Here is a 57,671-nt window from a genome sequence, read left to right on the forward strand (position 1 = left end):
TCCTGCGTCGTGCCTTGCCATGACGAGGCCGCCAACCTGCGCGAGCTGCTGCCGCGCCTGTGCGCCGAGCTCGAGCGCGGCGGCACGCCGTGGGAGATCGTGCTGGTGGACGACGGCAGCACCGACGACACGCCCGCGCTGCTGCGCCAGTGGGCGTGCCGGCCGGAGGTGGTGGCGCTGCGGTTCTCGCGCAACTTCGGCAAGGAGGCGGCGCTGACCGCCGGCATCGCCCGCGCGCGCGGCGATGTCGTGGTGATGCTGGACGCCGACCTGCAGCACGATCCGGCCCTGATCCCGCTGTTCCTCGCGCACTGGCGCCAGGGCGCGGACATGGTCTACGCGGTGCGCGAGACGCGCGCCGACGAGCCGCTGCACAAGCGCCTGGGCAGCGGGCTGTTCTATGGGCTGCTCAACCGCGCGGGGCGCTTCGAGGTGCCGGCCGGCGCGGGCGACTTCCGGCTGATGGACCGCGCGGTGGTGGACGCGCTGATGGCGCTGCCCGAGCGCAACCGCTTCATGAAGGGGCTGTATGCCTGGGTCGGCTACCGGACCGTGGCCGTGCCGTACCAGCCCGCGCCGCGCGCGCATGGCCGCACGCGCTTCCGGCCGCTGCGGCTGGCGGCGCTGGCGCTGGACGGGCTGACCGCGTTCACCACCTGGCCGCTGCGCGCGGCCAGCACCGTGGGCGTGCTGCTGGCGCTGGCGGCCTTCCTCTACGGCAGCTACCTGACGCTGGTCTACCTGCTCTACGGCCACGTCGTCAGCGGCTGGACCACGATCGTGGTGAGCCTGATGTTTTTCTCCGGGCTGCAGCTGCTGTCGCTGGGCATCGTCGGCGAGTACGTCGGCCGGATCTTCGAGGAGGTCAAGGGGCGGCCGCTGTACGTGATCCAGGATGAATGGGGTGCCGGCCTGCCGCGTCAGGACGAATGGAGCACCGGGCTGCCGTGCCAGGACGAATGGGGCGCCGAGCTGCCGCGCCAGGACGAACGGGGCGCCGGGTTGCCGCGCGAGCCGCGATGAGCGCGCCCGCGCCGATCCCGCGCCGCGAGGGCCTGCTCGTGGCGGTGCTGACGCTGTGCTGGCTGGCCTTCACCGGCTGGGTGAGGCCGCTGGCGCTGCCCGACGAGGGCCGCTATGTCGGCGTCGCCTGGGAAGGGCTGCGCCAGGGCGACGGCTGGGTGCCGACGCTCAACGGCCTGCCGTTCTTCCACAAGCCGCCGCTGTTCTACTGGATCACCGAGGCGTCGATGGCGCTGTTCGGCGCGAACGCGTGGGCCGCCCGGGCGGCGCCGCTGGTGGGCGCGATGCTCGCCGCGCTGGGCCTGTTCGCGCTGCTGCGGCGCTGGGCTTCGCCGTCGCTGGCGCGCGCGGCGCTGCTGACGCTGCTGGCGATGCCGCTGTTCTTCACCGGCGCGCAGTTCGCCAACCTGGACATGCTGGTCGCCGGGTTGATCACCGCGACGATCGCGGCCGCGGCCGACGCGGCGCTGCGCGTCGAGCACGGGTTGCCGCATCGCGCCACGCTGGCTGGCGCCTTCGCGCTGGCGGGGCTGGGCGTGCTGGCCAAGGGGCTGATCGGGATCGTGCTGCCGGGCGCCGTGCTGGTGCTCTGGCTCGCGTCACGCGGGCGGTGGCGCACGCTGCGGGCGCTGCTGTGGCTGCCGGGGATCGTGCTGATGCTGGCGGTCGCGGCGCCCTGGTTCATCGCGATGCAGCTGCGGTATCCCGGGTTCCTCCACTACTTCTTCGTCGTGCAGCACCTGCAGCGCTTCGCCGGCGGCGGCTTCAACAACGTGCAGCCGATCTGGTTCTTCCCGGCGGTGCTGGCGGTGGCGACGCTGCCGGCCGCGCCCTGGCTGGCCAAGGGGTGGCGCGCCGTGACCTGGCGGCCCGCGCCGGGCCTGGACGGCCGGAACGAGCAGAACCAGCAGAACCAGCAGAACCAGCAGAACGAGCAGGACCAGCAGAACGAGCAGGACCAGCAGAACGAGTTGCACAGGCTCAACGGGCCGAACGGGCTGAACGAGCAGAACGAGCTGCACAGGCAGAACGGGCAGAACGAGCTGAACGAGCTGAACGGGCTGAACGGGCTGATGCTGTGCTGGTTCGTGGTGATCCTGGTGTTCTTCTCGATCCCGGCATCCAAGCTGGTCGGCTACATCCTGCCGGCGTTGCCGCCGCTGGCCGGCTTGATCGCGCTGGCCTGGGAACGGGTGGTCGACGTCGCGCCGCGCTGGCGGCGATGGGGCGCGGTGTCGCTGGGGACCGGCGCGGCCGTGGGGCTGGGCGCGGTCGTCGCGGTCGGCGCCGGCGTCGGCGGGGACAAGTCCAATCGCGAGTTGGCGCGGGACCTCGCCGCGCGCCGCCAGCCCGGCGAGCCCGTCGTGATGCTGGAAAGCTACCTCTACGACCTGCCGTTCCACGCGCGGCTCGAAGCGCCGGTGCTGGTCGTCGAGGACTGGGACGACCCGACGCTGATGGGGCGCGACAGCTGGCGCAAGGAACTCGGCGACGCGAGGTTGTTCGTCGGCGACGAGGCCGCCCTGCGGCGCTTCCAGCGCTGGTCGACGATCGAGCCAGCCTTGTGCGCCCAGCCGGTGAGCTGGGTGGTCGGCGACGCGGACCTGGCGAAGGCGCATCCGTGGCTCGCGCGCGCGGAACGCATCGCGGCTCGGCGACACCTGGCGCTGTGGCGGGTGCGCGCCGCCGACCTCGCGTGTGGCGGGCCGCGATGACCGCGCCGCGCGCCCTGTGCCTGTGCATCGACGACGTCGGCCTGCACGAGGGCGTCAACGAGGCGGCGCAAGTCCTGCGCCGCGCGGGCCGCGTCCACGCGTTGTCCTGCATGGTCGGCGGACCGGCCTGGCCGTCGGGCGCGGCCGGATTGCGGCGCGACACCGTCGGTCCGGTCGACATCGGGCTGCACCTGGACTTGACCGCCTGGCCGCTGACGCTGGCGCCGGCGAGCTGGTCGGCGGTGTGGTGGCGCGGGACGCTGGACCGGCTGCCGGCCGCCGGGCTGCGGGACGAGGTCGTCGCGCAGCTCGACCGCTTCGAGGATCACCTGGGCCGCGCGCCCGACTTCGTCGACGGCCACCAGCACGTGCACCAGTTCCCGCAGGTGCGCGACGCGCTGGTCGACGTGTTGGTCAAGCGCTATCCGTACCGGCGGCCCTGGCTGCGTTCGACGCGCGCGGCGGGTTGGGGATTCAAGCCGCGGCTGCTGGAGCGGCTCGGCGCCCGCGCGTTGATGGCCGACGCCGAGCTGTTGGCGTTCCCGGGCAACCGGCGGCTGCTGGGCGTCTACGACTTCCTCGGCGGGCCGTCGCGCTACGCGACGCTGATGGCGGACTGGCTGCGCCAGGCGCGGCACGGCGACCTGCTGATGTGCCATCCGAGCGTCCAGGCGGTGCCCGGCGATCCGATCCGGCAGGCGCGGCTGGACGAATACGCGGTGCTCGCGTCGCCCGCCTTTGGGGAACTGATCGCGGCCGAGGGGATCCGGCTCGACGCGATGTCGCGGCTGCTGCAGGACGAGCGATTCGCCGCGGCCGGCGCGGGGTGGTGAAGGCGCCTCAGGCGCCGGGCATCGCCGGCAGCGCCTCGGGCGGCAGGCCGGCGACGGCGCGGGCCCACATGCGCTCGTACAGCGCCTCGAGGTCGCGCGCGAAGGCGCGTGAATCGATCCACGGCTGGATCGCCGGCTTCGGACCGGCGGCCAGCGCGCACGCCGTCTCGACGTAGTCGTCGAGCGTGTCGCGCACGAGCTCCGGCAGCCCCGCCGCGGTGAGCAGGCTTTCCGCCACGCGCGACGCGAAGCCGTCGCCGCGCAGCGTCACCACCGGCACGCCGGCGGCCAACGCGTCGCTGGTCGTCGTGTGACCGTTGCAGGGCCAGGTGTCGAGCGCCAGGTCCGCCGCGGCGAGGCGGTTCCAGTGGCTGGCCATGTCGGTGGGCGGCATGAACACGAGGCGCTCCGGCGCGATGCCCCGCGCCTGCGCCTCCAGCAACAGCTGGGCGTCGGCCTGCTCGCCGCCGCTGAGCTGCCACAGCAGCGCGCGCGGCAGCCGGTGCAGGATCGCCATCCAGGCGTCGAACAGCGGCGGCGTGATCTTGTAGACGGCGTTGGCAGACAGCAGCACCAGCGCGTCCTCGGGCAGGCCGAGCGTGGCGCGCGGCGTCGGCACGATGCGCCGCTGGGCGTCGCCGGGCTGGTAGCAGCGCGGCAGCTGCGCGATCCGCTCCGAGTAGACCGGTGCGTCGGCCAGCGGCGTGACGACGGGGTCGCCGATGACGTAGTCGATGAAGTCCGCGCCGCAGGTGCCGGGGAAGCCGAGCCAGGCCACCTGCACCGGCGCCGGCCGCGCGGCCAGCGCGGCGAAGCGGCTGCCCGCGGTGTGGCCCTTCAGGTCGACCGCGATGTCCACGCCTTCGGCCCGCATCCGCGCGGCCAGGGCCGCAGGGTCGAGGTCGCCCACGTCGATCACGCGCTCGCAGGCGGCGCGCACCCGCCGCTGCAGCGCCGAGCCGTCGTCGGGACCGTGCGAGAACAGCAGCACCTCGAAGCGCGCGCGGTCGTGCGCTTCCAGCACCTCGACCATCAGCGCGGCGGTCGCATGGGCGTGGAAGTCGGAGGACAGGTAACCGACGCGCAACCGCGGCTTGGCCACCGCGCGGACCGCTGGCAGCGGGCGCAGGCCGCGGCTGAGGAAACGCGCGCTCAGGCGGCCGATCTTGAGCAGGTCGGCGCCCGCGTGGGGCAGCGCGGCGAGCGCGAAGGGGACGCCGAACTCGTCGGCGGCGTCGTCGGGCTTGGCCCGCAGCGCGGCGTGCAGCGCCTGGAGGTTGGGCTCGAAGTCGGACCAGCGCGCGCATTGCTGGTCGCCATGGGCCTGGTAGGCCTGCGCCATCACGCTGTCGGGCTGCAGCGCGGCCACGGTGCGGAAGCACTCGGCGGCCTCGGCCTTCAGTTGCAGCGACTGCAGCGCGAAGGCGAGCTGCAGGTAGGCGTCGACGTCGTCGAACTTCAGCGCCAGCGCCTGCATCAGCGGCGCGATCGCGTCCTGCGCGCGGCCGACGCGCCGCAGCGATTCGCCGAGGTAGCGCTGCAGTTCGTTGGAGGGCTGGTGGGCGTGCGGCTCGAGCAGCGCGACGGCCTCGGCGTAGCGGCCTCGGGTCATCTCGGCGAGCGCGGCGCGCAGCAGGTCTGGCAGGGCATCCATCGTCGGCGGGTCCAAGGCAGGGGGAGGACGCATTGTCGGGGAAGGGCCGCGCGACCCCGCCGGCGCCGTCCGCCCATCGATTTGGTCAATCCGGGCAAGACCATGACACATCGAGGCTGGTCGCACCGTTGACGTGCCGCGTCAACGGGATCGAGGGGATTCCAGAGACTCGTTGTTTCGCTCAACTGGAGGCACACGATGTCCATGAATCGCTCCGACGCCGCCGCCGTGGCGGCCGTCCTGCTCGTCGCCGGTCACGCCGTCGCGGCGCCCACCCATGTCGCGGACACCGGCGCCGCCGCGGCGCTCGAGAAGGTCCATGTCACCGGCAGCCGCCTGCAGCTGAAGCAGGCGCAGATCTCGGGCGTCGGGCCGGTGACCGTGATCGACGCGGAAGCGATCCGCCGCAGCGGGGCGACCTCGCTGGAAACGCTGCTGCAGCGGCTGCCGGCCTCCGCCGGCGGCGCCGGCAACCAGACCAACGCCTACTGGACCAGCAACGGCTACGGCACCGCGCAGGTCAACCTCCGCGGCTTGGGCATCCACCGCACGCTGGTGCTGCTCAACGGCCGCCGCGTCGTCAACGGCGGCACCGGCGCCAACAGCGCGGTCGACCTGAACATGATGCCGATCGCGATGATCGATCGCGTCGAGGTGCTGAAGGACGGCGCCTCGGCCGTGTACGGCGCCGACGCGGTGGCCGGCGTGGTCAACGTGATCACCCGTCATGCCACCGACGGCGGCGAGCTGGCGATCCGCACCGGCGGGACCACCCGAGGCGACGGCCGCGAGCATGCCGTCGACCTCAGCTGGGGCCAACGGTCGGATCGGGGATCGATCCTCGCCGGCCTGCACGTCGCGCGTAGCGGCGATGTCCCGATGGCCAGCCGCGCGCCCTGCGGCCTGGGCGACGTCGGCGGCCGGCTGGACTGCGTCGGCAGCTCGGCCACGATCGGCGGCCGCGCGCTGCTGGCCGACGGCACGCGGGTGAATTTCAACCAGCTCACCGGCGGGGATCCCGCCGGCTTCGAGGTCTATTCGCCGTCCCGCCACAACTACAACAGCCATGCGTCGCTGAACGCGGTCAATCCGATCCAGCGCCTGGGGCTGAGCGCCTTCGGCACCTTCGCGCTGAGCGAGGACACCGAGCTGTTCGCCGAGACGCTGTTCTCGCGGCGCGACTCGCGCCAGGTCGCGACGCCGGGCGTGCTCGGCGTCTACCGTCCGATCAAGATCGCCGCCGACCACCCGACCAATCCGACCGGCCAGGACCTCGTGCTGGAGCGCCGCCGGCTCGCCGAGGCGGGACCGCGGATGTTCTCGCAGCAGTCGGACATCGCGCGCGTCGTCGCCGGCGTCCAGGGCAGCCTGGGCGCGCGCTGGGACTGGTCGGCGGCGCTGAACTGGGGCCGCAACACCGGCTCGGACGGCACCAGCAACGTGGCGCACCTCGACCGCGTCGACCAGACGCTGGACCGCGAGGTCTGCGGCACCGCGCCGGGCGCGGCCATCCCGTGCGGCAACTACCTCGGCCAGGGCAACCTGACGCCGGAGGTGCTGCGCTACATCCTCGGCGACACGCGCGATACCGGCGGCAACGCGCAGCAGGGCGCCAGCGTGAACCTCAGCGGCGAGCTGCTGGACCTCCCTGCGGGCCCGGTCGGCGTGGCCGCCGGGGCCGAATGGCGTCGCGAGCGCGGCTGGCGCAACCCCGACGCGCTGACGCTGCAGGGCTTGGCCAACACGAACCGCCAGGACCCGATCGCCGGCGCCTACACCGCGCGCGAGCTGCATGCCGAGCTGTCGCTGCCGCTGCTCAAGGACCGGCCGCTGGTGAAGGCGCTGCGGCTCAACACGGCGGCGCGTTACTCGGACTACAGCCTGTTCGGCGGCAAGTCGACCTACAAGGCGGGCCTGGACTGGCAGGTCGTGCCGACGCTGAAGCTGCGCGCCAACGCGTCGACCGCGTTCCGCGTGCCCAACGTCCCCGAGCTCTACGGCGGCGTGTCCGAGGGCAACCTGACCACCACCGATCCCTGCAGCAACTGGAGCGCCTTGCCGGCGTCCTCGGTCGTGCACCAGAACTGCCGCGACGCCGGCGTCCCGGAGGGCTTCAAGCAGCTGGGCAACACCATCCTGACGACCGTCGGCGGCAATCCCGCGCTCAAGCCCGAGGACGCGCGCACGACCACCGCGGGCCTGGTGTGGTCGCCGTCGAAGGCGTTGACGCTGACGCTCGACCGCTACGACATCCGCATCCGCAACGCGATCCAGAGCGTGTCGGGTTCGACCAAGCTGGCGGTCTGCCACGACACGCCGGGCCTGGCGCACCAGTTCTGCGACGCGTCGAGCTTCACCCGCGATCCGGTCACCGGCGAAATCGACTTCCTGTCGTCGCAGCCGGTCAACGCGGCCGAGGAGCGGATGTCGGGCCTGGACGCCGGCGCGCTGGTCGAGTTCCGCGTCCGCGGCTTCATGACCACGCTCAACGGCGAGCTGTCGCACCTGCGGCACTACCGCGTGCGGCCGTTCCCCGGCGCCGAGGTCATCGACCAGACCGGCAAGATCACCGGCGGCAGCGGCAGCTACACGCAATGGCGCTCGCTGGTCTCGGCGACGCTGGCGCGGGGACCGTGGTCCGGCATCTACGCGATCCGGACGATCGGCGCGGCAGACGACATCAACGCCAAGCCCGACGAGCTCGGCGCCCGGGCGCCGTCGGTGAGCTACCACTCGGCGCAGCTGCGCTACGCGCCGGGCGCGCGGTGGGACGTGGCGGTCGGCGTCGACAACCTGTTCGACCGCGGCGCCCCGTTCGTCAAGTCGTACACCGATGCCAACACCGACACGATGACCTACGACCTGCTCGGCCGCCGCTGGCACGTGCGGGCCGGCTACCGCTGGTGAGGGCGCGCCGATGAACCTCGCCTTCAAGCTGCGCTGGATGCACCTGTGGCTCGGCCTGTTCATCGGCGTGCAGGCGCTGCTGTGGATGGCCAGCGGCGTCTACATGACGCTGCTGCCGATCGAGCGCGTCCGCGGCCAGCACCTGGTGCGGATCGACGACGCGCCGCTGGTCGTCGACGCGGCGCGCCTCGAGGCCGCGGAGCTCGTCGCGCGGCATCCCGGGCTGGAGGGATTCCGGCTCAAGCAGTGGCTCGGACGGGAGGTCTATGAACTGCGCGCCGGCGGCCGGACCTGGCTGGTCGATGCCCGCGATGGCGAGGCGCTCGGCCCGCTGCCGCGCGAGCAGATCGCCGAGCGGGCCCGGGCGATCTATCAAGGGGAGGGCGCGCTCGTCGAGGTGAGCTGGTTGACCCGCGCGCCCCGCGAGGTCGCCCATCGGCCGGTGCCGATGTGGGCGGCGCGTTTCGACGATCGCGGCGCGACCACGCTGTACTTCTCGCCCGAGACCGGCGAGTTGCTCGCGCGGCGCCATGCCGCCTGGCGCTGGTTCGATGTGCTGTGGATGCTCCACATCATGGATTACGACCAACGCAGCGATGCCAACAACACGCTGCTCCGCGTGGCCGCCGCGCTGGGCGTGGTCTTCGCCGTCGGCTCGGCCTGGCTGACGCTGCGGGCGTGGCGCCGGAAGGCCCGGCGATGACGCGCGCGATGCGGCGCCTGCACAAGTGGCTCGGCCTGGCGATCGGGCTGCAGTGGCTGCTGTGGGCCGTCAGCGGGCTGGCGATGAGCCTGCTCGACGCCGACAAGGTCCGCGGGCGCGCGTCGCGGGCGGCCGCCTCGGCGCCGAAGGCGTGGCCGGCGGACACGACGCCGGTGGCGCGGCTGTCGGCGTCGTCGGAGCCGGTCCTGACGGTCACGACGGGCTGGCTGCTCGAGCGCCCGGTCTACCGCCTGGCCTCTGCCTCCGGCACGCGCCTGCTCGATGCGCGGACCGGTGAGCCGGTGACGGTCGACGCCCCGCTGGCGAGGCGCCTGGCCCAGGCCTCGTATGCCGGTGCCGGCCAGGCCGGCCCGGCCGAGCAGGTGCCGCGCTCGCTGGAGACCCGGGCGCACGCCGGGAAGGTCTGGCGGGTCGCCTTCTCCGACGAGGCGGCCACGACGGTCTACCTCTCGCTGCAGGGCGAGGTGCTCGAACACCGCAACCGGACCTGGCGCGTGTTCGACGTGTTCTGGATGCTGCACATCATGGATTACCGCGAGCGCCAGGACTTCAACCACCCGCTGCTCGCCGGGATGGCGATCGGCGCGCTTGGGCTGTCCCTGAGCGGGCTGTGGCTGCTGTGCACGCGCTCCGGCCGTGCCGGGATGGTGCCCGGTCGACGGCGCCCGAAGCGGTCCCGCCGCTGACCCTTGCCGGAGGCCGCAGGGGCGGCGAGTGATCCACCGGTTCTGCATGCGCTCCGGCACTGGCAAATCGCGGCGATACTGTATAAATTGACAGTATGCCGTCCGACCCCAAGCGCGATACCCACATCGCCGCGCCTCCGCTGTACATCCAGGCCGACGCCCTGAAGGGCCGGGGCAGCGCGTGGGCGATGCCTCACCGGTTCGAATCGCGCGGGCGCGAGCAGTACGACGACGGCTGGGGCACGCTGGACCAGGAGGCGGTGGAGGAACACGTCGCGCCCCGCACCGAGGTCATCGAGGAGCATGCGAAGAAGATCGTCAGCGGCAACCAGTCGCCCGACATCGGCTTCGACCTGTCGATCAATCCCTACCGGGGCTGCGAGCACGGCTGCATCTACTGCTTCGCGCGTCCGACGCACAGCTACCTGAACCTGTCGCCGGGCCTGGACTTCGAGACCAAGATCATCGCCAAGGTCAACGCCGCCGAGCGCCTGCGCGAGACGCTGGCCTCGCCGGCCTACCGGCCCGCGCCGCTGGTGCTGGGCACGGCGACGGACGCCTACCAGCCGATCGAGCGCAAGCTCGGCATCACGCGCGCGGTGGTGGAGGTGCTGACCGAGGCGCGCCATCCGTTCTCGGTCGTGACCAAGTCCAGCGGCATCGAGCGCGACCTCGACCTGATCGCGCCGATGGCGCAGCGGCGGCAGGTGTCGGTCTACCTGTCGGTGACCTCGCTGGATCCGGAGCTCTCGCGCATCCTGGAGCCGCGCGCGGCATCGCCGCAGCGGCGGCTGCGCACGATCAAGGCGTTGGCGGAGGCGGGCGTGCCGGTGGGGGTGAGCGTCTCGCCGGTGATCCCGTTCCTGAACGAGCCGGAGCTCGAACGCATCCTCGAAGCCGCGGCCGAGGCCGGCGCGACCAAGGCGTTCAGCATTCCGCTGCGGCTGCCGTGGGAGGTGGCCCCGCTGTTCCACGACTGGCTGCGGCTGCATCAGCCGGACAAGGCGGCGCGCATCATGGCGCGGCTGCGCGACATGCGCGGCGGCAAGGACAACGATCCGCGCTTCGGCACGCGCTTCACCGGGGAGGGGATCTGGGCCGAGTTGCTGCAGCAGCGCCTGCGCAAGGCGGCGCAGCGGCTGGGCCTGGGCCGCGAGCGGCACCGGTTCGACTTCAGCGAGTTCCGCCCGCCGTCGAAGGCGGTGGGACAGCAGTCGTTGTTCTGAGGAGCGCGCGCGCGAGGGGCGTCGTGCTCAGCCCTTGCGGCACGCCGCCACCCAATCCCAGTCCTGCCGGTAGACCGACGTCTTCACCCCGCTCAGGCTCAGCACCGTGTGGTACAGCCCGTCGTGCGACATCGGCGTGTCGCGGCGCTGTTGCAGGCAGGCGTTGTCCAGCTTCTGCGCGGTCCGCGTCTGTTCCGGCAGCCACAGGACCAGCGGCACATGCTTCTGCTGCTTCGGCGCCAGCGCGTAGGGCATGCCGTGCAGGAACAGGTTGTTCTCGCCCAGCGATTCGCCGTGGTCCGACACGTACAGCAGGCTCGGGTCGAAACGCTGCTCCTGCGTGCCCAGCCAGTCGATCGCCCGGGCCAGCACATGGTCCGTGTACGCGATGGTGTTGTCGTAGGCATTGCGCACCTGGTCCAGCGCGCACTGCTGCAGCGCGTTGCTGCGGCATTCCGGCTGGAACGGCTTGCGTTCCTCCGGCGTGCGCAGGTAGTAGGCCGGGCCGTGGCTGCCCATCTGGTGCAGCACCAGCACCACCCCGCGCGCCACCCGCTGCGGATCCAGCGCCGCGATGCGCGCGTCCAGGTCGTGCAGCATCACCTCGTCGAAGCACTCGCCGTCGCCGCGGCACAGGCCCGCGGGGATCGGATGGTCGGGACGCGCCGGGTTGATCGCCTGCGCGTTGGGCACGCGGTCGCAGATGCCCTTGCAGCCCGACTGGTTGTCCAGCCACAGCACCGCCAGCCCCGCGCGCTGCAGCACGTCCAGCAGCGTCTCCTGGTTGCCCGGGTGATCGACGAAGGCCTCGCGGCCGAGCTGCGAGAACATGCACGGCAGCGACGCGGCCGTCGAGGTGCCGCAGGAGGCGACTTCCCGGTAGCTCAGCACCGGCCTGGCCGACAGCTCGGGATTGGTCGGCCGCTCATAGCCGTTGAGCTGGAAGTTGACCGAGCGCGCCGTCTCGCCCACCACCAGCAGCACCAGCGGCGGCCGCGCGCCCGCGGGACGCGGCGTCAGCGTGGCGTCGGCCGCGACGACTTCGGGCGGGCCCTTGGGTTTCTTCTGCTTCTGCGCGACCAGCGCGGCGCTCGCCCAGATCGCGTTGATCGGGCTGACCATCTTGGTCAGCGCCTTGTTGTTGCGCAGCGTCGAGGCCAGGTCCGCCGTGCGCGTCGCCGCCAGCCCGACGCCCAGCGCCAGCGCCAGCGCCAGGCTCGCCAGGTTCCAGCCCAGGCGCTTGAACCAGCGCAGGTCGGTCAGCCGCTGCCGCCAGATCCAGGCCAGCGGCAGCAACGCGATCACCGCCACGTGCGCCGCCAGGCTCCAGCCGAGCAGGTCGCGCGTCTCGCGCAGGTCGGTCTGCAGCGCGTTGGTGACCATCGTGCTGTCGATGATCACGCCGTAGCTGCCGATGAAGTAGGCCAGCGGCGCCGTCAGCAGCAGCATCAGCGTCAGCAGCGGCTTGACCGCGACGCGCCAGGCCAGCAGGCTGAAGCAGGCCGCCAGCACCAGGATCACGATGCCCGCGAAGACGACGACGAACAGCTTGCCCGACGCGCCGGCGTAGTCCGGCATGCCCCACATGCGCTGCCACAGCGGCCAGTTGCCGAGCACGCCCACCCACAGCGCGGCGAGCCAGGTCAGGGTCAGCGGGGAACGCGCGCGGGCGGCGTCGGCCCCGCGTGCGGACAAGGTCGAGGAATCGGAAGACGGCATCGTGCGGGTGTCGGGCGTGTGGCGCAAAACCGGCCCTTGTAGTTGTCGTAGCTGAAGCTTCCCTGAAGCTCTCCTGAAGTGCCCCTGAGCAACCGCCCAGCTTAGCCGAGGACCGCGCTCATCCCCGCAAGGCCATGCCGCCGGAGCGGGCCGCCTTCAGGCCCTGGCCGCTGGCCTGCACGTAGCGGCGCTGCAGCGCCTCGATGCGCGGCGCCAGCGCCTCCGGATCGGTCATCCGGTCGCGGTAGCGCTGCAGCACCAGCGCCGCCATGTCGATCAGCTTGGCATTGAGCGTCTGCGTGCCCTGCTCGAGCAGCAGCTGCACGCCGGTCTGCGCGTCGCCGCGCATCGCATGGCGCATCGCCGTCTCCGAGATCGCGAAGACCCGCCCGTTGGCGTCGCGCAGCAGCTGGGTGCTGGGCTCATGGGCCTCGGCCATGCTGATCAGCACCTCCGTGGCCGACTTCGAGCTGCAGAAGCGCAGTCCGAGCTGGTTCATCAGCGTCTCCATCTCGCCGAGCTCGATGTCCTGCCGCGCCATCCGCACCCACAGCGCGATCAGCAGGCTGGCGGCCTCGAGGTCGAAGTCCTCGTCCGCGGCGCGGCGCGCGAACTGGCGCGCGAGCTGCAGCGCATCGGCCAGACGGCGCTCCAGCAGCAGCCGCAGCCCCTGCAGCACGACGTCGAAGCGCTGCAGCCGCGCGTCGCGCGGCGCGCGCTCGATGCCCTGCGCCAGCGCGTCGGTCGCGTACTTCAGGCCCTTGCCGTCCTTGGCGTCGAAGCGCATCAGCGCGATCAGCGCCAGGCTGTGCCAGTCGAAGAGCTTGGAGCGCAGGCCCTGCGCCAGGCTGCGCTCGAGCATCTTGAGCGCCTCGTCGCGCTGCCCCGCGTAGAAGGCCAGCGTGCCGCAATGTTGCTGGCGCAGCAGGCAGCCGGGCGTCAGCGTCGCGGCGGTGCGGTAGGTCGCCAGCGCCGCGTCGATCTCGCCTTGCTCCATCTGCACGCGGCCCATCAGGTCGTAGCTGTCGGCCTGGTCGGGCATGTCGCCGATCAGCGTCTCCAGCGTGCGGCGCGCGGCGCTGAGGTTGCCGCTGGCGACCTCGGTCCGCGCCACGCCCAGCCGCGCCCAGGGCACGGTACGCGCCGCGATGATGGCTTCATAGAGCTCGCGCGCCTCGGTGTGGCGCTCCAGGCGCAACAGCAGCTCGGCGCCGATGCGCGCGGCATACAGCCAGTAGGTCGCGCGGCGCTGGAAACGGTCCAGGCAGAGGTCGGCCGCGCGGTCGAATTCCTTGGCGTCGATCGCGTCGAAGATCGCCTTGAGCTCCAGCTTGCGATGCCGCGCGTTGGCCAGCCGGTCGGCCAGCGCGGCGCTCGTGTAGGGCTTGACCAGGTAGGCATCGAGCGCCGCCTCGGCCGCCTCGGCGACCTTCGCGTACGAGGCCTCGCCGGTGACCATCACGAACACGGTGGAGTAGGGCAGCAGCTGCTCGCGCCGCAGCTCGTCCAGCAGGTCCTGGCCCGACAGCTCGGAGCCGTCGAAGTAGTAGTCGCACAGGACGATGTCGTAGGGCTGCGTCTCCAGGATCACGCGCGCGTCCCGCACCCGCGTGGCCTGGCGCACATGGCCGACGCCGAGCTCCCGCAGCTGCGCCGTCATCAGGCTGCGCGAGGTCGCGTTGCCGTCGATGACCAGCGCCTGCGTCTTGGCCAGCGGGCTGGACAGGCTCATGGCCGCCGCTCCCCGGCGAGCGCGCATGTGAAAAAGCCCGCCTCCGGAGAGAGCGGGCTGGCAGCACCCCAACGATTTGTGCGAATGTCGTCAACCACACGGCGGATTGTCCGCCCGGCGACTCTTTCGGGTCCCCCGGGTTTGCGTGGGGGACGCGGTCCGATTCCTCAATCGTGGCTTGCGTTTGCGTGACGCTGTTGGCGACTTACTTGAACAGGTCCTTGACCCGGTCGGTCCAGCTCTTGGCGTTGGGCGAGTGGCGCTCGCCGCCGTCGCGCAGGCTCTTGTCGAGCTCCTTGAGCAGCTTGCGCTGGTGCTCGGTCAGCTTGACCGGCGTCTCGATGCTGATGTGGCAGTACAGGTCGCCGGGATAGCTCGAGCGCACGCCCTTGATGCCCTTGCCGCGCAGGCGGAAGGTCTTGCCGTGCTGCGTGCCCTCGGGCAGCTCGATCTCGGCCTTGCCGCCCAGCGTCGGCACCTCGATCGTGCCGCCCAGCGCCGCGGTGGTCATCGACACCGGCATCGTGCAGTGCAGGTCGTCGCCATCGCGCTCGAAGATGTCGTGCTGCTTGATGCGGATCTCGATGTAGAGATCGCCCGACGGCCCGCCGTTGACGCCCGGCTCGCCGTTGCCGGCGGAGCGGATGCGCATGCCCTCGTTGATGCCGGCCGGGATCTTGACTTCCAGCGTCTTGGTCTTCTTGATCTTGCCGGCGCCGTTGCAGGTGGTGCAGGGCTCCGGAATGATCTTGCCGGTGCCGTGGCAGTGCGGGCAGGTCTGCTGGATGCTGAAGAAGCCCTGGCGCATGTGCACCGTGCCGCTGCCGCCGCACGAGCCGCAGGTCTTGGCGCTGGTGCCGGGCTTGGCGCCGCTGCCGTGGCAGGTCTCGCAGCCTTCCCAGGACGGGATGCGGATCTGCGTCTCCTTGCCGCGCGCGGCTTCCTCCAGCGTGATCTCCATCGCGTAGCTCAGGTCGCTGCCGCGATAGACCTGCTGGCCGCCGCCGGGGCGGCGTCCACCGCCGGCGCCGCCACCGAACAGGTCGCCGAAGATGTCGCCGAAGGCCTCGGCGAAGCCGCCGAAGCCCTCCTGGCCCGCGCCGCCGCGGAAGCCCTGGTTCGGGTCCACGCCCGCGTGGCCGTACTGGTCGTAGGCCGCGCGCTTCTGGCCGTCGGACAGCATCTCGTAGGCCTCCTTGACCTCCTTGAACTTGTCCTCGGCGTCCTTGGCGCCCTCGCCCTGATTGCGGTCAGGGTGGTACTTCATCGCCAGCTTGCGATACGCCTTCTTGATGTCCTCTTCGCTGGCGTTCTTCGCGACGCCCAGGACTTCGTAATAGTCACGCTTTGCCATGGATCTTCCTGCGGTCCTCAAACCAAAACGCCGCGCGGGCCGGGAGGCTCCGCGCGGCGGCTGTCATCGACAGCTGTGCCGGTCGCGATGCCGACGTCGTCGGTCGGCAGGCATGGCTTACTTCGAGTCCTTGACTTCCTTGAACTCGGCGTCGACGACGTTGTCGTCGGCCGGCTTGGCCGAGGCCTGCGCACCCGCCGCCTCGGCGTGGTCCGCACCGCCGGCGGCACCGGCACCGGCGGCGGCACCCGCCGCGGCCTGCGCCGCCTGCGCGTCGGCGTACATCTTCTCGCCCAGCTTCTGGCTGGCGGTCATCAGCGCTTCGGTCTTGGCGTCGATGTCGGCCTTGTCCTCGCCCTTGATGGCCTCTTCCAGGTCCTTGATCGCGGCCTCGATCTTTTCCTTCTCGCCGGCCTCGAGCTTGTCGCCATGCTCGCCCAGCGACTTCTGCACCGAATGCACCAGGCCGTCGGCCTGGTTCTTGGCCTGCACCAGGTCGACCTTCTTCTTGTCCTCGGCCGCGTTGGCCTCGGCGTCCTTCACCATCTTCTCGATCTCGGCCTCGGACAGGCCGGAGTTCGCCTTGATGGTGATCTTGTTTTCCTTGCCGGTGCCCTTGTCCTTGGCGCCGACGTGCAGGATGCCGTTGGCGTCGATGTCGAAGCTCACCTCGATCTGCGGCGTGCCGCGCATCGCCGGCGGGATGCCTTCCAGGTTGAACTCGCCCAGGCTCTTGTTGGCCTGCGCCAGCTCGCGCTCGCCCTGGTAGACCTTGATCGTCACCGCGGGCTGGTTGTCCTCGGCGGTCGAGAAGGTCTGGCTGAACTTGGTCGGGATGGTCGTGTTCTTCTTGATCATCTTCGTCATCACGCCGCCCAGGGTCTCGATGCCCAGGCTCAGCGGGGTGACGTCCAGCAGCAGCACGTCGGTGCGCTCGCCGCCGAGGACCTGGCCCTGGATCGCGGCGCCGACGGCCACGGCCTCATCGGGGTTCACGTCCTTGCGCGGGTCCTTGCCGAAGAACTCCTTGACCTTCTCCTGCACCTTGGGCATGCGCGACATGCCGCCCACCAGGATCACGTCGTCGATCTCGCCCACCGACACGCCGGCGTCCTTGATCGCGGTGCGGCAAGGGGCGATCGTGCGCTCGATCAGCTCCTCCACCAGCGACTCCAGCTTGGCGCGGGTCAGCTTGATGTTCAGGTGCTTCGGGCCGGTCGCGTCGGCGGTGATGTAGGGCAGGTTGACGTCGGTCTGCGACGAGTTGGACAGCTCGATCTTGGCCTTCTCGGCGGCTTCCTTCAGGCGCTGCAGGGCCAGCACGTCCTTGGTCAGGTCGACGCCCTGTTCCTTTTTGAACTCGCCGATGATGTAGTCGATGATGCGCTGGTCGAAGTCCTCGCCGCCCAGGAAGGTGTCGCCGTTGGTGGACAGAACCTCGAACTGCTTCTCGCCGTCGACGTCGGCGATCTCGATGATCGAGATGTCGAAGGTGCCGCCGCCCAGGTCGAACACGGCGATCTTGCGGTCGCCCGCGCCGTGCTTGTCCAGGCCGAAGGCCAGGGCCGCGGCGGTGGGCTCGTTGATGATTCGCTTGACGTCCAGGCCGGCGATGCGGCCGGCGTCCTTGGTCGCCTGGCGCTGCGCGTCGTTGAAGTAGGCCGGGACCGTGATGACGGCTTCCGTGACCTCTTCGCCGAGGTAGTCCTCGGCGGTCTTCTTCATCTTGCGCAGGACCTCGGCCGAGACCTGCGGCGGCGCCAGCTTCTTGCCGCGCACTTCCACCCACGCGTCGCCGTTGTCGGCCGCGGCGATGGTGTAGGGCATCAGGTCGATGTCCTTCTGGACTTCCTTTTCCTGGAACTTGCGGCCGATCAGGCGCTTGACCGCGTACAGGGTGTTCTTCGGGTTGGTCACGGCCTGGCGCTTGGCCGAGGCGCCGACCAGCACTTCGCCGTCTTCCTGGTACGCAATGATCGACGGGGTGGTGCGGGCGCCTTCCGCGTTCTCGATGACGCGGGTGGTGTTGCCTTCCATGACCGCGACGCACGAGTTGGTCGTGCCCAGGTCGATGCCGATGATCTTCTTCTTAGCCATGTGGTGCTCCTGAATTTGAAAAGTCTGTCGGAACGATCGTCGCGGGGGGCGCGGGCGGCTCGGTGTCGAGCGTCGGGATCGTCGTTCCGGGATGGTTCTGATCTGTGGATAACTTGCCCGGATTCAAGACCGGGCCGGACGCTGGTCGGGTTACTTCGGCGCCGCCACGGTGACCAGCGCGGGGCGCAGGACACGGTCGGCGATCAGGAAGCCCTTCTGCAGGACGGTCACGACGGTGTTGGCGTCCTGGTCGGCCGGGACCATCGAGATCGCCTGGTGCTGGTGCGGATCGAACTTCGTGCCGGCGGCCGGGTTGATCTCCAGCACCTTGTTGCGCTCCAGCGCCGCCTGCAGCTGGCGCAGCGTGGCGTGCACGCCTTCCAGCACCTGCTCGACGCTGGCGTCGGGGCGGGCGATCGCGGCGGACAGGCTGTCCATCACCGGCAGCATCGCGTCGGCGAAGCCTTCCACGGCGAACTTGCGGGCCTTGGTGGTGTCTTCCTCGCCGCGGCGGCGGGTGTTCTCCACCTCGGCCTTGGCGCGCAGGTAGGCGTCGGACATCTCGGCCAGGCGGCGCTCGGTCTCGGCGAGCTTGGCCTCGAGCGTCTCGGGCACCGAGGCGGCCGCGGCGGCGGCGGCTTGCTGGGTCAGGTCGTCGAGGGTCGGGTCGGGGTGTTGGTTGTCGGTCGTCATGGTTGCTGTGCCAGGGCAAAAGCCCGTTCTGCGTCGGGCGATCCGCCGCAACTGGGGCTCATGGCCGGAGATTCAAGAGGGGGATTTTCGCATTCCTGCGCGGGCAAACCCGGGGCCTGCTAGCGACGGGTCACTCGTCGATGCTGGCGCTCCAGCGGTCCCACTCGGCCAGCTTGCGCCGGTCCTGCTTGGTCGGACGGCCCTGGACGATGGTGTCCGCCGGCTCGGGGGCGAGGCGGCGCGCCTCGGCCGCGCGCTCGCGGGCGGCGATGCTGTCGGGCGTCTCGGCGTACAGCGTCTGCGCCACCGGCGCCGGGCCCCGGATGCTGCTCAGGCCCAGCACCTTCACCTCGCGGTCGACCTGGCCCTGGCGCAGCTGGATGACATCGCCGACCCGCACGTCGCGCGAGGCCTTGGCCGCCTGGCCGTTGATCGTCACGCGGCCCCTGCCGATCTCGTCGACCGCGATCGAGCGGGTCTTGTAGAAACGCGCGGCCCAGAGCCACTTGTCCAGGCGCAGGCTGTCCAGGTCGGAGGAGGAGCGGGGAGAGGCAGACATCGGGGGCGGATTGTCCTATGCGGCAGGGGGCTCGGTCGATGCTGCCGCCGGCAGCCGGACCACGGCGTCCAGGCCGGCGATGACCCCGTCGCGCTCGCGGTTGTCCAGCGCCAGCGTGCCGCCCAGCGAGGCGACGATCTCCCGGCAGATCGCCAGGCCCAGTCCCGAACCGCCGTTCGGCCCGGCCGCGAACGGCTCGCCCAGCTTCGGGCGCAGCGACGCCGGAATGCCGGGCCCGCTGTCCGCGATGCGCAGCTCGATGGCGCCGCCCGCGCCGAGGCCGCCAGGGCCGCCGTCGTCGCCCTCGACCTCGGCGCGCAGCGTGACCGCCAGCCGCCCGCCGCGCGGCGAATGCCGCAGCGCGTTGTGCAGCAGGTTGCGCACCAGCTCGCGCAGCGCCCAGGCATGGCCGCGCACCGGCGCGGGCCCGGTGCTGAGCTCGAAGTCGAGTTCCGCGTCCGCGATCAGCGGCGCCAGGTCCAGCGCCACCTCCCGCACCGTGTCCGCCAGGTCCAGCCGCGGCGGATCGCCCTGCTGGCGCAGCTGCTCGACCTTGGCCAGCGCCAGCATCTGGTTGGCCAGCGCGGTCGCGCCGTCGACGGTGACGCCGATCTCGTCGATCGCCTGCGCCAGCGGCAGGTCGCCGCGCCGCGCCGACTGCACCTGCGCCTTGAGCACCGCCAGCGGCGTGCGCAGCTGGTGCGAGGTGTCGCGCACGAAACGCTTCTGGTGCGCCAGCAGTCCGGCCTGGCGCTGCCAGGCCTCGTTGATCGCGGTGACCAGCGGCGCGAGCTCGGCCGGCGCGCTCACCAGCGGGATGGGGCTGACGTCGTCGTCCTGGCGCGCCGCGATCGTGCGGCTGAGCGCGCGCACCGGCCGCGTCGCGAAGAGCACCACGCCCCAGACCACGATCGCGATCACCGCCAGCAGCGCCGCCTGGCGCCACAGCGTCGAGACCAGCACCTGCCGCGCCAGCGTGCGCCGGATCTCCAGCGTCTCGGCGACCTGGATCGTCGCCACGCCCAGGCCCGCCTCGCCCGCCACCGGCTGCTTGAGCACCGCGACGCGGATCGGCTCGCCCTGGTAGACGTCGTCGTAGAAGTCGACCAGCGCCGCGTAGGCGCCGCGGTCGGGCAGCTTGCCGCGCCACGGCGGCAGGTCGTCGAAACCCGAGACCCACTCGCCCTGGAAGCCGGTGACCCGGTAGAACATGCGGCTGCGGTTGTCGGCCTCGAAGGCCTCGAGCGCCGCGTAGGGCACCTCGGAGACGAGCTGCGGCGCGTCGCGCGTGCCGTGCACGTCGAGCTGCTCGCCGATCGTCTTGGCGGACGCCAGCAGCGTGCGGTCGTAGGCGGTGTCGATCGCCTTGAGCGCGTCCTGGTAGAGCCGGTGCGCGTTGGCCGCGATCAGCAGTCCCACCGGCACCAGGATGCCCAGCAGCAGCCGGCTGCGCATCGACGCCAGGCGGCGCCGGCGCGGACGGATCTCGGGTGTCGCGTCAGGCATGGGCGGGCTTCAATGCGGTGCCGTCAGGGCGAGGGCATCGCCGCGGGGCCCGCGCGGCGGCGCCTGCGGTCCGGCGCTTCAATCCGGCGCCTTGAGCAGGTAGCCCAGGCCCCGCAGCGTGACCAGGCGCGCGCCGTCGGCCGGCAGCCGCTTGCGCAGCCGGTAGGCGACGACCTCGACCGCGTCGGGCTGCACGTCGAGGTCGTCGGCGAAGACGATCTCGGTCAGGCGCTCCTTGGCCACCGCCTGGCCGGGCCGCGCCAGCAGCGCGCGCAGCAGCGCGGCCTCGCGCGGCGGCAGGTCCAGCGGCAGCCCGAGGTGATAGATCGCGCCGCTGTCGGCGTCCACGCGCAGGCCGCAGAAGGCCTCGTCGTCCGGCACCGCCGCGCCGCCGCCCGCGCCGCGGCTGCGGCGGGCGAGGGCGCGCACGCGGGCCTCGAGCTCGTCCAGGTCGAAGGGCTTGGGCAGGTAGTCGTCGGCGCCGATGTTCAGGCCCAGGATGCGGTCGCCGACGGTGCCGCGCGCGGTCAGGATGATCACCGGCGTGGCCAGGTGCTCGGCGCGCGCGGCCGACAGCAGCTCCAGCCCGTCCATGTCGGGCAGCGACAGGTCCAGCAGCACCACGTCGGGCGGATGCGCGCGCCAGCGCTCGAGCGCCGGCCGGCCCTCGGCGAACCCGTGCACCTGGATGCCGCGGCGCTCGAAGGAGCGCGCCACCGTGGTCTGCAGCGCGGCGTTGTCCTCGACGAAAAACAGCCTCATCGCGCCAGTGTCCGACAGCCGCCGCCGCGTGGCCGCTCAGGGTGAACCCTGAGCTTGGCGACAGCCGATTGAAAGCCGCCGTGTGCAGGATGCGCCCCTACAACGAACGCCGGGCGCGTGCTCTGCCTCGGCGACGACAACCCAGGAGACACGAGCATGCGTCGAGACCAGTTCCTCAAGTCCGCGGCCGCCTTCGCCGCGCTGGGCGCCACGGGCGCGTTGCCGCTGAGCGCGCAGGCCGCGGCGGCATTGAAGATCCTCGTCCCCGCCAATCCGGGCGGCGGCTGGGACATCACCGGCCGCGCGCTGGGCAAGGCGCTGCAGGACGCCGGCGCCGCCACCGCGGTGACCTTCGAGAACAAGGGCGGCGCCGCCGGCGCGATCGGCCTGGCGCAGTTCGTCAACGCCGCCAAGGGCGACGCCAACGCGATGATGGTGATGGGCGCGGTGATGCTGGGCGGGCTGATCACCAGCAAGCAGCCGGTCACGCTGACGCAGGCCACGCCGATCGCGCGCCTGACCAGCGAGTACAACGTCTTCGTCCTGCCGGCCAACTCGCCGTACAAGACGATGAAGGACGTGGTCGAGGCGCTGAAGAAGGATCCGGGCTCGGTGAAGTGGGGCGGCGGTTCGCGCGGCGCCACCGAGCACATCGCCGCGGCGATGCTGGCCCGCGAGGTCGGCGTGGACGCGACCAAGGTCAACTACGTCGCCTTCCGCGGCGGCGGCGAGGCGGTGGCCGCGATCCTGGGCGGCAACGTCACCATCGGCGGCAGCGGCTACAGCGAGTTCCAGCCCTACATCGAGAGCGGCAAGATGCGCCCGATCGCGATCACCGCGCCGCAGCGGATCAAGGGCCTGGACATCCCGACGATGAAGGAGCTGGGCTACAACGTCGAGATCGGCAACTGGCGCGGCGTGTACGGCGCGCCCGGCATCACGCCGGCGCAGCGCCAGGCGCTGATCGACATGGTGGTCAAGGCCACCAAGTCCAAGGCCTGGTCCGAGGCGCTGGAGAAGAACGGCTGGACCCCGGCCGTCATGACCGGCAAGGACTTCGAGGAGTTCGTCGACGCCGAGTTCGCCTCGCTGCGCGCGATCATGCACAAGTCCGGCATGGTGTGATCCCCGGGAGACCGCCATGTCCGACTCTTCCTCCCTGCCCGACGACGTCGACTCGACGCCCACGCCGCTGTACCAGACGCTGGTCGGCGTCGCGGCGGTCGCCGTCGGCGGCGTGATGGCCTTCGGGGCCAGCGCGATCCCGTCCGACGCCGGCTACTCCGGCATCGGCCCCAACGCGCTGCCCTGGTTCGTCGCCGCGGTGCTGCTGGTGTGCGGCGCCTGGCTGATCTGGGAAGCGCGCAGCGGCGGCTTCCGCTCGATGGAGCCGCCCTCGGGCGCCCCGAAGGCGGACTGGCTGTCCGCGGCCTGGGTGGCCGGCGGCGTCGTCGCCAACGCGGCGCTGATCACGACGATCGGCTTCGTGCTGGCCTGCACGCTGTGCTTCATGCTGGCCGTGCGCGGCCTGCGCCGCGCCGAGGGCAAGGGCCACGGCGGCCCGCGCCAGATCCTCCTCGACGCCGTCACCGGGCTGCTGATCGCCGCGCCGGTGTTCTGGCTGTTCAACAAGCTGCTCGCGCTGAACCTGCCGGCCATCACCGCCGGCGGCTGGCTCTGATCCTCCTGGAGTCCTGACATGCAAGACCTCTGGACCCACCTGATGGGCGGCTTCGCCACGGCCGCCTCGGGCGTGAACCTGATGTGGGCCTTCGTCGGCTGCGCGCTGGGCACCGCCATCGGCGTGCTGCCCGGCCTCGGCCCGGCGGTGACCGTGGCGATGCTGCTGCCGATCACCGCGCAGGTCGACCCGACCGCGTCGATGATCTTCTTCGCCGGCATCTACTACGGCGCGATGTACGGCGGCTCGACCACCTCCATCCTGCTCAACACCCCGGGCGAGACCGGCACGATGGTGACCGCGCTCGAGGGCTTCAAGATGGCCCGCCACGGCCGCGCCGGCGCGGCGCTGGCGACCGCGGCGATCGGCTCGTTCTTCGCCGGCACCATCGCCACCGTGCTGGTGACGCTGTTCGCGCCGGTGCTGGCGGACTTCGCCGTCACGCTGGGCCCGCCGGAGTACTTCTGCCTGATGCTGCTGGCCTTCACCACCGTCAGCGCGGTGCTGGGCCAGAGCACGCTGCGCGGCATCACCGCGCTGTTCATCGGGCTGGCGATGGGCCTGGTGGGCATGGACCAGATCACCGGCCAGATCCGCTACACCGGCGGCGTGCCGGAGTTCATGGACGGCATCGAGACGGTGCTGGTCGCGGTGGGCCTGTTCGCCGTCGGCGAGACGCTGTACGTGGCGCTCTACGAAGGCCGCTCCAACCTGACGATGAACACCATGGGCCGCGTGCACATGACGCGCCAGGAGTGGAAGCGCTCGATCCCGGCGTGGATCCGCGGCACCGGCCTCGGTTTCCCCTTCGGCGTGATTCCCGCGGGCGGCACCGAGATCCCGACCTTCCTGAGCTACGCGACCGAGCGCAAGCTGTCCAAGCACAAGGAGGAGTTCGGCACCACCGGCGCCATCGAGGGCGTCGCCGGTCCGGAGGCGGCCAACAACGCGGCCGTCACCGGCACGCTGGTGCCGCTGCTGACGCTGGGCATCCCGACCTCGGTGACCGCGGCGATCCTGCTGTCTGCGCTGCAGAACTACGGCATCCAGGCCGGGCCGCAGCTGTTCACCACCTCGTCGGGGCTGGTGTGGGCGCTGATCGCGTCGCTGTACATCGGCAACGTGATGCTGCTGGTGCTGAACCTGCCGCTGGTGGGCCTGTGGGTCAAGCTGCTGCGCATCCCGCGCGCGCCGCTGTACGCCGGCATCCTGATCTTCGCCACCGTGGGCGTCTACGGCATGCGCCAGAGCGCCTTCGACCTGTACGTGATGCTGGCCATCGGGCTGCTGGGCGTGGTGATGCGGCGCTTCGACTTCCCGACCGCGCCGGTGGTCGTCGGCATGATCCTGGGCCCGCTGGCCGAGGCGCACCTGCGCAACGGCGTGGCCATCGGCGGCGGCCACTGGGGCGTGTTCTTCGAGCGCCCGATGTCCGCCTTCCTGCTGGGGATCGTCGTGATCGTGCTGCTGCTGCCGCGCGCGATGAAGTGGTGGGGCGCGCGTCAGCGCGTCGCGCCGGCGGCCACGGCCGACTCGCGCTGACGGGCGAGGGCGGCGGCCTGTGCCTCGTCGGGCACGGCCGTCGTCGGCCAGCCCTGCAGGTGCTGCTCGGCGATCGCGGCCAGCGCGCGGACGTGGGCGGTGCGGTCGTTCAGGCAGGGGATGTAGCTGAAGCGCTGCCCGCCGCTGGTCAGGAAGGCCGCGCGGACCTCCATGTCGATTTCCTCCAGCGTCTCGATGCAGTCGGCCGAGAAGCCGGGGCAGACCACGTCGACCGAGGTCAGCCCGCGCTTGGCGAGCTCGCGCAGCGTCGGCTCGGTGTAGGGCTCCAGCCAGCGCGCCTTGCCGAAGCGGCTCTGGAAGGTGACCTTGTACTGGTCGTCCGACAGGCCCAGCGCCTCGGCCAGCAGCCGGCCGGTCTTCAGGCATTCGCAGTGGTAGGGATCGCCCAGCGCCAGCGTGCGGGCGGGCATGCCGTGGAAGCTCATCACCAGCAGCTCGCCGCGGCCCTCGGTCTTCCAGTGCGCGCGCACGCTCTCGGCCAGCGCGGCGATGTAGCGCCTGTCGTCGTGGTAGCGGTTGACGAAGCGGAACTCGGGCAGGTGGCGATGCGCCTGCGACCAGCGCGCGACGTCGTCGACGACGCTGGCCGTCGTCGCGCCCGAGTACTGCGGATAGGCCGGCAGCACCAGCACGCGGGTCGCGCCCTCGGCGCGCAGCGCGTCCAGCTGCGAGGCGATCGACGGGTTGCCGTAGCGCATCGCGGGCCGGACCGTCACGCGGTGGCCCATCTCGCCGAGCTGGCCTTGCAGCAGCTTGGCCTGCTTCTTCGTCCAGACCAGCAGCGGCGAACCTTCCTTGGTCCAGATGCTGGCGTACTTCTTCGCCGACTTGGCCGGGCGCGTGCGCAGGATCGCGCCGTGCAGGATCGGCCACCAAGCGGCCTTGGGGATCTCGATGACGCGCGGGTCCGACAGGAACTGCGCGAGGTAGCGGCGCGTGGCCTCGGTGGTCGGCGCGTCGGGCGTGCCCAGGTTGACCAGCAGCACGCCGATCGTCGGCGCGCGCCCGTGCACGTGGTCGGGTTCGGGGCGGAAGCTCATGCGAAGGGGCTCGAGGCGGGGAAGGTCGGGGAGGGCGATGAACGGCGCGAGGCGTCGCGACGGCGCGGGCCGCTCAGAACCCGCGGCGCGACAGCAGCGGCGAGGCGGACTCGGCCAGGTGCAGCACCTCGAAGCGGACCGTGGGCGCCTGCGTCTCCGACGGCGGGCCGCCCAGGCCGATCGCGCCGGCGCCGTGCAGCGTGCAGGAGCCGCGGCGCAGGCTCAGCGTCTGGCCGCCGGCGCCGAAGCGCACGAAGGTGCCGTTGTAGCTGAGGTCGGTCAGGCTGAAGCTGCTGCCCTGCCAGTCGATGCGGGCATGCGAGCGGCTGACCCGCACGTCGGTGATGCAGTAGGTCGCCTGCGTGCTGCGGCCCAGCACGATGGGCATCTGGTCGATGTCGAAGACGCGGTCCAGGTCCTGCCACACCAGGCGGATGCCCTCGGGCGCGGCGCTGCGCACGATCTCGCCGAACTGCGTGGCCGCCGCGTCGCCGCGGCCCTGGTCCAGCACGTAGATGTGGACCGGCTCGGCCCGGCCGCGCACGCTGATGTGGTCCAGGCTGCGGAAGCGCGACTTCTGCGCGCTGGTCAGCCCGTGCACGACCTCGGCGGTGACGACGGTCTCGCCGTCGCCGGCATGGTCCAGCAGCCGCGCCGCGACGTTGACCGCGTCGCCGAAGCAGTCGCCGTGGATCTCGACCACCTCGCCGCGCGCCAGCGCGATCTGCAGGTGGGTGTGGCGCAGCCGCTCGCTGCGGGCCGAGGAACTGACCAGCAGCTCCTGCATCCGCATCGCGGCCTTGATGCCGTCGCGCGGGTTGTCGAACGCGGCCATCAGGCCGTCGCCCAGCGTCTTGATGATGTCGCCGCGGTGCTCGTCGACCGCCTGGCCGATCAGCGCCACCGTCTGCGTCACCAGCCCCGAGGCTTCCGCGTTGCCCAGCGTCTCGAACAGCGCCGTGCTGCCGCGCAAGTCGGCAAACAGGACGGTGCGCTCGCGGATCTGGGTCATCGGCCTTGCTGGGGGTGAAATGTGATGGAAGTCTCAGTGTAGCCGTGCCACCCTGGGCGCCGCGTGGTGATAAGCCCTCGCCTCGGGGGCCCGTCGGCGCGGGCACGACACCACCCCCCACGCGCGGGCGAATGCCGGAGCGCGACCTTCGGGACGCCCCAAAAGGAAAACCGGCCGACGCCCGAGGACGTGGCCGGTTCGTGAGGCAAACCTGGTGCCCAGCCGCGGCGGCCGCGAGGACCGCCGGGGAGGGGATTACAGGTTATCCAGGTAGGTGCGCAGCTTGTCGGAACGCGACGGGTGCTTGAGCTTGCGGATCGCCTTGGCTTCGATCTGGCGGATGCGCTCGCGGGTGACGTCGAACTGCTTGCCGACTTCCTCCAGCGTGTGGTCCGTGCTCATCTCGATGCCGAAGCGCATGCGCAGCACCTTGGCCTCGCGCGGGGTCAGGCTGTCCAGGATGTCCTTCACCACCTCGCGCAGGCCGGCCTGCATGGCCGCCTCGATCGGCGCGGTGTTGTTGGTGTCCTCGATGAAGTCGCCCAGGTGGCTGTCGTCGTCGTCGCCGATCGGCGTTTCCATGGAGATCGGCTCCTTGGCGATCTTCATGATCTTGCGGATCTTGTCTTCCGGCATCTCCATCTTCTCGGCCAGCGTCGGCGCGTCCGGCTCGAAGCCGAACTCCTGCAGATGCTGGCGCGAGATGCGGTTCATCTTGTTGATCGTCTCGATCATGTGAACCGGGATGCGGATGGTGCGGGCCTGGTCCGCGATCGAGCGGGTGATGGCCTGGCGGATCCACCACGTCGCGTAGGTCGAGAACTTGTAGCCGCGGCGATATTCGAACTTGTCCACCGCCTTCATCAGGCCGATGTTGCCTTCCTGGATCAGGTCCAGGAATTGGAGGCCGCGGTTGGTGTACTTCTTCGCGATCGAGATGACCAGGCGCAGGTTGGCCTCGATCATTTCCTTCTTCGCGTCGCGCGAGGCCTTCTCGCCCTCGTTCATCCGCTTGTTGATCTCCTTGAGATCGTCCAGCGGCACCACGGCCTTGGCCTGGATGTCGATCAGCTTCTGCTGCAGCTCCTGGATCGCGGGCAGGTTGCGCGACATCACGGCGGTGTAGTTCTTGCCGGTGGCGACTTCCTTCTCGGCCCACTGCAGGTTCAGCACGTTGGGCGGGAACACCTTGATGAAGTGCTCCTGCGGCATGCCGCACTTGTCCACGACGATCTTGCGGATCTCGCGCTCGTAGCGGCGCACGTCGTCCACCTGCGAGCGCAGGATGTCGCACAGCTTCTCGATCGTCTTGACGGTGAAGCGGATCGTCATCAGCTCGGCGCTGATGGCGGTCTGGGCCTTGTTGTAGTTGGGCGACTTGTAGCCGTCCTTCTCGAAGGCCTTGCGCATCTTGTCGAAGTTGGACGCCAGCGAGTCCAGCTTCACCAGGGCCGCGTTCTTGAGCTCCTCGAGCTTCTTGGTCAGGGCCTTGGAGCCGCCGGCGCCGTCGTCGTCGTCCTCTTCGTCGAACTCGTCGAAGTCTTCTTCCGCGACGTAGTCGTCCGCCTCGTCGTCGGAGACGAAGCCGTCCACGGACTCGGAGATCTGCATCTCGCCGGCGCGGATCTTGGCGGCCATCGCCAGGATCTCGGCGATGGTCGTCGGGGAGGCCGAGATGGCCAGCATCATGGCCTGCAGGCCGCCTTCGATGCGCTTGGCGATCTCGATCTCGCCTTCACGCGTGAGCAGCTCGACGGTGCCCATCTCGCGCATGTACATGCGCACCGGGTCGGTCGTGCGGCCGAACTCGGAGTCGACGGTGGACAGCGCGGCCTCGGCGGCCTCTTCCGCTTCCTCTTCGGTCGCGGTCGGCGAGGTCGAGCCCTGGATCAGCAGCGTGGCGGCGTCGGGCGCCTGCTCGTACACGGCGATGCCCATGTCGTTGAGCATCGACACGATCGCCTCGAGGATTTCCTCGTTGATCAGCTTCTCGGGCAGGTGGTCGTTGATTTCCTGGTGGGTCAGGAAACCACGCGTCTTGCCCATCTTGATGAGGGTCTTGAGCTCCTGGCGGCGCTTGGCGACTTCCTCTTCGGTCAGCGCGGTCTCGTCCAGGCCGAACTCGCGCATCAGCGCGCGCTCCTTGGCGCGGCTGACCTTCATGCGCAGCGGCTTGGCCTTGGGCTTGTCCTCGCCGATCTCCTCGACCTCGGCGGTCTCGACCTCCGCCTCGACTTCGGTCTCGCCGTCGCCTTCGCCGTCCGCCTCGACGTCGCTGAAGTCTTCCTCTTCCTCTTCCACCTTGGCCTTGGCGGCGGCGGGCTTCTTCGACTCGGTCTCGGCCTTGGGCTTGCGGCCGCGCTTGGGCTTGTCGTCGGCCGAAGCGGACGCGGCGGGGGCTTTGGCGGTGGTCTTCACGGCGGCCTTCGCGGCCGGCTTCTTGACTTCTTCGGTTTCTGCGGCGGCGGCCTTGGACGCGGTCTTTTTGGCGGTCATGCAGTTCCTCGGTGGCTCAGGGCCAGTGGTGAATGCGGGGTCTATTCGCGGGGTGCGCCGACGGCGCTGACAAATGCAAACGGCCACCTGCGCCGCCGGCGGCCGACAAACTCCCGACACTTGCGGGCTATGCGGCGCGGGCGAGCCCAGGCGGCTCGAACACGGCCCTGGACGACAGATCGGGACGAACCCGCTGCCGTTCAAGGCTTTGCGCGTGAAGGCTAGCGTGAACCTTTGAAGTTGCAGCCCAGGCGGTGAAAGTTGGCCACTTTGTGTATGAACCCAGGGTCAGTGGGGGGCCGGGGACCGGTTGGCGCTGCGGTCACTCTTGACGCGCGAAAACCCTTGATTATCTGCGAAATTTCGCAATCGGTCAAAAAGGAGGTTCAGACCGCTTCCAGATCGCGTATTTGCCGCAGCAATGACTGGAACCGCGCCATGTCCGGTTGCGGGCTGCGGGCGATGCGGTCGGCCTCCGCGCGCAGCTTGCCGACCCAGAGCTTGCGCATCACGACGCGGAACTCCGCGTCCAGGTGCTCGTCCGACGGCGGGGCCGTCAGCGGCCCGCCGCTCACGCGCTGGGCCAGCTCCAGCAGGTCCGCCTCCTGCAGCGCGACCTGCAGCACCGCCCAGGGCGAGGGGCCGTTGTCGACGAGGAAGCGCTCGAGCCAGGCGATCAGTTCCCCGTGCTCTCCGGGGAGTTCATGGAGGAGTTCCAGGTCCTGGTCGCCGATCTGGTGCCAGAGCTCGCCATGCAGCAGCAGCATCCGCACGGCCAGGTTCATCGGCGCGGGCGGCAGTTCGAGCGGCGTGCCCATCGTCGGGTCCTGGTCGCGCTTGCGCCACTCGCCCTTGCCGGACCACTTGCCCTTGCCGCCCTTGCCCTTGAAGTCGCCCTTGGGTTCCCACTTGCGCGGCTGGGCCCCGCCCGCCTGGGGGCCGGAGGCCGGAGCGCCCCCCGCCTCGGCGGGATAGGCGTCGTGGGGGATGTGGACCTCGCCGCCGCCCTCGTCGCCGTAGGCGGACGCGGGGATGTCGAAGTAGGGCTCGTCGTGCGGCCCGCCGGCGTCGGCCGACGACGCGCGGGGGGCGGCTCTGGGCGCTGGCGCGGCGGCGGCGGGACGGTCGGCGCGGGGCCGGGTGCCGGGCGCGGCCGGCGGCATCGCGTTGGCCCACAGCGCCTGCAGCTCCGCGTCCGGCAGCTGGGCGCGGCGCGCCAGTTCGCCCAGCAGCTGGCGCTTGAGCAGCCCGTCCGGCAGCGCCGCCCACAGCGGCTTGGCGACGCTGAGCATCTTGGCGCGGCCCTCGGGCGTGCCGAGGTCGCAGCCGTCGGCGGCGGTTTCCATCAGCTGGCGCGACAGCGGCACCGCGCCCTCGACGCAGCGTTCGAAGGCCTCGGCGCCGAGTTCGCGGACATACGAGTCCGGATCGTGCTCGGTCGGCAGAAACAGGAACTTGATCGTGCGGGTCTCGTTGGCGTGGGGCAGGGCGGCCTCGAGCGCGCGGCCCGCGGCGCGGCGGCCGGCGGCGTCGCCGTCGAAGCTGAACACCACCGACTCGGTGAAGCGGAACAGCTTCTGCACGTGGTCGGCGGTGCAGGCGGTGCCCAGCGTCGCGACCGCGTTGCCGAAGCCGTGCTGCGCCAGCGCGACCACGTCCATGTAGCCCTCGACCACCAGCGCGTAGCCGCGGCGGCGCATCGCCGGCCGGGCCTCGTACAGGCCGTACAGCTCCCGGCCCTTGTGGAAGACCGGCGTCTCGGGCGAGTTCAGGTACTTGGGCTCGCCCTTGTCCAGCACGCGGCCGCCGAAGCCGATGACCTCGCCCATCACGTTGCGGATGGGGAACATCACCCGGTCGCGGAAGCGGTCGTAGCGGCGCTGTTCGGCCTCGCTCTTGCCGGGGTCGTCCTGCAGGATCACCAGGCCGGTCTCGACCAGCAGCGGGTCGTCGTAGGACGGGAAGGCGCTGGCCAGCGAGCGCCAGCCGTCCGGCGCGTAGCCCAGCCCGAACTGCAGCGCGATCTGGCCGGTCAGGCCGCGGCCCTTGAGGTACTCGATCGCGCGGGCGTTGCCCTTGAGCTGCTGGCGGTAGTGCTGGCCGGCCTTGGCCAGGATCTCGGTCAGCGTCGCCTGGCGCTGCTTCTGGACCTTCTCGCGCTCGCGCTCCTGCGGGCTGCGGTCGTCCTCGGGCACCTGCATGCCGGCCTGCTGCGCGAGGTCGCGCACCGCGTCGATGAAACCGATGCCCAGGTGCTCCATCAGGAAACCGACCGCGTTGCCGTGCTGGCCGCAGCCGAAGCAATGGAAGGTCTGGCGCGAGGGGCTGACGGTGAAGCTCGGCGTCTTCTCGCCGTGGAACGGACACAGCCCCTTGTGGTTGATGCCGGCCTTCTTGAGGTCGACATGGCGGCCGACGACGTCGACGATGTCGACGCGGGCCAGGAGGTCCTGAATAAAGCCGGGCGGGATCACCGCGGAATTTTACGTGATGGCCTCGAGCGGACGGCCCCGCGAGGGCGCGCGGCGCAGCGCCCAGGCCAGCAGCGTCTGCGGCGGCAGCGGCTCGCACAGCCCGCTGCCCTGGCCGACGCGGCAGCCCATCTCGACCAGCGCGCGCGCATGCGCCGGCGACTCGACGCCCTCGGCCACCAGCTCGCAGCCGAACTGCCCGGCCAGCGCGATCACGCCCTGCACCAGCGCGCGGTCCTGCGGGTCCACCAGCATCGTCTGGACGAAGGAGCGGTCGATCTTGAGCCGGTCCAGCGGCAGCTGCTTGAGCACCGACAGCGTCGCGTAGCCGGTGCCGAAGTCGTCCATCGCCAGCCGCAGCCCGATGCGCTTGCACTCGGCCAGCAGGTGCCGGGCATGGTCGACGTCGTCGAGCGCGCTCGACTCCAGCAGCTCCAGCACCACGCGTCCCGGCGGCACGTCGGGATGGCGGGCGAGCAGCGCCTCCAGCCGCGCGCAGAAGGCCGGCGCGGCCAGGTGGCGCGGGCTGATGTTGATGCTGAGCTCCAGGTCCAGGCCCTCCGAGCGCCAGATCCGGCATTGCTCCAGCGCCTGCTCCAACACCCAGTGGCCGAGTTGCGCGGCCATGCCGCTGCGCTCGACCGTCGGCAGGAAGGCCGCCGGCGCCAGCAGCCCGCGTTGCGGATGGCGCCAGCGCAGCAGCGCCTCCGCGCCGAGCAGCTCGCCGGTGACCAGGTCCATCTTGGGCTGGTAGTACAGGCAGAGCTCGCCGGCCTCCAGCGCCTGCTGCACGCGCAGCACGGCCTGCGCCTGCGCCTCGCGGCTGCGGCGTTTCTCGACGTCGAAGAACTGCACGCCGTCGCGGCCGCTGCGCTTGACGCGGTACAGCGCGTGCGCGGCGTGGCGCAGCAGCGTCTCGGCCTCGCCGCCGTCCTGCGGGAACAGCGTGGCGCCGACGCTCGCGCTCAGACGCAGCGCGCCGCCGGGCGTGCCCTCGGCGCTGCCGAAACCGCTGTCCTCATGGGCGCGGTATTCGGCGTCGTAGTCGCTGTCGAAGAACATCGGCGCGGTGGGCGTCTCCTCGTCGGCCGCGGCGACGGGCGCGGCGGGGGCCGAGCCGGTCCCGTCCTCGCCGTCCTCGGGCTCGATCGGGCGGCGCAGCACCTGGACCAGCCGGTCCAGCGCGCGTTGTGCCTCCTCGGCGTCCTGCACCCGCAGCAGCAGGCCGAATTCATCGCCGCCCAGGCGCGCCACCTCGTCCGACCACTGCGGCGCCTGGCGAAGCGCGGTGGTCAGGCGGCGGGCGAGCTCGCGCAGCGCCTGGTCCGCGCGCGCCGCGCCGTGGCGGCGGTTGAACGCGGCGAAGCCGTCCAGGTCCACCCGTGCCACGCACAGCATGAAGCCGGGGCCGACCTGGCGGCTGGTCTGCAGCGCGGCCTGCAGGCGGCGCAGGAACTCCTGCTCGTTGGGCAGGCCGGTCAGCAGGTCGAAGCGGCCCAGCCGCTCCAGCGCCTGCTGGCGCTGCAGGTCCTGCGTGAGGTCGCTCAGCGCCAGCACGCGATAACGCGGCGGGCCTTCGGGCTCGGGGATCGAGGACACGGTCAGGCGCAGCGTGCGCGGCTGGCCGCCGGGGCCGCGGACCTTGACCAGTCCTTGCCAGTGGCCGGCGGGGTCGGCCAGCGCCTCGGCGATCGCCTCGGGTTCATGGCCGCTGCGGCGCAGCTGGGCCGGGTCCAGCGGCAGCGCGGGCTGGCCGAGCATCCGGCGGCGCAAGGCCTCGGCGGTGTCGGGCGCGCGGCCGTCGTCGTCGATGACCAGTCCGGCCGGTGCGTCCAGCAGGGCGCTCATCAGCGTCCAGTAGGCCGGGTTGGCGTCGAGCAGGCGGTGCTGCAGGTCGGTGATCGCCAGGCCCTCGTGCAGGTGCTGGAACAGGCCGCTGCTCATGCGCTGGCGTTCCTCGGCGGTGCGGCGCCACTGGATGTCCTGCAGACTGGCGAGCACCTGGCGGGCTTGGCCGCGGGCGTCGCGGCGCACGACGCGCAGGCGCAGCTCGTGCCAGATCCAGTCGCCGGCGTCGTCGGGCAGGCGCAGCGCGTGCTGCAGGGAGTCGGCGCCGCCATCGCTGCTGCCTTCGAGCAGCGCGGGCAGGTGTTCCTCGAGCTTCATCCGGTCGACGGCATGGACGCGTTCCAGCCAGGCGAGCGGGTCGGCCGGATCGGGCGCGCCCAGCCGTTCCTGCCAGCCGGCCGAGGCGGCCGCGGGTCCACCAGGGACCCACTGGGCGAGGGAGAGGCCGGCGTCGTCGATCTTGGTGCGCCATTCGCGGCGTTCGTCGACGGCGCGGCGTCGCTCGAAGCGTCCATGGAGGAACAGCGCGAGCCCGAGCACGGGAGGCAGCCACCAGGCCACGGCGCGCCACGCGGGCCAGAGCGTGCCGGCGAGCAGCAGCGCCGCGGTGGCGACGACCAGCAGCGCGGCGGGCGCGCTGGCTGGCAGGCGGCGCGACGGGGCGGGGGCCCAACCGGCGGGGGCGGACAGCTCGGACTTCAAGGTGGCGGCGGCGGGAAGTGGAAAAGAGCGTCGCCCGGGCGGAACCGGGCGACTCGCGCGATGCTAGCCCTGGGGTCCGTGGCCGCCGGTCAGCGCAATCCCTGCAGTGCGACGGCTCCCCCCGGAATTGGGGGTGAAGTACTGCCGAGCGTCCCGAAGCGGGAGCTGCCGATGTCCCCTGGCGCGAATTCCGAGCGGCGAGGAGGAGATTGAGCGCCAGGGGACATCGGCAGTTCCCGCGTCCGCGCCGCCCTTGGCAGTACCGGACGCCTTTGCCAGCACCAGACGCCCTTGCCAGTGCCAGTCCCAGAAACAGAAAAGCCACCCGAAGGTGGCTTTCGAAGCGCCCGTCCGGATTCCGGACAGAACGGTGTCGTCAGATGACGAAATCTTCCAGCTTGGCGCCGCCGGAGATGGCGGCCTTGAGCCACTTGGGCTGGAGGCCGCGGCCGCTCCAGGTTTCGCCGGTGGCTTGGTTGCGGTACTTGGCGGCGACCTTGGAGGCTTTGGCGGTACCGGTCTTGGCGGCGCGGGCGGTGAGGTCGGCGACGGTCAGGCCGTACTCCTGCATCAGCGACTTGACCTTGGCGATCGCGTCGGAGCGTTCGCGTTCCTGGGTTTCGGCGATTTGCTGTTCGAGGGCGGCCCGCTGGGCCAGGAGGTCTTTGAGCGATGCCATATATGAATTCCTCGCGTAGTTCAACAGCTCCCCGGAAAGGGATTGCCGCATTATAGGCAGGGAATCGAGTATGGCCGCAAGGGGGTAAATGCCGGGGTCGTGCCGCGCGAGGCATTTCCCCGGAATTTGCGAGGCGCCGCCATCAAAGTGTGTGACGCCGCTGACACAAATTCAGGAGAAAAGCCACGAAATCAGGCGGACGGCGGCACATATCCGGCGGGTTGTTCGGCGCCGGCGCCGAAGAAGAACTGCTCCATCTGGCGCGCGAGGTATTGGCGCGCGCGCTGGTCGGCCAGATTCAGGCGGTTTTCATTGACCAGCATGGTCTGGTGCTTCATCCAGGCCGCCCAGGCTTCCTTGGAGACGTTGTCGTAGATGCGCTTGCCGAGTTCGCCGGGATAGACCGGAAAGTCCATGCCCTCGGCTTCCTTCTTCAGATAAACGCATTGCACGGTGCGTGCCATATCAAACCTCGATGCTCAAAAAGTGGGGGAGTGCGCGAGCGGGCCCGCAGGGCCGCTGGCGCGGGGTCGTGCGCCCGTTCAGGCGAGTTTCTTGACCAGCACCTGCGAGCGCCGGTCCCAGTTGTATTTGCGTTTGCGTTCCTCGGGCAGCCAGTTCGGATCGACCGGCTGGAAACCCCGCTTGATGAACCAGTGCATGGTGCGCGTGGTCAGCACGAAGATGCTGGTCAGGCCCATGGCCTTGGCGCGCTGCTCGATGCGCTTGAGGATGCGCTCCCCGTCGCCCTGGCCCTGCACGGCGCTGGACACGGTCAGCGCGGCCATCTCGGCGGTGCGCGCCTCCTGGTAGGGATGCAGCGCCGCGCAGCCGAATATCACGCCGTCGTGCTCGATGACGGTATAGGCCTCGATGTCGCGTTCGATTTCGCTGCGGTCGCGCTTGACCAGCGTGCCGTCGCGCTCGAACGGCTCGATCAGCGCGATCAGGCTGCCGATATCGTCGTGGGTCGCCTCGCGCAGGCTTTCGAGTTTTTCGTCCACGACCATCGTGCCGATGCCGTCGTGGGTATAGACCTCCTGCAGGATCGCGCCGTCGACCACGAAGGGCAGGATGTGCGAGCGCTCCACGCCCGATTCGCAGGCCCGCACGCAGTACTTCAAATAGAAGCCCACGTCGGTTGGCTGCGCCGGCGGCGGGAGTTTGGCGATCAGCCGCTTGGCGTCCGCCAGCGCGAGTTCCGTGTCGATCGCGCTGTCCGGATCGTCCGGGTTTTCTCGCACGCCCTCGACCTCGGTCATGAACAGCAGCTTGTCGGCCTGCAGCGCGATCGCGGTTTCCGTCGCGACGTCTTCCATCATCAGATTGAAGGCGTCGCCGGTGGGCGAGAAACCGAAGGGCGACATCAGCACGATCGCGCCGATATCGATGGCGCGCTGGATCGCCGCGGCGTCCACGCGGCGCACGACGCCCGAGTGCTTGAAATCGACCCCGTCGACGATGCCGACCGGACGCGCGGTCAGGAAATTGCCCGAGACCACGCGCACCGTGGAATTGGCCATCGGGGTGTTGGGCAGGCCCTGGGAAAACGCCGCCTCGATTTCGAAGCGCAATTGGCCGGCGGCTTCCTGCGCGCTGTCCAGCGCGACGCTGTCGGTGATGCGCATGCCGTGGCTGTATTGCGGCTGGTGGCCCTTGAGCGCCAGCTGCTCGTTGACCTGCGGGCGGAAGCCGTGCACCAGCACGATCTTGATCCCCATCGCATGCATGATGGCCAGGTCCTGGACGAAGCTGTTGAGCTTGCCCGCGGCGATCATTTCCCCGGTCATGCCGACGACGAAGGTTTCTCCGCGGTACGCATGGATATATGGGGCCACCGCGCGAAACCACGGCACGAAGGTATGGGGGAAGACCAGGCTCATGGGCGCGGATTGTGCAACAGGCTGTCCCCGCAACGCGGCGTCAAGGTCACTTGCGGGACACCGTCCGGCAGGGGAGCATGGCGCCTCCACAACACCCCCCGGAGCCAGAGATGGAAGTCTTCAAGACCCATGGCGCTTTCAGCTGGTCGGAGCTGCTCACCAGCGACCCGAAGAAGGCGTCGGAGTTCTACGGCAAGCTGTTCGGCTGGCAGATCGACGTGATGCCGATGCCGGGCGGTCCGGGCGACGCGCCGCCGTATCACCTGATCAAGGCCCGCGGCGCGCCGGACGCGATCGGCGGGCTGATGGCCTGCCCGCAGCAGGGCATGCCGCCGATGTGGGGCGTCTATGTCACCGTGGACAACGTCGACGAGACCGTGGCCCAGGCCAAGGCGCTGGGCGGCAAGGTGCTGATGGAGATCATGGACGTGCCCACCGTCGGCCGCATGGCGACCATCCAGGATCCGCAGGGCGCGGTGATCAACGTGATCACCTACGCCGAGATGCCGGACCAGCCCTGACCCCGACGCCGACCTGACGACCGGCCCCCGCTCGCGGGGCGCGAGATAATCCGCGCCCCGTGAGTCAGAACACCAACGCCCCCGCCCCGGCCGCGCCGAAGACGGAACGCACGCCGCGTCCGCCGCGCCGCCCGCGCCAGGCCGCCCCGCGGCCGCCCGCTCCCGCCACCCCGATCCCGCCGATCGAGTTCCCCGAGGCGCTGCCGGTTTCCGGCCGTCGCGAGGAGATCATGCGCGCGCTCGCCGAGCACCAGGTCGTGATCGTCTGCGGCGAGACCGGCTCGGGCAAGACGACGCAGCTGCCCAAGATCGCGCTGGCGATGGGCCGCGGTCGCGGCAACGGCGGCGGGCTGATCGGCCACACGCAGCCGCGCCGGATCGCCGCGTCCAGCGTCGCCAAGCGCATCGCCGAGGAACTCAAGTCGCCGCTGGGCGACGTGGTCGGCTACAAGGTCCGCTTCCAGGACCGGCTGCAGCCCGGCGCGTCGGTCAAGCTGATGACGGACGGCATCCTGCTGGCCGAGACCCAGACCGATCCGCTGCTCAGCGCCTACGACACGCTGATCATCGACGAGGCCCACGAACGCAGCCTCAACATCGACTTCCTGCTCGGCTACCTGCGCGAGATCCTGCCGCGCCGGCCCGACCTGAAGATCGTCGTGACCTCCGCGACGATCGACGCCGACCGCTTCGCGCAGCATTTCGCCTCGGCCAAGGGGCCGGCGCCGGTGCTGATGGTCTCGGGGCGGCTGTTCCCGGTCGAGCAGCGCTACCGCCCGTTCGAGGAGTCCCGCGAGTACGACGTCAACGACGCCATCTGCGACGCGGTCGACGAGCTCTGGCGCGAGGGCCGCGGCGACGTGCTGGTCTTCCTGCCCGGCGAGCGCGAGATCCGCGAGGCGGCCGACGCGCTGCGCAAGCACCATCCGCCCGGCGTCGAGGTGCTGCCGCTGTTCGCGCGGCTGTCCGAGCAGGAGCAGAACCGCGTCTTCCAGCCGCACGGCCAGCCGCGCATCGTGCTGGCGACCAACGTCGCCGAGACCTCGCTGACGGTGCCCGGCATCCGCTACGTGATCGACCCGGGCCTGGCGCGCGTCAAGCGCTACAGCTACCGCAACAAGGTCGAGCAGCTGCAGATCGAGAACATCAGCCAGGCCGCCGCCAACCAGCGCGCCGGCCGCTGCGGCCGCGTCAGCAACGGCATCTGCGTGCGCCTGTACGAGGAGAAGGACTTCCTGGGCCGGCCGCGCTTCACCGATCCGGAGATCCTGCGCAGCTCGCTGGCCGGCGTGATCCTGCGGATGAAGGCGCTGCACCTGGGCCAGGTCGAGGACTTCCCGTTCATCGAGCCGCCGCCGCGCAAGGCGGTCGCCGATGGCTACCAGCTGCTCAACGAGCTGGGCGCGGTCGACGATCGCAACGAGCTCACGCCCATGGGCCACGAGCTGTCCAAGCTGCCGCTGGACCCGCGCGTGGGCCGGATGATCCTGGAGGCCCGCCAGCGCGACGCGCTCAGCGAGATCCTGATCATCGCCAGCGCGCTGTCCGGCCAGGACGTGCGCGACCGCCCCGCCGAGCAACAGCAGCAGGCCGACGAGAAGCACAAGAAGTTCGACGACGAGAAGTCCGAGTTCATGGGCTACCTGAAGCTGTGGAAGTGGCTCGGGGAGTCCAGGGGCGGGGAAGGGGAGCACAAGCTCTCCAACCGCAAGCAGGAACAGCTGCTGCGCGACAACTTCGTCAGCCCGCGCCGCGTGCGCGAGTGGCGCGACATCTACTCGCAGCTGCACACGGTGGTGGCCGAGCACGGCTGGCGGCTGAACGGCGCGGCCGCGACCTACGAGCAGGTCCACCTGTCGATGCTGGCCGGCCTGCTGGGCAACATCGGCGTGAAGGCCGATGACGACGACTGGTACCTGGGCGCGCGCGGCATCAAGTTCTGGCGCCATCCGGGCGCGCACCTGAGCAAGAAGCCGGGCCGCTGGATCGTCGCGGCGGAACTGGTCGATACGACGCGGCTGTTCGGGCGCGGCATCGCGGCGATCGAGCCGCAATGGCTGCCCGGCATCGCCGGCCACCTGATCAAGACCCAGCTGCTGGAGCCGCACTGGGAGAAGAAGGCCGCCGAGGTCATCGCGCTGGAGCGCGCGACGCTCTACGGCATCGTGCTGTACAGCAACCGGCGCGTGAACTTCGGCCGTGTCGACGCGGCCGCCGCGCGCGAGATCTTCATCCGCGAGGCCCTGGTCAACGGCGACTGGGAGACGCGGCTGCCCTTCCTGGCGCACAACCAGAAGCAGATCGCCAAGGTCGAGGAGCTCGAGCACAAGTCGCGCCGCCAGGACGTGCTGGTCGACGACGAGCTGATCTACGCCTTCTACGACCAGCAGCTGCCGGCGGACGTGTGCTCCGGCGCGACGCTGGAGAAGTGGTTCCGCGAGGCCAGCAAGGCCAACCCGCGGCTGCTGCAGCTCAGCCGCGACGAGCTGATGCGGCACGAGGCCGCCGGTGTCACCAGCAACGCCTTCCCCAAGACGATCCGGCTGGGCGGCGTCGACTGCGCCGCGACCTACCTGCACGAGCCCGGCGACGCGCGCGACGGCCTGACCGTCACCGTGCCGATCTACGCGCTCAACCAGGTCAACGACGAACGCACCGACTGGCTGGTGCCCGGGATGATCGAGGCCAAGGTGACGGCGCTGCTCAAGAGCCTGCACCAGAAGCCGCGCGCGCGGCTGACGCCGCTGCCCGAGTTCGTCGCCGAGTTCGTCGAGCTGCACCCGTTCGCGCAGGGCGCGCTGGTGGACGTGCTGCTCAAGGCGGTGAAGGAGCGCACGCAGCTCGCCGTGCAGCGCAACGACTTCAAGCTCGAGCAGGTGCCCGCGCACCTGTTCATGAACCTGCGCGTCGTCGACGAGCACGGCCGGCAGCTGGGCCAGGGCCGCAACCTCGCGACGCTCAAGGCGGAACTTGGCACGCAGGCGCGCTCCGCGTTCCAGGCCCTGGCCGCGCTGAAGCTGCAGTCCTCCTCTTCCTCTTCCTCTTCCTCTTCCGCTGCTGCCGCATCCAGCGCCGGCGAGCCTCCCTCCGACTCCCTCTCCCGCGCGCGGGAGAGGGCGGGGGTGAGGGCCGCGGTCGATGAAGGACGGCCGACGTCCGGCGACGGCAAGTCCTCCCGCGGCATCAAGGCGACGGTCATGCCGCCGCCCAAGCCTGCCGCGGAGGCGACCAAGACCTACACCGCCTGGACCTTCGGCGAGCTGCCCGAGCTCATGGAGATCAAACGCGGCCCGCAGACGCTGATCGGTTTCCCGGCGCTGATCGACAAAGGCCAGCACGTCGAGATCGAGGTCTTCGACGAACCCGAGCTCGCCGCGGCGAAGCACCGCGCCGGCCTGCGCCGCCTGGTCGCGCTGCAGCTCAAGGAGCCGCTGAAGTACCTCGAGAAGAACATCCCCGACCTGACGCAGATGGCGGTCGCGTACATGAGCCTGGGCACCGCCGAGGAACTGCGCGACCAGATCGTGGCGGTCGCGCTGGAGCGGGCCTTCCTGGCCGATCCGCTGCCGGTGGACGAGTTCGGCTTCAAGGCCCGCGTCGAGGAGGGCCGCGCGCGGCTCAACCTGATCGCGCAGGAGGTGGCGCGGCTCGCGTTCAGCGTGCTCGTCGAGTACCAGGGCGCGCTGCGCAAGCTCAAGGACGCCCGGACCGCGCCCAAGGAGGTCGTCGAGGACGTGCAGGCGCAGCTGCAGCGGCTGATGCCCAAGCGCTTCGTGCTGCAGACGCCGTGGACGCAGCTGCAGCATTTCCCGCGCTACCTGAAGGCGATCACGCTGCGGCTGGACAAGCTGCGCGCCGACGCGCCGCGCGACGCCAAGCTGCTGGCCGAGCTGCGGCCGCTGGAGCAGCGCTGGTCGCGCCGGGTCGCGGAACTCAAGGGCACGCCGGATGCCCGGATGGATGACTTCCGCTGGCAGCTCGAGGAATTGCGGGTGAGCCTTTTCGCACAGGAACTGCGAACACCGCAGCCGGTGAGCGTCAAGCGCCTGGAAAAGGTGTGGGCGCAGTTACAAAACTGAGCGGAGAATCGCCCTTACTTCCGCAGGCGAGGATCTCGGGTTTTCGGTCCAATCCAAGTTACAAAAGGTCCGTGGCCCCGCACCGTCGGGTGCTGCACATCGCTCGTGTCTGACAACAACACAACATCCACCGCCGCCCCGATGCGGCGATTCGGCCGCTTCGAGCTGCGCGCGCTGCTGCACAAGAGCCTGCGCTCGATGCTGTGGGTGGTGTTCGACCCGAATTCCGGCCAGGACATGTTCCTGATGATGCCGCGCGAGAAACCCAACAGCGAGGCGGCGATGCTGCACTGGCTGAAGACGGTCGACGCGGCCTCGCGGATCCATCACCCGAACCTGGCGCACGTGGTCGAGACCGGCCGCGTCGATCCCTGGCCCTATGTCGCCTACGACCGCGCTCTGGGCGAGACGCTCGAGGAGCGCGCCGGCCGCGGCGCGCCGCCGCTGCCGCTGGACGCCGCCGGCTGGGCGGCGCAGGCGCTCGAGGGCCTGGCCTTCGCCCACGAGGCGGGGCATGCGCACCGGGACATCCAGCTCGCCCACCTCGTCGTCGACGGCGCCAACCACGTGCGCGTGCTCGGCCTGGAGGTGGCGCAGGAGATCGTGCCGGCGACCGCCGACTTCAACGCCGCGTCGCGCCGCGCGGTGCGCGAGGCCGCCGAGGAGGATGTCGTCGGCATCGGCCTGGCGCTGCATCGGCTGCTGAGCGGCAAGCCGGTGCTGGACGAATCCGACCTGCAGCTGGTGCTGCAGCGCATGCAGCCGCAGGGGCACGAGCTGGTGCGCCTGGGCTGGGAGACGCCGTACCCGATCCCCGAGCCGCTGCGCGCGATCGTCAACCGCGCCACCGACCGCCAGACGCGCCAGCGCTATCACCTGGCGCGCAGCTTCTGGCGCGCGCTGGACGGCTGGCGGCTGTCGGCCGAGCAGGACGACGGCGGCCCGATCGCGCTGCTCAAGGACAAGATGCAGCGCTTCGGCCATCTGCCGAGCACCTCGACCCGGCTGGTGACGACGGTGGCGTCGTCGTCGATGGAATCGCAGCACGGCAGCCAGCTCGCGGCGCTGGCGCTCAAGGACATGGCGCTGTCGCTGGAGCTGATCCGGCGCGTCAACAACGCGCTGCGCCAGCAGGGCCCCACCAGCGGCGGCACGGTGCTGAACCTGCAGCGCGCGATCGCGATGCTGGGCCTGAACGGGCTGGAGGACGCGGCCCGGGCGCTCAAGCCCTGGCCGGGGCCGATGAACGAGGGCCAGGCGCAGTTCATGCAGAGCGTGATGCGGCGCGTGCAGCGCGCCGGCCAGGTGGCGCAGGCGCTGCGGCCGGCCGGCTACGACGCCGAGGTGATCTACCTGATCTCGCTGATGCAGAACCTGGGCCGGCTGCTGGTGCAGTACCACTTCCCGGACGACGCGCAGCAGATCCGCCAGCTGCAGGTCGCGCCCGAGGCGACCGAGGACAACCCCAATCCGCGCGGCATGAGCGAGCAGTCCGCCGCCTACGCGGTGCTGGGCTGCGACCTGGAGAGCCTGGGCCTGGCGGTGGCCAAGTACTGGGGCCTGGGCGACGAGCTGCAGCACATGATGCGCCGCCAGCCGCAGGAGGCGCCGGTGCGCCATGCCGACGGCGACGTCGAGATGCTGCGCCTGACCTGCAGCCTGGCCAACGAGCTGGTCGACGCGCTGGCGCTGCCCGAGCGCAAGCGCCAGGCGGCGATCGAGCTGGCGACGCGGCGCTACGCCCGCGCGCTGTCGCTGGGGCTGCGCGAGATCTACGACGCGCTCGGCGCCAGCGGCGCGATCGGCGACGCCGGCAACAGCGGCCTGGGCGCGATGAGCGATCCGTCGGTCGGCGCGGCCGCGACCGCGGCGCCGCGCTCGCGGCTGCGCGAGCGGGCCGAGGCCGGCGCCCCGGCCCCCGCCGCCGAGCCCGGCAAGGACCGTCCATGACCGCGATGCCGCCCGGCGTCGGGCGATTCAAGCCGCTGCGCAGCCTCGGGCAGGGCGCGCAGGCGGTGGTGTGGCTCGCGCACGATCCGCGGCTGGACCGCGAGGTCGCGCTGAAGGTGCTCACGCAGGGCACCGACCGCGCCAGCGTCGACGCCTGGCTGCACGAGGCCCGCGCGGTGAGCCGGCTGACGCATCCCAACATCGTCCCGGTCTTCGAGGCCGACATCGAGGCCGGCCAGGCCTACATGGTCTTCGAGTACGTGCCCGGCGGCACGCTGACCGAGCGGCTGCGCCAGCGCGGCCGGCTGCCGGCGCGCGAGGCGGTGGCGCTGATGCTGGGCATTCTGGACGGGCTGCACGCGGCGCACCAGGCCGGCGTCGTGCACCGCGACCTCAAGCCGTCCAACATCCTGATCGACTCGACCGGCCGGCCCAAGGTCATGGACTTCGGCATCGCGGCGCGGCTGCAGGCCGGCGCCGCGGGCGCCTCGGGCACGGCGACCAAGCCCAACCGCATCGTCGGCACGCCGGGCTACATCTCGCCGGAAGCGGCGCGCGGCGAGCCGGCCTCGCCGGTGATGGACGTGTTCGCGTCGGCGGTGATGCTCAGCGAGATGCTGTCGGGCCAGCGCCTGAACTACGACCCCGATCCTTGGCGCGCCGTGCGCCGCGCGATGGAGCAGACGCTGGATCCGCCGGCCGACCTCGGCCCCGACAGCGACGACGCCTTGCGCGCGGTGCTGCTGCGCGGGCTGTCGCGCGAGGCGGCGCATCGCTGGCCCGATGCCAAGGCCTTCCACGACGCGCTGGCCGCCTGGCTGCATCCGGCCAGCGAGGCGCCGGAGGCGGGCGAGGGCGGCAGCGCCACGCTGGAGTTCCTGCTGCGCCGCATGCGGCACCGCAGCGACTTCCCGGCGATGGCCGATTCGGTGGCGCGCATCCAGCGGATGACGCAGTCCGAGAACGAGAGCCTGACCACGCTCTCCAACGAGATCCTCAAGGACGTGGCGCTGACCAACAAGCTGCTGCGGCTGGTCAACACGGTGCAGTTCAGCCATGCCGGCGGCGGGCACATCAGCACGGTGTCGCGCGCGGTGGCGCTGGTGGGCTTCGGCGGCATCCGCAACCTGGCGCTGTCGCTGGTGCTGCTGGAGCGCATGGAGAACAAGGCCCATGCGCAGCGGCTGAAGGAGGAATTCCTGCGCGCGCTGATGGCGGGCTCGCTGGCGCGCGAGCTGTGCCTGGTGCCGCGCGAGAACGAGGAGTCCTTCCTCGCGACGATGTTCCAGGGCCTGGGCCGGCTGCTGTCCGAGTTCTACCTGCCCGAGGAGGCGCAGCAGGTGCGCCGCCTGGTGCGCCCGGAGCGCGGCATGGGCGAGCAGGCCGCGCCGCCGGTGGGCGAGGCGGCCGCCTCGGCCCAGGTGCTGGGCCTGAGCTACGAGAACCTGGGCCTGGGCGTGGCGCGGCAATGGGGTTTCCCGGACAGCCTGCAGCGCAGCATGCAGCGGCCCGACGGCGACGCGCCGGCGCGGCTGGTGGAGCATTCGACGGACCGGATGCGCTGGCTCGGACGCGCCAGCAACGACGTGGCCGACGTGATCCTGAACAGCGATCCGGCCGAGGCGCATGCCAAGGTGCGCGCGATGGCGCAGCGCTACGCGCGCGCGCTGGGCGTGGAGGCCAAGGCCTTCGAGGCGGCGGCGGACCAGGCGCGCCAGCGGCTGACGCAGCTGGCGCAGGCGATGGACATCAAGCTGGCGAAGAACTCGCCGGCGCAGCGCCTGCTGGCGCCGCTGACGCCGTCGGCGGAGGACTCGCTGTCGCCGCACCAGCTGCAGGCGACGCTGGTCGAGGGCCAGGCGCCGGCCGGCGCGGTCCCGCCGGAGCAGGCGGCGGCGACGCTGGCCGCGGGCATCCAGGACATCACCAACGCGATGGTCGAGAGCTTCAAGCTCAACGAGATCCTGCGGATGATCCTGGAGACGATGTATCGCGGCCTGGGCTTCCGGCGGGTGATCTTCTGCCTGCGCGATCCCAAGACCGAGACGCTGACCGGCCGCTTCGGGCTGGGCGAGGGCGTGGAGGCGGTGGTGCCGCTGTTCCGCGTGCCGCTGCGGGTGATGCCGGGCATGGCGGCGGAGCTGTTCACCGCGATCTGCACCAAGGGCGTGGACACGTTGATCGCCGACGCGTCGCAGCCCCGGATCGCCGAGCGGCTGCCGGCGTGGTTCTTGAGCGGGGCGAAGGCGCACAGCTTCCTGATCCTGCCGATGGCGCTGCGCGGCGCGCCGTTCGCGATGATCTACGCCGACAAGGCCGAGCCCGGCAGCGTCGTGCTCGACGAGAAGCAGCTGTCGCTGCTGCGCACGCTGCGCAACCAGGCCGTGATGGCCTTCAAGCAGGCGAGCTGAGCCTGCTCCGACGACGGGCTGCGCGCGGATAGCGCGGGCCCCGATTCACCGTCAACCGCACCACCCATCGGGGGGTGACCGCCATCCCACACCTCCCGGGAGCGCGGGCGCATAGCGCGCGCCGCCGTCGAATTCCCATCGGGCTGCCAAAAAGTACCACGCGGGTAAACGCGAGGGTCGCCAGACTCCGCCCCCGCCACGCAGAAGCATTTGGCAACAAAACTTAGCAATCCAGGGAATCGAGATGAAGTTCGAAGTCAAGAAGGTGTTCATGGTCCTGCCGCTGGTCGCGGCGCTGGCGGCTTGCGGCGGCGGTGGCGGCGACGACGCCGGCACCGCGGTGAACACCAACCAGGGCACGGGCGGCGCGACCAACGGCGGCGGCGCCACGGGCGGCACCACGACCGGCGGCACCGACGGCGCCACCTCGGCGGTGGGCAAGGTCGAGGAGCCCTTCCTGAAGATCACCACGCTGCGCTACCTGATGGTCGGCGCCAGCCTGCAGACCAGCGGCACGGTGACCGCGTGGGAGCAGCTGCCGGCCGGCGGCGTCGTGACGATCAACGGCAACACGCTGACGGGCGCCGATCGCTCGGTGGTGAACATCGCCGGCGACGAGACCTGGGGCCAGGGCCGCTGGGCCAAGGGCACCGCGGTCGCGGGCGGCGGCTCGTCGGTGCTGGGCACCGCGCGCAACGACGCCTACCACTACGTCGTCTACAACGCGCCGACCGCCTTGCCGGCGAGCGGCCAGCTGAGCTGCGACGGCGGCCAGTTCACCGCCCCGAACGTGCTGAACGCCGCCTCGGGCGACGCCTTCGGCACCGCCACCGGCACGGCCGCGCTGAGCTTCAACAACGGCGTGGCCTCGGTCGACGTGTCGATCGCGACGACGGCCGGCTCGCGCAAGCCGACCGTGTCCACGACGGGCACCAGCATCAAGCTCGACAGCACCACCATCACCGGCGCCTTCTTCGCGCAGGGCGACGGCCTGATGCTGACGCTGGGCGACGCGGGCAACGGCAAGTTCCGCATCGTCGCGGCCTACCAGGCCAGCGCGAGCGGCGCGAGCTACCGGGGCGTGGCTTCGTTCCTGTGCAAGCGCTGATGCGGCGTTGAGCGCGACGGCGGCGTCCTGGCGGCGTCGCGCGCGATGAAGGAAGCCGGCCTTGCGCCGGCTTCGTCGTTCCTGGAGGGAGGAAACGGAGGGGGCGGCGAGCGCCTCGCGCTCAGCGGCGCGGACCCCAATGGCCCGGGACCCAGCGGCGGCCGCCGCCGCGGTACTCCCAGACGCCCTCGAACCAGATGTAGCCCGCGACCGGCGGGCCGCCGTAGGCGGGGCCGCCGCCGTCATAACCGGCGTCGTAGCCGCGGTAGCGGTGCGCCGGCACGACGACGCAGCCGGTCAGCGACGCGACGAGCGGCGCGGCCGCCAACACGACGAACAAGGGACGAAGCCTGCGCATGAGGGACCTCCTGGTGGTCTGCATGCGTCTGCCAACGCTTGCCAGGAAGCCCTCGATGACGCGCGGGGCCGGACATTACCGGGCGGACAACAAGTAACCGCCGCCAGGTACCGGGCGCCCCGCGGGGCCGATCAATACGGGCCGTGGGCCAGCCAGTGCTCGAGCTGCGGCAGGCGGTCGTTGCCCCAGAAGCGCTCGCCCTCGACGATGAAGAACGGCGAGCCGAAGACGCCGCGCGCCTCCGCCAGGTCGATCTCCGCCTTCAGCCGGGCGCGGGTGGCGGAGTCGTTGGCCAGCGCCTGGAGCTGGTCGGGGGTGATGTGCTGCGTGGCGCAGAGGTCCTGCAGCACCTCGCCCTGGGCGATGTTGCGGTCGTCGACGAAGTAGGCGCGGTAGACGTCGCGCGCGAACTGGCGGCCCTGCTCGGGATTGCGGTCGTTGAACCAGTGGAACAGCCGCGCGGCCATCTCGGTGTGCAGGCCCAGCGAGGACGGCGTGTTGTAGGGCACCTGCATGTAGGCGGCCAGCCGGGCCACGTCGCGGCGGATGTAGTCGCTGCGCATGACGCTGTTGGGGATGCGGATGCGCTCCAGCGACTGGAAGTTGGCGTCCAGCACGATGGCGTGCCAGTTGACGGTGCGGCTGTACTTGGCGGCGAGCGCGTCGATGTGCTGCGCGGCGATGTAGCCGTAGGGGGAGGCGAAGTCGAAGTAGAAGTCGATGGGGGCAGACATGCGGGCTCCTGTGAGGCGCGCGGATTGTAGGAGGCGGGTCCGCGCACGCCAGCCGCCCGTTCGGGCGGCTAGCGCAGAGCCCGTCCCGCCGTCAATCACCCCCCGGCACCCCCCTCGCCGCGAGGATCCGCCGGTTGCGTTCCGATACAGTCCTTTACTTCAGTTCGCCGCTGCCGTGCGCCCTTCGTGAGGGATGTCACGCCCGGCGGGCTTTCCAGGGCAAAACCGGCGCGAGCCGGCGACGCAAAGCCTCCGGTCTCGATGCCGACATCCCCGATGTCGCGGTCCGAGATAGCGGGGTTGCCGGACCGGATCCCCTCCGTCCGTGATGCATTGCCGATCCGCCTCGCCGGCCCCTGGGTTGAAAAAACAACGCCCAACAACGGCAGGCAGGGATGCGGAAGAAGTATGAACAGCGGGTGCGCGCGCGACGCGGCCCGGCCGTCGGCATGCAGCCGGCGATCACGATCGCGATGGCCGCGGCGCTCGCCGCGCTCGCCCCGGCGGCCCGGGGCCAGGTCTTGCCCGCGGGCACGGTCGATCCGGACGCGCAGCGCCAGCTGCAGCAGCAGCGCGAGGCCCAGCAGCGCCAGGCGCTCGAGCGCGAACCCGACGTGCGCCTGCGCGCCAGCCCGCCGCCGGCCCGCCAGCGCCTGCGCGACGACGAATCCCCCTGCTTCCCGATCCGCGAGATCGAACTGCGCGGCGTCGAGGACCAGCCGCGCATGGCCCGCGAGATCCGCGCGCTCGACGGCCCGCAGGGCGACGACTCGCCGATCGGCCGCTGCCTGGGCGCCACCGGCGTCGCGACGCTGGTCACGCGGCTGCAGGACGCGCTGATCGAGGATGGCTTCATCACCACCCGCGTGCTCGCGCCGCCGCAGGACCTGTCCAGCGGCCGGCTGGTGCTGGCCGTCGTGCCGGGCCGCGTGCACGCGATCCGCCTGCGCGAGGGCACCTCGCCGCAGGTGCGCCTGGCCAACGCGCTGCCGGTCCGGCCCGGCGATGTGCTGAACCTGCGCGACATGGAGCAGGCGCTGGAGAACCTCCAGCGTGTCCCCGGCGCGCAGGCCGACATCCAGGTCGAGCCCGCGCAGGGCACGGCGGAGCCGGGCTACAGCGACCTGGCCGTCAGCTGGCAGGGCGGCCGGCAATGGCGCTGGCAGGTCTCGCTCGACGACAGCGGCAGCGCGGCGACGGGTCGTTACCCGCTGGCGCTGACCGCCTCGCTGGACCATGCGCTGACGCTCAACGATCTCTTCTACGTCACGCTGAACCGCGATGCCGACTGGCTCGCGCGCCGCGTCGACCCGCGCGACGGCCCGCACAAGGGCACCGGGGGCCATGTGCTGCATTACTCGCTGCCCTGGGGCCATGCGCTGCTGAGCCTGACCGTCAGCCGCAGCGGCTACCGCCAGGTCGTCATCGGCGCCAACCAGACCTACGTCTACCGCGGCGCCAGCAGCAACGGCGAGCTGAAGCTGACCCGCATGCTCTGGCGCGACGGCCAGTACAAGTTCAGCGGCTTCGTGAAGCTGTTCGGCCGCGGCTCGCGCAACTACATCGACGACACCGAGGTCGAGGTCCAGCGCCGCCGCACCGGCGGCTGGGAGGCCGGCGTGACGCTGCGCCGGCAGGCCGGCGGCGTCGGCAGCGAGCTGGAGCTGAGCATGAAGCGCGGCACCGGCGCCTTCCACGCGCTGACCGCGCCGGAGGAGGACTTCGGCGAGGGCGATTCGCGCGTGCGGCTGCTGCAGGGCAGCGCCGGCCTCAACGGCGCGGTGCCGCTGGGCAGCCGGCAACTGCTGCTGAGCAGCTCGGTGCGCGCGCAGTTCGCGATGAACCGGCTCACGCCGCAGGACCGCTTCTCGATCGGCGGCCGCTACACGGTGCGCGGCTTCGGCAGCGACGCGTCGCTCTCGGCCGACAACGGCCTGCTGTGGCGCAACGAGGCCGAGCTGCCCTTGAGCGCGCCGCGGCAGGCGCCGGCGGTGTCGATGTACCTCGGCGTCGACGCCGGCCTGGTGGGCGGCCACGGCGCCGATCGCCTGGCCGGCCGCCACCTGACCGGCGCGGTGATCGGCTCGCGCGTGCGCGCGCAGGGCGTCTCGCTCGACGTCTTCGCCGGCGCGCCGCTGTGGCAGCCCGCCCGATTCCCCGTGGCCCGCGTCGTCGCGGGCTTCACCCTGACCTATTCCCGTTGACCCGCCCGGGTCGACCGCTTTCCCGTTGAGCTCGCGATGAACCGTCTCCAGTACCGAATCGTCTTCAACAAGCAACGTGGCCAACTGATGGCCGTGGCCGAGACCGCCGTCAGCCAGACCAAGGGCGGGGCCGGGGAGAGCGAGGCGCCCGCGCGGCGCGCGCTGGCGGCGGCCGAGACGGTCGTGCCGGTCTCGCGGGGACCGCCGGCGCTGATCGCGCTGGCCGCGGCGCTGGCGATGGGCGCGACGATCACGCTCGCCCCGGACGCGTTCGCGCAGGTCAAGGCCGATCCCAACGCGCCGAAGAACCAGCAGCCGACGGTGGTCAACAGCGCCAACGGCACGGTGCAGGTGAACATCCAGACGCCGAGCGCGGCGGGCGTCTCGCGCAACACCTACAGCCAGTTCGACGTCGACAAGCGCGGCGTGATCCTGAACAACGCGCGGACCGACGCGAGCACGCAGCTCGGCGGCTACGTGCAGGGCAACCCGTGGCTGGCCAAGGGCGCCGCGCGGGTGATCCTCAACGAGGTCAACAGCAGCGCGCCGAGCCAGCTCAAGGGCTATGTCGAGGTCGCCGGCCAGCGGGCCGAGGTGATCATCGCGAATCCGGCCGGCATCCAGGTGGACGGCGCGGGCTTCATCAACGCGAGCGCCGCGGTGCTGACCACCGGCACGCCGCGCTTCAACGCCGACGGCAGCATCGCCGGCTACGGCGTGCAGGGCGGCCTGATCCGTGTCGACGGGCAGGGCCTGGACGGCTCGCAGGCCGACTACACCGCGCTGCTGGCGCGGGCGGTGGAACTCAACGCCGGCCTGTGGGCCAAGGACGCGCGCATCCAGACCGGCACGCAGGTCATGACGGTGGAAGGCGCGGCGGCGGGCCAGGGCGCCGGCGAGGCGCTGGCGCCGACCGGCGAGCGCCCGCGCTACGCGCTGGACAGCACCGCGCTGGGCGGCATCTACGCGCAGCGGATCACGCTGGTGGGCACGGAAGCGGGCCTGGGCGTGCGGCAGGCCGGCCAGGTGGTCGGCGGCCAGTTGACGCTGCGGGCCGATGGCTGGCTCGAGAACACCGGCACCGTGTACGCCCAGGAGGGCGATGCCCAGGGCGCGCCCGCGCTGACGGTGCAGTCGAACACCGGCGTGCGCAATGCGGGTTGGGTGGCGTCGCGCGGCAGCGCGGACGTGCAGGCGCCGCGGTTGACCGGCGAGGCCGGCAGCGTCACGGCGGCGGGCATGAATCCGGATGGCACGCTGGTGGCCGGCGGCGGCAGCCTGTCGATGAGCGCGACGCAGTCGGTGGCGCAGGCGGGGCAGTTGCTGGCGGCGGATCGTCTGACCGTGCATGCGCCCGACATCGACCTGGGTGGCGCGCAGGCGCAAGCGACCTCGGTGTCGATCGCCGGCGGCGCGGTCGCGGCACGCGAGGCGCTGGTGATCGCCACCGACCGCCTCGACATCGCCGGCACCGCCGCCGTCGACCTGACGCGCACGCGTGCGCAGGCTGCCGCGATCACGGCGTCCGCATCGTCGCTGACCGCCGACGGCGCGACGCTGCAGGCCGGGCAGGCGCTGACGCTGCGGGCCGAGGGGACGCTCAGCACGCGAGCGGCGAGCCTCGTCGCGGACCAGTTGTCCGTGACGGCGCACGACGTGGATCTGCGCCAGGGCGAATGGCTGAGCCTGGGCACCGGCGCGCTGACGGTGCGCCTCGCTGGCGCGCTGCAGGCGGATGGGGCGCGCATCGCGACCAACGCGTCGGAGCTGCTGCTGGCGGCCGACACGATCAGCGCGCAGCGCGCGCGGGTCGAGCACTACGGCGCCGGCGCGCTGACGCTGGGCACCGGGCTGCTGGACCTCGGCGCGGCGCAGGTGCTGACCAACGGCGACTTCCGGATCGAGGCGACGCAGGCGCTGCTGGACCGCGCCGACCTGTCGGCGCCGACACTGGCCTGGCATGCCGGCCAGCTGTCGCATCGCGAGGCGCGCACGCGCGTCACCGGCACGGGCGCGTCGAGCGTCGTCGTCGACGGTGCGATCGACAACACGCAAGGGCGGATCGAGGCGAACAGCGACGTCCTGTCGCTGCGCGGCGCATCGATCGACAACAACGCTGGCGTGCTGTCCACCAGCGGTAACGCGCTGCGCGTGGATGCCGGCACGGTGACGAATCGCGCCGGGCAGATCCTGTCGGCCGGCCGGCTCGAGGCCGGCCGCATCGATGGCAACGGCGCGGGTCGACTGGACCTGCTCGACAACACCGGCGGCCGGATCGGCGCCGCCGAGATCGCGCTGAACGCGGCGCGGGGCCTCAATGCCGCCGGCACGGTGTCGGCGGACGGCGCGGCGACGCTGACGCTGGGCGACTGGAACAACGGCGACGGCCGTGTCGAAGCGCGGGCGCTCTCGTTGACGGCCGATCGCCTGGCCGGTGCCGGCACGGTGCACGCGCGTGGCGACGCCTCGATCGCGGCCGGCACGCTCGAGACCGGCGGCACGATCGTCGCCGGCGGCGCGCTGTCGGTGCGCGCGGACCGGATGACGACCGCCGGCCTGCTGGCCGCGGGCGTGCGAGACGACGGCACCGTCGCGGGCAGCGGCGACCTGACGATCGATGCCGCCGGCGTGCTGCGCCACGGCGGCTCGCTGCTCGCGGGCGGCGCGCTGCGCGTGTCGTCCGACGCGCTGGCGCTGCAGGGCAGCGCGACGCAAGCCGGCCAGGTCGCGCTGACGGCGCGCGGCGGCGCGCTGAACCTCGACCACGCCACGCTCTCCGCCGCCGGCGCGCTGGCGATCGACGCCGCGGGCCAGCTCGTCACGGACGAAGCGCGCGTCGCGGGCGCGCAGGTCGACCTCCGTGCCGCCGCCTGGCGCAATGTGGGCGGCGACGTCGTCCAGACCAGCGCCGCGGGCACGATGTCCGCGCAGGTCGCCGGGCAACTGGACAACGCCGGCGGCCGCATCGGCGCGAACGGTCGTCAGCTGACGATCGGCGCCGCGGCGCTGGACAACACGCGAGGCCGCATCGCGCAGGCGGGCGGGGCGCTGGCGATCGATGCCGGACGGATCGACGGCGCGGGAGGGGAGCTGTTGGCGCAGGACGCGCTCGCGGTGCGCGCGACCGGCGCGGTGGATTTGTCGGCCGCGCTCACGCAGGCACGCGCGATCGACCTGCGTGTCGCGACGCTGTCGCATCGCGGCGGCGACATGGCCGCGCGCGACGGCCTGACGCTGGCCGCGCAGTCGATCGACAACGACGGCGGCCGGCTGCAGGCCGGCCAGGTGCTGTCGCTGTCGGCCTCGACGCTGAACAACCGCGACGGGCAGGTGAATGGCGGCACGGTGACGATCGCCGCCGACACGTTGACGAACGCGGGCCGTGGGTTGGTCAGCGCGGCCGAGCGCCTGACGGTGCGGGCCAACGCGGTCGACAACGAGGGCCACCTGCAGTCGCAGGGCGCGCTGACGCTCGATGCGACGGGCGGGCTGGCCAACAGCGGCACGATCACCGGCCTTGGCGCCGTCGCCGTGACGGCGGGGCAATTGACCCAGACCGCGGCCGGGACGATCGCGTCGCAGGCCGACCTGTCGGTCGAGGTCGTCACGCTTCAGAACGCGGGCACCTTCGCGGCCGGGCTGCGCGGCGACGGATCGACCGGCACCGCCGGCGACCTCGCGCTGCGGGCCACCGGCGCGATGCGCCAGGGCGGCAGCTTGTTCGCCGCCGGGGCAGTCTCGGCGCTGGGGGCGTCGCTCGACCTGAGCGGCAGCAGGACGCAGGCGGCGGGCATCGCGCTGACCGCCACGGCCGGCGACCTTTCGCTGGCCGGCGCCCAGGCGAGCACGCCGGGCGCGCTGTCGCTGACGGCCTCGGGCCGCCTGGACACCACGGGTGCGACGCTGACCGGCGCCGACGTCGCGGTGGCGGCGCGGCAATGGAACAACACCGGCGGCCAGGTCGCGCAGACCGGCGCGGCGGGCCAACTGACGGCCACGATCGCCGATCGCATCGATAACGGTCTAGGCGTGATCGGCGCACAAGGCCGGGCGCTGTCGCTGCAGGCGGGTGAGCTGAACAACGCGGGCGGCCGCCTGGTGCAGACCGGCGGCGGCGACTTGTCGCTGCGGGCCGACCGCCTCGGCGGCGCGGCGGGCGAGATCCTCACCGAGGGCCGCCTCACGATCGCCGCTACCGGTGCGATCGATCTGAACCAAGCGACCACGCAGGCCTCGGCGATCGCGCTGAGCGGTGCCAGCCTGGATCACCGCAACGGCCGGATGCTGGCGCAGGGCGATGCGTCGCTGTCGGTCACGGGCGCGCTGCGAAACCAGTCGGGCCAGGTCAGCGCAGCCGGCGCGCTCGGCATCGACGCCGGATCCCTCGAGAACCAGGCCGGTCAGCTGGACGGCCGGCGCGTGACGCTGGACGCCGCGTCGCTGAACAACGGCGCGCAGGGCCTCATCGCTTCGCGCGGCGACCTGACCATCCGGGCCGGCGAATGGACGAATGACGGGGCGGTGCAGTCGCAGGGTCGTGCGGACCTGACGGCGACTGGCACGCTCGCCAACACCGGGACGATCCATGCGCAGGGCGATGCGGCGCTGACGGCCGGCGCGCTGACCCAGACGGCGACGGGCATCGTCGCCGCGCAGGGCGGCCTGACGGTGACCGCCGACGGCATCGCCAGCGCCGGCACGCTGGCGGCGGGCCTCAAGACCGACAACTCGCTGCAGGCGGGTGGTGACCTGCGGCTCGACGTGAGCGGCACGCTGCAACAGAGCGGTCAGTTGCTGGCGTCCGGCGCGCTGGGTGCCACCGCGGCGCAACTGCAGCTCGACGGCAGCAAGGCGCAGGCGACCCGCGCGACGCTCGTCGCCAACGGCGCTTCCGGACAGCCGGGCGCCATCGGTCTCGACCGCGCGACCTGGTCCATCCGGGACGCGCTGTCGCTGACCGCCACCGGCGCCGTCGGCAGCGATGCGGCGGCCATGGAGGCCGGCAGCATCGGCATGACGGCTTCGAGCTGGAGCAATGTTGCGGGGCGCTGGCTGCAGACGGCACCGGCGGGCGCGTTCACCGCGTCGCTCGGCGGTCTGCTCGACAACCGGCAAGGCGGGATCGCGGCCAACGGCGCGTCGCTGTCGCTGATGGCGGATCGCCTGGACAACGGCGAGGGCCGCATCGCGCAAGCGGGCGGCGCGCTCGATGTGCGCGTCCGCCAGCTCGACGGCGCGCAAGGGCAGTTGCTGTCGGCCGGCGCGCTGACGGTGACGGCCACCGGCGCGGTGACGCTCGACCGGGCGACGACCCAAGGCGGGAGCGTCCATCTGGGCGCCGCCAGCCTGAGCCACGACGGCGGCCAGTTGCTGAGCGCCGGCGACGCGGTGTTGCGCGTCGATGGCGACATCGGCAATCGCGGCGGCCGGATGCAGGCGGCGGGCACCTTGGACCTCGCGTCCGCGGGCCTGGACAACACCGCCGGACAACTGTCGGCCCAGACACTCGCGCTGCGCGCGGGCCGCGTCGACAACGGCGCGGGCGGCCTCCTCGGCGCGGCCGGCACGCTGAGCGTCGAAGCCGGCTGGCTGACCAATGCCGGCACCGTGCAGAGCGTGGGCGATGCCACGCTGACGGTGGCGGGCGCGTTCGACAACACCGGCATGGTCTACAGCCAGGGCCGCGTCACGCTGCAAGCGGACCAGCTGTACAACGCCGGCACGATCGCGGCGCAGGGCGCGCAGGGCGTCACCACCGGGCAACTGGGCGGCAACGGCGTCTTCGCCGCGGGCCTGCGTCCCGACAACACCCTCGCGGGCAGCGGCGACCTGTCGCTGTCGGCGACGCGGTCGCTGCAGTTTGGCGGAACCGCGACGGCGGCCGGCGACCTGAGCGTCGCGGGACCGTCGCTGCAACTCCAGGACGCGCAGCTGCAGGCGCGCACGATGACGCTGCGCGCGCTGACCGGCGATCTCGCCCTCGACCGCGCGGCGGTCGCGGCCACGCAGTCGCTGACGATGTCGGCGGGCGGCGACCTGATCACGTCGCGCGCGCAGGTCAGTGCCAACACCTTGCGCCTGGACGCCCAGGACTGGCTCAACGCCGGCGGGCGTGTCACGCAGCTGTCGCCGGCCGGCACGCTGCAGGCGACGCTGTCGGGCGACCTGGACAACCGTGGTGGCACCATCGAATCCGCGGGGGCGCAGTTGACGCTGGGCGCGAACCTCGTCGACAACACGTCCGGACGCATCGCGCAAGCCGGCGGCAACCTCGGCTTGCGCGCCACGCAGTGGAACGGCGCGCAAGGCCAGGTGCTGGCTTCGGGCGCGTTGGATTGGCAGGTCACCGGCGCGCTGACGGCGACTGGCGCGACGACGCAGGCCGACAGCGTCCGCATCGCCGCCGGCGGCCTCGCCCATGACGGTGGCCAGTTGGTCGCCGCGCAGGGCGCGACGCTCGACATCGACGGCACCCTGAGCAACCGCGGCGGCACGATCGCGGCCGGGGCGGCGCTGGACGTCGACGCGGCGACGCTGGCCAACACGGCCGGCGGCGTGATGCAGGCGGGTGGCGCGTTCCAGACACGGGTGATCGGCACGCTGGACAACCAGGGCGGCCGGCTGCGCAGCGGCGGCGACATGCAACTCGGCGCGGGCGCGCTGGACAACCGCGGCGGCTGGGCCGGTTCCGACGGACAGCTGACGGTGTCGGCCGCCGGTGCGGTGCAGAACCAGTCGGGCACGCTGCTGGCGCAGCAGGCGGTGACGATCGGCGGCGGCTCGCTGGTCAACCAGGGCGGCCGCATCGCGAGCGTGCAAGGCGGCATTGGCCTGACGACGTCGGGCCTGCTCGACAACGCGCAGGGCTCGGTGCTGTCCGCGGCCGCGCTGACCGTGACGTCGACCGGCATGGTCAACCAGGGTGGCGAGATGGCTGGCACAACGGTGACGGCGGACGCGCGCGGCCAATCCTTCGACAACCGCGGCGGACGGCTGCTGTCGAGCGACGCGATGACGGTGCGCAGCGGCGCGCTGAACAACCACGGCGGGCTGCTGCAGTCCGCGGGCGCGCTGACGGTCGACACTGCCGGCGCGGCGCTGACCAACACGGCCGATGCCGCGATCGCGGCGCCGACCGGCATGCGCGCGCAGGGCGCGCTGCGCATCGACGCGGGCAGCGTCGACAACAGCGCCGGCATCGGCGGCAACGCGGTGACGATCAACGCGGGCTCGCTGACGAACCGCAATGCCATCTCCGGCCAGACGGTGGCGCTGGGGATCGCCGGCACACTGGACAACCGCGGCGGCCAGATCGTCGGCGCCCAGGGCGCGACGGCGACGGCGGCGCAGTTGCTGAACCAGGGCGGCCTGATCTACGGCGCGCAGTTGGTGGACCTGCGCGCGGGCGGGACGATCGACAACCGCGACACCAGCGGCGCGAACCTCGGCATCCAGGGCGGCGCGGTGACGCTGCGCGCGACCGGCATCGACAACCGCAACGGCCAGTTGCGCGCCGACGGCGACCTGCGCATTGCAGCGACGCAGTTCCTCGACAACGGCGGCGGCGTGCTGAGCGCGCTGGCGCAGGCGGCGATCGGCGACGGCGGCGCGGATCCGCGCGCGTCGACGCTGGATCTGCGCAATGGCGGCGGGAAGATTTGGGGCGGCACCGGCGTGACGGCGTCGGCCGCGGGCCTGAACGGCGGCGGCGAGATCGCCAGCGGCGGTGCGCTGAACCTGA

Annotated in this window: 36 protein-coding genes and 1 riboswitch (1 of these 37 running past the window's edge); of the genes, 17 read left to right on the forward strand and 19 right to left on the reverse strand. The window is 71.5% G+C overall.

From position 1 onward, the window contains the following. The 3 genes from N5D62_RS08785 to N5D62_RS08795 form a co-directional block, all read left to right on the forward strand. On the forward strand, positions 1-1,023 hold a 1,023-nt coding region (locus tag N5D62_RS08785), incomplete at its 5' end, for a glycosyltransferase family 2 protein (RefSeq protein WP_279757328.1). Next, positions 1,020-2,738: a glycosyltransferase family 39 protein gene (locus N5D62_RS08790; protein ID WP_279757329.1), complete on the forward strand. Its 1,719-nt coding sequence runs from the start codon at positions 1,020-1,022 to the stop codon at positions 2,736-2,738. The genes N5D62_RS08785 and N5D62_RS08790, both read left to right, overlap by 4 nt. After that, on the forward strand, positions 2,735-3,571 hold the full coding sequence (locus N5D62_RS08795) for a ChbG/HpnK family deacetylase (protein WP_279757330.1): 837 nt from the start codon (positions 2,735-2,737) through the stop codon (positions 3,569-3,571). Before N5D62_RS08790 ends, N5D62_RS08795 begins: the two co-directional genes overlap by 4 nt. Before the next feature lie 7 nt (positions 3,572-3,578). Here N5D62_RS08795 and N5D62_RS08800 read toward each other — a convergent pair whose 3' ends face one another. Beyond that, complete coding sequence (locus N5D62_RS08800; protein WP_279757331.1) at positions 3,579-5,225, reverse strand: UDP-N-acetylglucosamine-peptide N-acetylglucosaminyltransferase; 1,647 nt, start codon at positions 5,223-5,225, stop codon at positions 3,579-3,581. A 204-nt stretch (positions 5,226-5,429) separates the two neighbouring features. Between N5D62_RS08800 and N5D62_RS08805 the strand changes: the two genes are divergently transcribed. From N5D62_RS08805 to N5D62_RS08820, 4 genes are all read left to right on the forward strand, one after another. Next, positions 5,430-8,132, forward strand: coding sequence for a TonB-dependent receptor (locus N5D62_RS08805; RefSeq protein ID WP_279757332.1), 2,703 nt, complete (start codon positions 5,430-5,432; stop codon positions 8,130-8,132). 10 nt (positions 8,133-8,142) lie between these two features. Further along, on the forward strand, positions 8,143-8,835 hold the full coding sequence (locus N5D62_RS08810) for a hypothetical protein (protein ID WP_279757333.1): 693 nt from the start codon (positions 8,143-8,145) through the stop codon (positions 8,833-8,835). Next, positions 8,832-9,542 carry a PepSY domain-containing protein gene (locus N5D62_RS08815; RefSeq protein ID WP_279757334.1) on the forward strand — a complete coding sequence of 237 codons (711 nt, stop codon included), beginning with the start codon at positions 8,832-8,834 and terminating at the stop codon, positions 9,540-9,542. Before N5D62_RS08810 ends, N5D62_RS08815 begins: the two co-directional genes overlap by 4 nt. Positions 9,543-9,637: 95 nt before the next feature. Then, on the forward strand, positions 9,638-10,768 hold the full coding sequence (locus N5D62_RS08820; RefSeq protein ID WP_279757335.1) for a PA0069 family radical SAM protein: 1,131 nt from the start codon (positions 9,638-9,640) through the stop codon (positions 10,766-10,768). A 27-nt stretch (positions 10,769-10,795) separates the two neighbouring features. On the opposite strand, the gene N5D62_RS08825 is transcribed toward N5D62_RS08820, so the two are convergent. The 8 genes from N5D62_RS08825 to N5D62_RS08860 all read right to left on the reverse strand — a co-directional run bounded on the left by N5D62_RS08825 (position 10,796) and on the right by N5D62_RS08860 (position 21,190). Then, the gene (locus N5D62_RS08825; RefSeq protein ID WP_279757336.1) at positions 10,796-12,463 is read right to left on the reverse strand and encodes a phosphoethanolamine--lipid A transferase; all 1,668 of its coding nucleotides are present in this window, start codon (positions 12,461-12,463) and stop codon (positions 10,796-10,798) included. A 142-nt stretch (positions 12,464-12,605) separates the two neighbouring features. Continuing rightward, on the reverse strand, positions 12,606-14,219 hold the full coding sequence (locus N5D62_RS08830) for a response regulator (protein WP_279757337.1): 1,614 nt from the start codon (positions 14,217-14,219) through the stop codon (positions 12,606-12,608). Positions 14,220-14,424: 205 nt separating this feature from the next. Then, positions 14,425-15,573 (reverse strand): molecular chaperone DnaJ, encoded by a 1,149-nt coding sequence (gene dnaJ, locus N5D62_RS08835; protein WP_279757339.1) that lies wholly within the window; start codon positions 15,571-15,573, stop codon positions 14,425-14,427. A gap of 117 nt (positions 15,574-15,690) precedes the next feature. Then, the gene (gene dnaK, locus N5D62_RS08840) at positions 15,691-17,670 is read right to left on the reverse strand and encodes a molecular chaperone DnaK (protein ID WP_279757341.1); all 1,980 of its coding nucleotides are present in this window, start codon (positions 17,668-17,670) and stop codon (positions 15,691-15,693) included. Positions 17,671-17,820: 150 nt separating this feature from the next. Then, complete coding sequence (gene grpE / locus N5D62_RS08845; RefSeq protein ID WP_279757342.1) at positions 17,821-18,363, reverse strand: nucleotide exchange factor GrpE; 543 nt, start codon at positions 18,361-18,363, stop codon at positions 17,821-17,823. 130 nt (positions 18,364-18,493) lie between these two features. Further along, complete coding sequence (locus N5D62_RS08850; protein WP_279757343.1) at positions 18,494-18,922, reverse strand: RNA-binding S4 domain-containing protein; 429 nt, start codon at positions 18,920-18,922, stop codon at positions 18,494-18,496. Positions 18,923-18,937: 15 nt separating this feature from the next. After that, positions 18,938-20,428: a sensor histidine kinase gene (locus N5D62_RS08855; protein WP_279757344.1), complete on the reverse strand. Its 1,491-nt coding sequence runs from the start codon at positions 20,426-20,428 to the stop codon at positions 18,938-18,940. Between the two features lie 78 nt (positions 20,429-20,506). Then, positions 20,507-21,190, reverse strand: coding sequence for a response regulator transcription factor (locus tag N5D62_RS08860; protein ID WP_279757345.1), 684 nt, complete (start codon positions 21,188-21,190; stop codon positions 20,507-20,509). 156 nt (positions 21,191-21,346) lie between these two features. On the opposite strand from N5D62_RS08860, the gene N5D62_RS08865 reads away from it, so the two are divergent. From N5D62_RS08865 to N5D62_RS08875, 3 genes are read left to right on the forward strand one after another with little or no spacing between them, the layout of a single operon-like run. Beyond that, positions 21,347-22,315 carry a tripartite tricarboxylate transporter substrate binding protein gene (locus tag N5D62_RS08865; RefSeq protein ID WP_279757346.1) on the forward strand — a complete coding sequence of 323 codons (969 nt, stop codon included), beginning with the start codon at positions 21,347-21,349 and terminating at the stop codon, positions 22,313-22,315. A gap of 16 nt (positions 22,316-22,331) precedes the next feature. Further along, positions 22,332-22,871 (forward strand): tripartite tricarboxylate transporter TctB family protein, encoded by a 540-nt coding sequence (locus tag N5D62_RS08870; protein WP_279757348.1) that lies wholly within the window; start codon positions 22,332-22,334, stop codon positions 22,869-22,871. Between the two features lie 18 nt (positions 22,872-22,889). Next, positions 22,890-24,413, forward strand: coding sequence for a tripartite tricarboxylate transporter permease (locus N5D62_RS08875; protein ID WP_279757350.1), 1,524 nt, complete (start codon positions 22,890-22,892; stop codon positions 24,411-24,413). On the opposite strand, the gene hemH is transcribed toward N5D62_RS08875, so the two are convergent. The 8 genes from hemH to argA all read right to left on the reverse strand — a co-directional run bounded on the left by hemH (position 24,374) and on the right by argA (position 36,565). Beyond that, complete coding sequence (hemH, locus tag N5D62_RS08880) at positions 24,374-25,474, reverse strand: ferrochelatase (RefSeq protein ID WP_279757352.1); 1,101 nt, start codon at positions 25,472-25,474, stop codon at positions 24,374-24,376. The genes N5D62_RS08875 and hemH overlap by 40 nt on opposite strands. 73 nt (positions 25,475-25,547) lie before the next feature. Further along, a complete protein-coding gene (locus N5D62_RS08885) occupies positions 25,548-26,486 on the reverse strand; it encodes an adenylate/guanylate cyclase domain-containing protein (protein WP_279757353.1) in 939 nt (312 codons plus the stop codon). Positions 26,487-26,741: 255 nt separating this feature from the next. Beyond that, positions 26,742-28,982, reverse strand: a complete 2,241-nt coding sequence (rpoD, locus tag N5D62_RS08890; RefSeq protein ID WP_279757354.1) for an RNA polymerase sigma factor RpoD — start codon at positions 28,980-28,982, stop codon at positions 26,742-26,744. Positions 28,983-29,368: 386 nt separating this feature from the next. Next, the gene (dnaG, locus tag N5D62_RS08895) at positions 29,369-31,456 is read right to left on the reverse strand and encodes a DNA primase (RefSeq protein WP_279757355.1); all 2,088 of its coding nucleotides are present in this window, start codon (positions 31,454-31,456) and stop codon (positions 29,369-29,371) included. Between the two features lie 9 nt (positions 31,457-31,465). Continuing rightward, entirely contained in the window at positions 31,466-34,003 is a 2,538-nt protein-coding gene (locus N5D62_RS08900) for an EAL domain-containing protein (protein ID WP_279757356.1), read from the reverse strand. 376 nt (positions 34,004-34,379) lie between these two features. Further along, entirely contained in the window at positions 34,380-34,682 is a 303-nt protein-coding gene (locus N5D62_RS08905; RefSeq protein WP_279757357.1) for an H-NS histone family protein, read from the reverse strand. A 191-nt stretch (positions 34,683-34,873) separates the two neighbouring features. Further along, positions 34,874-35,146, reverse strand: coding sequence for an oxidative damage protection protein (locus N5D62_RS08910; RefSeq protein ID WP_279757358.1), 273 nt, complete (start codon positions 35,144-35,146; stop codon positions 34,874-34,876). Positions 35,147-35,224: 78 nt separating this feature from the next. Beyond that, a complete protein-coding gene (argA, locus tag N5D62_RS08915; RefSeq protein WP_279757359.1) occupies positions 35,225-36,565 on the reverse strand; it encodes an amino-acid N-acetyltransferase in 1,341 nt (446 codons plus the stop codon). 110 nt (positions 36,566-36,675) lie between these two features. On the opposite strand from argA, the gene N5D62_RS08920 reads away from it, so the two are divergent. From N5D62_RS08920 to N5D62_RS08940, 5 genes are all read left to right on the forward strand, one after another. Next, a complete protein-coding gene (locus tag N5D62_RS08920) occupies positions 36,676-37,086 on the forward strand; it encodes a VOC family protein (RefSeq protein ID WP_279757360.1) in 411 nt (136 codons plus the stop codon). A gap of 173 nt (positions 37,087-37,259) precedes the next feature. Then, positions 37,260-41,165, forward strand: a complete 3,906-nt coding sequence (hrpA, locus tag N5D62_RS08925) for an ATP-dependent RNA helicase HrpA (RefSeq protein WP_279757451.1) — start codon at positions 37,260-37,262, stop codon at positions 41,163-41,165. A gap of 105 nt (positions 41,166-41,270) precedes the next feature. Continuing rightward, on the forward strand, positions 41,271-43,115 hold the full coding sequence (locus tag N5D62_RS08930) for an HDOD domain-containing protein (protein ID WP_279757361.1): 1,845 nt from the start codon (positions 41,271-41,273) through the stop codon (positions 43,113-43,115). Further along, positions 43,112-45,526 (forward strand): serine/threonine protein kinase, encoded by a 2,415-nt coding sequence (locus N5D62_RS08935; protein WP_279757362.1) that lies wholly within the window; start codon positions 43,112-43,114, stop codon positions 45,524-45,526. The genes N5D62_RS08930 and N5D62_RS08935 overlap by 4 nt, the downstream gene beginning before the upstream one ends. Positions 45,527-45,770: 244 nt before the next feature. Further along, positions 45,771-46,634: a hypothetical protein gene (locus N5D62_RS08940; protein ID WP_279757363.1), complete on the forward strand. Its 864-nt coding sequence runs from the start codon at positions 45,771-45,773 to the stop codon at positions 46,632-46,634. Positions 46,635-46,755: 121 nt separating this feature from the next. On the opposite strand, the gene N5D62_RS08945 is transcribed toward N5D62_RS08940, so the two are convergent. Both N5D62_RS08945 and N5D62_RS08950 read right to left on the reverse strand, forming a co-directional pair. Beyond that, complete coding sequence (locus N5D62_RS08945; RefSeq protein ID WP_279757364.1) at positions 46,756-46,992, reverse strand: hypothetical protein; 237 nt, start codon at positions 46,990-46,992, stop codon at positions 46,756-46,758. Positions 46,993-47,123: 131 nt separating this feature from the next. Beyond that, positions 47,124-47,726, reverse strand: a complete 603-nt coding sequence (locus tag N5D62_RS08950) for a 2-hydroxychromene-2-carboxylate isomerase (RefSeq protein ID WP_279757365.1) — start codon at positions 47,724-47,726, stop codon at positions 47,124-47,126. Between the two features lie 208 nt (positions 47,727-47,934). Next, a riboswitch (cyclic di-GMP riboswitch) is annotated at positions 47,935-48,034 on the forward strand. An 87-nt stretch (positions 48,035-48,121) separates the two neighbouring features. Between N5D62_RS08950 and N5D62_RS08955 the strand changes: the two genes are divergently transcribed. Further along, positions 48,122-49,930 carry a ShlB/FhaC/HecB family hemolysin secretion/activation protein gene (locus N5D62_RS08955; RefSeq protein WP_279757366.1) on the forward strand — a complete coding sequence of 603 codons (1,809 nt, stop codon included), beginning with the start codon at positions 48,122-48,124 and terminating at the stop codon, positions 49,928-49,930. 36 nt (positions 49,931-49,966) lie between these two features. Continuing rightward, on the forward strand, positions 49,967-57,671 hold the 5' portion of the coding sequence (locus N5D62_RS08960; protein WP_279757367.1) for a hemagglutinin repeat-containing protein. It continues 7,076 nt past the right edge of the window; 7,705 of the gene's 14,781 nt are visible here — the first part of the coding sequence; the start codon lies at positions 49,967-49,969; its stop codon lies beyond the right edge, outside the window.

The organism is Mitsuaria sp. GD03876 (assembly GCF_029840635.1).
In the GTDB taxonomy this organism is placed as follows: Bacteria; Pseudomonadota; Gammaproteobacteria; order Burkholderiales; family Burkholderiaceae_C; genus Roseateles.

What these genes read in the sequence shown, in the direction of transcription:
- N5D62_RS08790 (WP_279757329.1), top strand. Translation starts at nt 1,020, where the DNA reads ATGAGCGCGCCCGCGCCGATCCCGCGCCGCGAGGGCCTGCTCGTGGCG.
- N5D62_RS08795 (WP_279757330.1), top strand. Translation starts at nt 2,735, where the DNA reads ATGACCGCGCCGCGCGCCCTGTGCCTGTGCATCGACGACGTCGGCCTG.
- N5D62_RS08800 (WP_279757331.1), bottom strand. Translation starts at nt 5,225, where the DNA reads ATGGATGCCCTGCCAGACCTGCTGCGCGCCGCGCTCGCCGAGATGACC.
- N5D62_RS08805 (WP_279757332.1), top strand. Translation starts at nt 5,430, where the DNA reads ATGAATCGCTCCGACGCCGCCGCCGTGGCGGCCGTCCTGCTCGTCGCC.
- N5D62_RS08810 (WP_279757333.1), top strand. Translation starts at nt 8,143, where the DNA reads ATGAACCTCGCCTTCAAGCTGCGCTGGATGCACCTGTGGCTCGGCCTG.
- N5D62_RS08815 (WP_279757334.1), top strand. Translation starts at nt 8,832, where the DNA reads ATGACGCGCGCGATGCGGCGCCTGCACAAGTGGCTCGGCCTGGCGATC.
- N5D62_RS08820 (WP_279757335.1), top strand. Translation starts at nt 9,638, where the DNA reads ATGCCGTCCGACCCCAAGCGCGATACCCACATCGCCGCGCCTCCGCTG.
- N5D62_RS08830 (WP_279757337.1), bottom strand. Translation starts at nt 14,219, where the DNA reads ATGAGCCTGTCCAGCCCGCTGGCCAAGACGCAGGCGCTGGTCATCGAC.
- dnaJ (WP_279757339.1), bottom strand. Translation starts at nt 15,573, where the DNA reads ATGGCAAAGCGTGACTATTACGAAGTCCTGGGCGTCGCGAAGAACGCC.
- dnaK (WP_279757341.1), bottom strand. Translation starts at nt 17,670, where the DNA reads ATGGCTAAGAAGAAGATCATCGGCATCGACCTGGGCACGACCAACTCG.
- grpE (WP_279757342.1), bottom strand. Translation starts at nt 18,363, where the DNA reads ATGACGACCGACAACCAACACCCCGACCCGACCCTCGACGACCTGACC.
- N5D62_RS08850 (WP_279757343.1), bottom strand. Translation starts at nt 18,922, where the DNA reads ATGTCTGCCTCTCCCCGCTCCTCCTCCGACCTGGACAGCCTGCGCCTG.
- N5D62_RS08855 (WP_279757344.1), bottom strand. Translation starts at nt 20,428, where the DNA reads ATGCCTGACGCGACACCCGAGATCCGTCCGCGCCGGCGCCGCCTGGCG.
- N5D62_RS08860 (WP_279757345.1), bottom strand. Translation starts at nt 21,190, where the DNA reads ATGAGGCTGTTTTTCGTCGAGGACAACGCCGCGCTGCAGACCACGGTG.
- N5D62_RS08865 (WP_279757346.1), top strand. Translation starts at nt 21,347, where the DNA reads ATGCGTCGAGACCAGTTCCTCAAGTCCGCGGCCGCCTTCGCCGCGCTG.
- N5D62_RS08870 (WP_279757348.1), top strand. Translation starts at nt 22,332, where the DNA reads ATGTCCGACTCTTCCTCCCTGCCCGACGACGTCGACTCGACGCCCACG.
- N5D62_RS08875 (WP_279757350.1), top strand. Translation starts at nt 22,890, where the DNA reads ATGCAAGACCTCTGGACCCACCTGATGGGCGGCTTCGCCACGGCCGCC.
- hemH (WP_279757352.1), bottom strand. Translation starts at nt 25,474, where the DNA reads ATGAGCTTCCGCCCCGAACCCGACCACGTGCACGGGCGCGCGCCGACG.
- N5D62_RS08885 (WP_279757353.1), bottom strand. Translation starts at nt 26,486, where the DNA reads ATGACCCAGATCCGCGAGCGCACCGTCCTGTTTGCCGACTTGCGCGGC.
- rpoD (WP_279757354.1), bottom strand. Translation starts at nt 28,982, where the DNA reads ATGACCGCCAAAAAGACCGCGTCCAAGGCCGCCGCCGCAGAAACCGAA.
- N5D62_RS08905 (WP_279757357.1), bottom strand. Translation starts at nt 34,682, where the DNA reads ATGGCATCGCTCAAAGACCTCCTGGCCCAGCGGGCCGCCCTCGAACAG.
- N5D62_RS08910 (WP_279757358.1), bottom strand. Translation starts at nt 35,146, where the DNA reads ATGGCACGCACCGTGCAATGCGTTTATCTGAAGAAGGAAGCCGAGGGC.
- argA (WP_279757359.1), bottom strand. Translation starts at nt 36,565, where the DNA reads ATGAGCCTGGTCTTCCCCCATACCTTCGTGCCGTGGTTTCGCGCGGTG.
- N5D62_RS08920 (WP_279757360.1), top strand. Translation starts at nt 36,676, where the DNA reads ATGGAAGTCTTCAAGACCCATGGCGCTTTCAGCTGGTCGGAGCTGCTC.
- N5D62_RS08935 (WP_279757362.1), top strand. Translation starts at nt 43,112, where the DNA reads ATGACCGCGATGCCGCCCGGCGTCGGGCGATTCAAGCCGCTGCGCAGC.
- N5D62_RS08940 (WP_279757363.1), top strand. Translation starts at nt 45,771, where the DNA reads ATGAAGTTCGAAGTCAAGAAGGTGTTCATGGTCCTGCCGCTGGTCGCG.
- N5D62_RS08945 (WP_279757364.1), bottom strand. Translation starts at nt 46,992, where the DNA reads ATGCGCAGGCTTCGTCCCTTGTTCGTCGTGTTGGCGGCCGCGCCGCTC.
- N5D62_RS08950 (WP_279757365.1), bottom strand. Translation starts at nt 47,726, where the DNA reads ATGTCTGCCCCCATCGACTTCTACTTCGACTTCGCCTCCCCCTACGGC.
- N5D62_RS08955 (WP_279757366.1), top strand. Translation starts at nt 48,122, where the DNA reads ATGCGGAAGAAGTATGAACAGCGGGTGCGCGCGCGACGCGGCCCGGCC.